The sequence below is a fragment of the Bacillus paralicheniformis genome, assembly GCF_001042485.2.
GTDB lineage: Bacteria > Bacillota > Bacilli > Bacillales > Bacillaceae > Bacillus > Bacillus paralicheniformis.
This window is the reverse complement of the sequence record NZ_LBMN02000036.1, coordinates 458,338-515,206: the sequence shown is the minus strand read 5'-3', so window position 1 is coordinate 515,206 and position 56,869 is coordinate 458,338. Positions and strand designations below refer to the sequence as shown.

Genomic DNA, 56,869 nt, shown 5'->3' with positions numbered 1-56,869 from the left:
ATGCGGAGGAAGGCTACGGAAAAGGCGACGAATTTATCATCGAGCGCTTAAAAGGAGTCAAGACGCCGGTATTTTTGATCGTCAACAAAATCGACCGGATTCATCCGGATGAGCTTCTTGTGCTGATCGATGAGTACAGAACCAGGTATCCGTTTCAGGAAATCGTTCCGATCTCCGCCCTTGAGGGAAATAATATCGATACGCTTTTAAAGCAAATTGAAGATTATTTGCCGGAAGGTCCGCAGTTTTACCCGAGTGACCAGGTGACCGATCATCCGGAGCGATTTATCATTTCTGAGCTGATTCGGGAAAAAGTGCTGCATCTGACAAGGGAAGAGATCCCTCACAGCATTGCGGTCTCGATCGAGTCCATTCAAGAACGAGAAAACGGTTCTGTGTATGTGAGCGCGACCATCGTCGTCGAACGCGATTCACAAAAAGGGATCGTCATCGGAAAAAGAGGCAGCCTGCTTAAAGAAATCGGCAAGCGGGCAAGAACTGATATCGAGGCGCTGCTCGGATCATCGGTGTTTTTAGAGCTGTGGGTTAAAGTGCAGAAAGACTGGCGCAACAAGATGTCTCAGCTTCGTGATTTTGGATTTAGAGAAGACGAGTATTAACGAACAGAGCTTGACCGCGGTTTAGTCGTGACAAAATCTCTCGAAATCAAAGATATATTAGAAAAAATTGTTTAACATGAAATGGAGGATACAAGGTCAAGATAATCTTAAGAATTTGGATGTTTAAAAAGCTAGTTATAAACAGAAAGGTGGGGCTTTTTATGTTGAATTTTACTTGGAATGTATTTTCACAAACAGGAAGCGTAGACACGTACCTCCTTTTTAAAGAATTGGAAAAGGAGAACCTGGAAAGACCCGAAGTACTTGAAGAAGAGCTAGCGCAAATTGACTTTCCAATTTTGTGATCATGCTTGACCCCTCCAATTTTTGGATGGTGCACATATGCTGACGAAATGTGAAGGTATCGTCCTTCGTACAAACGACTATGGTGAAACAAATAAAATCATTACGCTGTTGACGAGAGAACACGGGAAAATCGGTGTGCTGGCAAGGGGCGCCAAAAAGCCGAACAGCCGCTTGTCAGCGATTTCCCAGCCGTTCCTTTATGCTTCTTTTTTATTCCGCAAATCATCCGGTCTCGGCACATTGGAGCAGGGCGAGATGATCGAAAGCATGAGGCATATACGCGAGGATCTGTTTTTAACAGCATACGCGGCCTACATCACTGAATTAATCGACCAGGGAACGGAGGAAAAGAAACCGAATCCGTTTTTATTTGAGCTGCTTCTTCAGTCGATGAGGAGGCTCGATGACGGTACAGATCCCGACATTATCGCCAACCTTATCGAAGTTAAAATGCTCAGCGTGATGGGGCTGTATCCGGAGCTGGATGAATGTGTACATTGCAAAAGCAAAGACGGCACATTTCATTTTTCGATCCGCGACAACGGCTTTATCTGCCACCGCTGTTTTGCGAAAGATCCATACAGGATACCGCTGTCTCCCGCATCCGCCAGGCTGTTGAGGCTGTTTTTTTATTTTGACTTGTCAAGGCTCGGCAATGTCTCGGTCAAACAGGAGACGAAGGATGAGCTGAAAAGGGTCATACAGACGTACTATGACGAGTACTCAGGGATCTACCTGAAATCGCGGCGCTTCATGGAACAAATGGACAATATGAAAAAGATGCTGGGCGATGAAAACAAAAGTTGACAACCTCTTCATCTTTTTATAAGATCATGTCATGAAGATTGGATTCAATAATGACGTTGCGTTGACGGAAAGGAAGTAATTGCGCACGGCCTCATTGAAGCGACTCCGGGGCGGTGAAAGCCGGGGATGAGAGCGTAATGAAAGGCATTCCCTGAGCAACTTTTAAAAAAGAGGCTGAGACATTTCCTCTCAGCAATTAGGGTGGAACCGCGGGAGAACTCTCGTCCCTATGTTTGTGGGCAAACAAGCATAGGGACGGGAGTTTTTTTCTGCCCAAACCAGCCCTATGCCAAAAATTAAACTTGAAAACACGTTTTATGGAGGTGCTTCATTTGAATATTCAAGAAATGATTTTGACCCTGCAAAAGCACTGGTCCAATGAAGGATGCGTACTTTTGCAGTCGTATGATGTAGAGAAGGGTGCAGGAACGATGAGTCCATATACATTTTTGCGGAGCCTTGGACCTGAACCTTGGAAAGTCGCTTATGTGGAGCCGTCAAGACGCCCTGCGGACGGAAGATACGGGGACAACCCGAACAGGCTTTATCAGCACCATCAATTCCAGGTGATCATTAAGCCGTCTCCCGACAATATTCAAGAGCTTTATTTAGATTCATTAAAAGCTCTTGGAATCGACCCTCTGGAGCATGATATCCGTTTTGTCGAGGATAACTGGGAAAATCCGTCGCTCGGCTGCGCCGGGCTTGGCTGGGAAGTGTGGCTTGACGGCATGGAAATCACCCAGTTTACCTATTTTCAGCAGGTCGGCGGGCTTGAGTGCAAACCGGTTTCTGTGGAAATCACATACGGTATTGAACGCCTTGCTTCTTATATTCAAGACAAAGAAAACGTCTTTGACCTCGAATGGACGAAAGGCTATACGATAAAAGACCTGTTCAAGATGGCTGAATACGAGCATTCCGTCTATACGTTCGAGACATCTGACGTCGACATGCTGTTCGAATTGTTTGCCACGTACGAAAAAGAAGCGAACCGTCAGATGGATCAGGGACTTGTCCATCCTGCTTATGATTATGTACTGAAATGCTCGCATACGTTCAACTTGCTTGACGCAAAAGGAGCGATTTCCGTCACGGAGCGCACAGGATATATTGCAAGGGTGAGAAATCTGGCCAGAAAAGTGGCGAAAACGTATTATGATGAACGCGAAAAGTTGGGTTTCCCAATGCTGAAGGAGGAAGAGGCTTCACATGAGTAATCAAGATTTGCTTTTAGAAATCGGATTAGAAGAAATGCCGGCGCGCTTCATGCATGACAGCATGACTCAGCTTGGTGAAAAACTGGAAAGCTGGCTCAAGGAAAAAAATATTGCCTTCGGTTCCGTCAAGCTCTATAACTCCCCTAGAAGACTGGCCGTTCTTGTCGAGAACGTGGCGGAGAAGCAGGACGATGTGACAGAAGAAGCGAAAGGACCGGCAAAGAAAATCGCCCTTGACGAAAACGGCGAATGGACAAAGGCGGCCATCGGCTTTTCACGGGGGCAAGGAGCAAGTCCGGAAGATTTGTATTTTAAAGACATCAAAGGAACGGAATATGTTTTTGTGCAAAAATTTCAAAAAGGTCAGGATACGTTTTCATTACTTCCTGAGCTCGGCGACTTGGTGACAAGCCTCCACTTTCCAAAAAACATGCGCTGGGGCAGCGAAGATTTGAAATACATCAGGCCGATTAAATGGATCGTCGCGCTGTTCGGCAGTGAAGTCGTTCCGTTTTCAGTCGCTCATGTCGAAACCGGCCGCACAACACAGGGACACCGCTTCCTCGGAAAAACAGCCGGCTTGAGCGCACCTTCTGAATACGAAGCGGCACTTGAAAGCCAGTTTGTGATTGCCGATCCGGACAAACGGAAGCAGCTGATCGTTAAGCAGCTTGACGAACTGGCGGCTGAAAAGTCCTGGGACATTCCGAGAGACGAGGATCTGCTGGATGAGGTTACCCATCTGGTTGAATATCCAACGGTTCTGTTCGGTTCTTACGAAGAGGAATTTCTCGCAATTCCTGAAGAGGTGCTCGTGACAACGATGAAAGAGCATCAGCGCTATTTCCCTGTCAAAGATGAAAACGGCGGCTTGCTTCCTTACTTTGTGACCGTCCGCAACGGAGACAGCCGCGCCCTTGAAAACGTGGCGAGAGGGAACGAAAAAGTACTGAGAGCGAGGCTTTCAGACGCCGCCTTCTTCTATAAAGAAGATCAAAAATTAAACATTGACGAGAATGTGAAAAAACTCGAAAAGATCGTTTTCCACGAAGAACTGGGATCGCTTGGAGACAAAGTAAGACGCACTGAGGCGGTTGCTGAACGGATCGCTGAAATCATCGGTGCGGATCAAGAGACGGTGCAGCTGATCAAGCGCGCTTCGCACATTTCAAAATTCGACCTTGTGACACACATGGTTTACGAATTTCCTGAGCTGCAGGGCATCATGGGTGAAAAATATGCGCGGATGCTCGGGGAGAAAGAAGAAGTGGCGCTCGCTGTCAATGAGCACTATATGCCGAGACAAGCCGGAGGGGAAACGCCTTCATCAATCGTCGGCGCCGTCGTCGCATTAGCGGATAAACTCGATACGGTCGCTTCATTCTTTAAAATCGGCGTCATTCCGACAGGATCTCAGGACCCGTATGGACTGAGAAGACAGGCGAGCGGCATCGTCCAAATCCTGCTTGACCGGAACTGGGGCATTTCATTCAAAGAACTGGCTGCGTTTGCCGGACAGGAAGCAAACAGCGAACTGCTCGAATTCTTTAAACAGCGCCTCAAATACGTATTAACAGCGGAAAACATCCGCTACGATGTGGTGGATGCCGTGCTCGAAAGCTCGAACCTTGAGCCGTATTCGGCTGTCAAAAAAGCCGCTGTCCTTGAATCGGCTGCAGCAAAACCGGAATTTAAAGAAACGGCTGAAGCGCTGGCAAGGGTTATTTCGATCAGCAAAAAGAGCGAAACGAACGCCATTGACGCGTCACTGTTTGAAAACCCTCAAGAAGAGGAGCTTTTCAAAGCTTATGAGGCGTGCAGACAGCAATTAGAGACCCTTTACAAAGCCAAAGATTATGAGGGAGCCTTCAGTGAGCTGTCCAAGCTGAAAGAGCCGATCGAAGCTTATTTTGATCACACGATGGTCCATGCCGAAGATGAAAGATTAAAAGCGAACCGCCTGGCGCAAATGGCAAGCCTGGCGGAGCTGATCCGATCTTTTGCAAACATCAATGCCATCATTGTAAAATAAACACCGCGGAAGACGGTTGCTGACAAGCTGGCAATCGTCTTTTTGCTCAAATCGGTTTTTCACATCCTTGTCAAATTGTGCCTGTCTTTTTCATAGAATTCAATTGTAATTGCTGTTATTTTAGTCTTCATATGCGTTATAATATGTTATCGACTTTTATACATAACGAACGAATTGTGAGCTTCGGCTTAAAGGTGGTGAGTACGATCGAACTAAATAAACGTCAGGAGCATATTTTGCAGATTGTCAAAGAGAACGGGCCGATTACCGGAGAACATATCGCGGAAAAGCTGAATCTGACAAGGGCTACACTTCGTCCGGACTTGGCGATATTGACGATGTCAGGATTTTTGGAAGCAAGGCCGCGGGTCGGTTATTTCTACACGGGAAAGACGGGCACGCAGCTCTTGGCTGATAAGCTGAAAAAGCTGCAGGTGAAAGACTTCCAGTCCATTCCGGTGGTCATTCATGAAAATGTCTCCGTTTATGATGCGATTTGCACGATGTTTTTAGAGGACGTAGGAACGCTTTTTGTCGTTGATGATAATGCCATCTTAGTCGGTGTACTTTCACGAAAAGACTTGCTCAGAGCCAGCATCGGCAAACAGGAGCTCCCTTCAATACCCGTCCATATCATTATGACGAGAATGCCGAACATTACGCTTTGCAGGCGCGACGATTTCATTTTGGACATTGCCAAGATGCTTATCGAAAAACAAATTGACGCACTGCCTGTTGTAAAAGATACAGAAAAAGGCTATGAAGTTGTGGGAAGAATTACGAAAACGAACATGACAAAAATTTTAGTCGGCTTATCTGAAAATGAAATCATGTAGAGTGAACTTCAAATGGAGGGATATCATGAGTAATCGGACGATTTATGTTGTATCAGACTCTGTCGGCGAGACCGCTGAGCTCGTAGTCAAGGCGGCTATCAGCCAGTTTAACGGTTCATCCGAGCAGACAAACATCAGGCGGATTCCTTATGTTGAAGACCGCGGAACAATAAAAGAAGTGATCTCGCTGGCAGAAGCGGACGGCGGCATCATCTGTTTTACGCTTGTTGTTCCGGAGATTCGTGATTTTTTAATCGCCGAAGCGGAAAAGGCGAATGTCGTGTATTACGATATCATCGGCCCGCTGATTGAGAAAATGGAGACGGCCTACGGCTTCAGCGCGAAATATGAGCCGGGCAGAGTCCGGCAGCTGGACGAAGATTATTTTAAGAAGGTAGAGGCCATCGAATTTGCCGTAAAATATGACGATGGCAGAGACCCAAGGGGCATCTTAAAAGCGGATATCGTGCTGATCGGCGTGTCGAGAACGTCCAAAACTCCGTTATCCCAATACTTGGCGCACAAACGGTTAAAAGTGGCAAACGTTCCGATCGTTCCCGAGGTGGATCCTCCTGAAGAGCTCTTTACCGTTGATCCGGCTAAATGCATCGGGTTAAAAATCAGCCCGGATAAGCTGAACCATATTCGCAAGGAGCGCCTGAAATCGCTCGGCCTCAACGACAAAGCGATTTACGCTAATATCAACCGCATCAAAGAAGAGCTGGAGTTCTTTGAAAAGATCGTCGGCCGCATCGGCTGCAATGTCGTAGACGTATCAAATAAAGCGGTAGAGGAAACGGCCAACATTATTCACAACATGATGACAAAAAGGGTCTAAGAATAAAACTCAGGACACCCCATCCTGGGTTTTTGCTTTGATGGTTTTGGGAAAAGTGAAAATGATAGCATCTTTAACCCATTTGTATTATAATAAAAAATTGTGATAAAATAATTAACTTTTAGGTTTAAGCTTAGTACAGAACGAATAAACTATTATGGGTATCGTGTCAAGAATTTCCCCAAAAAAACTTTCGACAAATTCTTATAGATCGATTATTTTTGAAACCTGTGTGATTTTGCCTGTATTTATAGCAGGAGATTGATGGAGGGATGGAGAATTAGTCTTCTTGAAAAAGAAAGGACGATTTTTGTCGATGCAGACGCATGCCCGGTAAAAGATGAAGTGCTTAAAACAGCGGCGGATTTCGACGTAAAGGTGGTATTCGTGGCTTCATTCGAGCATTTTCAAGTCACAAGGAAAGAAGAAGAGAATTGGACATATGTCGATCCGCACAAAGAAGCAGCCGATCTGTACATTGCCAACCATGTTCGACCAGGTGATGTCGTCGTGACACAAGATATCGGGCTGGCATCGCTTTTGCTTGGCAAAAAGGTCTATGTGATGACGGAGAGAGGCTTTCTTTTCGAAGAGGACACCATCGATCATGCTCTTTTCCGCCGTCACGTCGCACAAAAATTGAGAAGAAGCGGACGTTACACGAAAGGCCCGAAAAAACTGGTCAAGGAAGACCGAGAGCGATTTGTCAAAGAGCTGCAAAAAATCTTGTCGAAAATTGAAGGATTTACGTACTAAGCAGCGAATTATGTACGACGGAGTGTTGGAACATGGGCAATCGTATACCAGACGAAATTGTAGAACAGGTACAAAAATCAGCTGATATCGTAGAAGTTATCGGAGAGTACGTCCAGTTGAGAAAACAGGGGCGTAATTATTTTGGGCTTTGTCCTTTTCATGGTGAGAATACGCCATCTTTTTCCGTTTCCGGAGAAAAACAGATTTTTCATTGTTTTGGCTGCGGAGCGGGAGGGAATGTTTTTTCATTTTTAAGACAAATGGAAGGCTATTCATTTACGGAGGCCGTCTCTCACCTGGCGGACAAATATCAAATAGATCTGCCGGAGCAGGTTGCAGCTGTATCAGCATACAGCACAGGCAGTTCGGATGAACAGAAAATGGCGGAAGCTCATGATCTGTTAAAGAAATTTTATCATCATTTGCTGGTCAATACAAAGGAAGGCCAGGAAGCGCTCGATTATTTGCTCGGAAGAGGCTTTGAGATGGAGCAGATCGAGCAGTTTGAAATCGGATGCGCCCTTGATTCATGGGATTTCATCACAAAGTTTTTGGAACGGAGAGGTTTTGATCTTGCGCTGATGGAAAGAGCCGGACTCATCATCAGACGCGAGAACGGTGACGGCTATTTTGACCGTTTCAGAAACAGGATTATGTTTCCGATTCATGATCATCACGGCGCAACGGTCGCTTTTTCCGGACGGACGTTCACCGGGGAGCAGCCAAAATACATGAACAGCCCGGAAACGCCGCTTTTTCGAAAAAGCAAGCTTCTCTATCATTTCCATCAGGCCCGCCTTCACATTCGAAAAGAAGAGAGGGCCGTCCTTTTTGAAGGATTTGCCGACGTCATTTCAGCCGTCAGTTCCGGTGTGAAAGAATCGATCGCCACGATGGGCACATCGCTGACAGAAGAACATGCGAAAATCATCAGGCGAAATGTCGGAGAGGTCATACTGTGCTATGACTCGGATCATGCCGGTTATGAAGCCACGCTGAAAGCGGCGGAGATTCTTCAGAAAAAAGGCTGCGACGTCAAGGTGGCCATGATACCTGACGGGCTGGATCCCGATGACTACATCAAAAAATTCGGCAGCGAGAAATTTAAGAATGATGTAATAGGGGCCAGCGTTACGATGATGACGTTTAAAATGAACTATTTCCGCAAGGGCAGAAATCTGTCTGATGAAGGAGACCGTTTAGCCTATATCAACGATGTACTGAAGGAAGTCAGCCTTCTCAGCGGGCCTTTGGAACAGGAAATATACATCAAACAGCTGGCAAATGAATTTTCAATCTCATTTGAATCCTTGAAGGATCAGCTTTCCGTATTTGAAAAGCAGGCTGTAAGCCGCAGCAGGGAAAGCAGCCGTCAGGACTCAAAAGAGCGGCAGGCGGCCGTTTCGCGCGCGCCGCGGAGAAAGACGGGTCTTCGGCCGGCTCATGAGAATGCGGAGCGGATGCTCCTGGCTCACATGATTCATGACCGGGATGTCATTCGAAAGGTTTTAGACCGGGTGGGCTTTGAATTCAACCTTGATCAGCACCGCGCGATTGCCGCTTATTTGTACGCCATGTATGAAGAAGGAGCGGACATTTCCATCCAGGAGCTCTTTAAAAGAGTTGAGGATCAGGAACTCGGTCAGCTTCTGACAGATATCTTAATGCTTCAGGTGAACGAAGAATTAAGTGAAGCGGAATTATCTGATTATGTAAAAAAAGTGTTGAATTATCGAAATTGGTCAATGATAAAAGAAAAAGAAGCTGCAAGGGCGGAAGCCGAGAGGCAAAAAGACTTCATCAAAGCGGCAACTTTGGCGCAGGAAATTGTTAAGCTGAACCGTTCGCTGAAATAAACCGTTATATATAATAGGAAAAGCTTTTGGCAATGAATCCTAACGGAGGAGCAAAAGCTGCTTGTCCTAATCATATATTGTCAATTTATGATTTGCTTTCCCGTGAAGCCCTAGATAAGAGAGAAGGCTTTACTCCGTGAAATAGGAACAAAAAAAGCGGGATGCTTTTAGAATTCGTCTGTAAGTTTTGGAAGGAGGGATCCATGAATGGCTGATAAACAAGCACACGAGACCGAAACTGAATTCACATTTGAACAGGTGAGGGATCAATTAACAGAAGCCGGGAAAAAGCGCGGAGTGCTCACATATGAAGAAATTGCAGAGCGCATGTCCAGCTTCGAGATCGAATCAGACCAAATGGATGAGTATTATGAATTTTTAGGAGAACAAGGCGTTGAATTAATTAGCGAGAACGAAGAAAATGAGGATCCTAATATTCAACAGCTGGCCAAGGCCGAAGAAGAATTTGACCTTAACGATTTAAGCGTGCCTCCGGGCGTTAAGATAAACGACCCTGTCCGCATGTATCTGAAAGAAATCGGACGGGTAAACCTTTTGTCTGCAAAAGAAGAAATCGAATACGCGAAAAAAATTGAAGAAGGCGACGAAGAGTCGAAGCGCCGTCTCGCTGAAGCCAACTTGAGACTTGTCGTCAGCATCGCAAAACGGTATGTCGGCCGCGGAATGCTTTTCCTTGACCTTATTCAGGAAGGAAACATGGGCCTGATGAAGGCGGTAGAAAAGTTTGACTACCGCAAAGGATACAAATTCAGCACATACGCGACATGGTGGATCAGACAGGCGATTACAAGAGCGATTGCCGACCAGGCGAGAACGATCAGGATTCCTGTTCATATGGTTGAAACCATCAACAAGCTGATTCGTGTTCAAAGGCAGCTCCTTCAGGATCTCGGCCGCGAACCAACGCCTGAAGAGATTGCGGAAGATATGGATCTGACGCCTGAAAAAGTCCGCGAAATCCTAAAGATCGCCCAGGAACCGGTTTCACTCGAGACTCCGATCGGTGAAGAGGACGATTCACATCTGGGAGACTTCATTGAGGATCAGGAAGCGACTTCTCCGTCAGATCATGCAGCATATGAATTGCTGAAAGAACAGCTTGAAGATGTACTGGATACATTGACAGACCGTGAAGAAAATGTGCTCCGCCTTCGCTTCGGCCTTGATGATGGTCGTACAAGAACATTAGAAGAAGTTGGTAAGGTATTTGGGGTAACAAGAGAACGAATTCGTCAAATAGAAGCTAAAGCACTTCGTAAATTAAGACATCCAAGCAGAAGCAAACGCTTGAAAGATTTTCTCGAATAAACTTGAACGGGTCAGGAGATCCGTTCTTTTTTCACGACATAATGAAAGCGCTATTATTGGTAACCCGATTATATTTTACTTAATTTCTTTCGAATTTGCAAATATCCAAAAGTGCATTTTGAGTCATTATAACCTTGAGATCGAAGGAAAAGCCCTTTATAATTGTTGTTGTAACCGTATTCAAAAACTGGTCTTTAAATGGAAAATGAACAATCGCTTCATCATCCGTTATTTTGTCTAAAATGTGAACTTCATCAGCTTTTGTTTCATAATTGGTTTACTTTTTGTAAAATTAAAGTAGAATTAGAATTGTTTACATAAGGGGCAGGGGTAAATTAAAAAGGGGGATGTAAAATGAACCGCAATCCATTGATACCATTTTTGTTAATCGCCATTATGGGCATAGGACTTGTTTTTATCTTATCCATAAAAGGCCTTTATGACGAAAAAGAAATTGCAGGTGAAGGGAATAAAACAGCTCAAGAAGACAAAGCGGATGCCTCGCCTGAAGAAATTTACAAAGCGAACTGTGTAACCTGCCACGGCGAGAATTATGAAGGTGTATCAGGTCCTAAACTGAAGGGCGTCGGGGACCGGATGGATACAGGTGCGATTAAAGAAAAGATTGAAAAAGGCGGTAACGGAATGCCGGGCGGACTTGTTCCGGCAGAAAAGCTTGATGATATGGCAAAATGGGTGTCAGAGATTAAATAGCTTTTCCAGATTGGCTAAATCACCAAAAGGATTCGTAATGAAAGCTTAGACAAGAGCTTTTGTGCGAATCCTTTTTTGTTTTCGTTAAACGGGGGTTTTTGCTTAGCGGTGAGTCATGTTGAAGGGTGATTTGGACTATTTAGATTTTCGATCCCGGCCTTTAAGAGGATGATGCGTCTGCCGGAAATAGGTCTTTGTTACTTTTTTTGGGGCGCACTCCACCTTTGTGGGGGAAAAAATAAGCATTCCACCCTATTTAAGTAAGATTGCATCTATTTTACTATTATATAAATGGAGAAAATGCAGCGGATGCACTGGTGCCATCCGTCTATTTGAGTATTTCCCTGAGGTGAATCATATGAGTCATGAGAGCACATTGAATCATATCCACAGCACGATTAACCAAAAGCTGGCTGATGTAGAAAGCCGGATTGAACGTGTCAAAACAGCAAAAAAGGAGATTGAGAAAGAACACGAAACCGGGATTGTCGAGATCAGACAGATCTTGCACCCTCATCTGAACAGCCACTGGACGGGGGACTTCGCCAATGATTTTGATGACGAACGGGATGAAGCTCATACATCAATGTACAACATCGTGAACGGAAAGTATGAAGGCTATATTTCACAGCTGGAGAGAAAAATTTTCGCGCTGGAAATTGAAAAACACAGCCTTGAATTGGCGGGAGCGGCAGCTAAAGAGGCGGATCATTTGCTTTCTCTCGGAGAAAAAGCGGTTGATCAGTTGAGCGATAAACTCCGCTCAATCAAAAACAGTTGGAGCTGGTTTTAATGACGACAATCAAGCTGAAACATGAAGCGGTCATCAAAAAGCTGGAGGCCGTAAAAGAGGCGCTCGATGCCCTGGACCTGCCAAATCCTCCGAAAGCGGCGGGGAAAAATAAATTGACATATGTGACAAAGTGCCACGAACGCGAGCAGAACATTCATCAGATGGTGGCCGATTACAAAAAAGCCGTACACAAAAACATAAAGGATACGAAGGAAAATGTCGATTTGCTGAAAGAGCAGGACAAAGCAATCGCCAGAAAATAGCCCTTAGGTTAGAGAGGACAATTCAATGAAAGTATTTGAAGCGCATTCTTTAATTGAAGCAGCGAATAACCGCAAGAAACAATACGAAACCTTTGAGGATCAACTGCAGACGCTCAAAAAAGCGTTTCTTGGGGTCGCTGATTTAGGTGAAGATTTTCAGGGGAAAGGTGCCGACAACATTAAAGACTTCTACAAAGGACAGGCAGAGATCGTAGACAGCTGGTTAAAGCTTGTTGAAGCACAGATTGCTTTTTTTAAAGGTGTATCAGGTGATATAAAGGACAAAAAGCTGTCCGATTCTTATGTGGAAATCTCTTTTTTGGATCATGAACTGAAAAATGCTGATTTGAAAGCGACGGAAATCGTCTCGGGGCTCAAGTTGGAAATGGATAAAATCATCGCAAGTATCAGCGATATCGTTGACTTGGACAATTGGACGCTCGACGATTATATTGATAAAATGTCTAAAGCGCAAACAACCCGGCAAAACACCATCGACGCCGTTAATCAGCTGGATGAATCGCTCAAGACCGAATACACAAACTTACAAGCGCTCGACAGCGCAGTGCTCGGCAAATATTCCGGGCTGATGGAAGCTACAAGCCACGGAAAAACCGCCTCGCCGATGTATTTTAGCTTGAAATCGTTCCACTCAAGCGAGATCTATAAAAATACGATAGAAGTCGAAAATCAAGCCGCCAATTATATTGAATTCAAAAATGAACAGGCAGAAGCGCGCAGGCTTCAGGAAAAACAAGAAGAAGAAGCGAACAAGCCTTGGTATTTAAAAGCGCTTGACGCAGCCGGAACATTTGTCGGAGAAGTCAGCGGGTATTATGATTATAAGAGAGCCGCTGAAGGCGTCGACCCGGTCACAGGAGAAAAGCTGACAGACGGCCAGCGTGTCGCCGCCGGAGCAATGGCGGCAGCAGGATTTATTCCGATCGTAGGGTGGGCAGGCCGAGCCTTCAAAGGCGGCAAAGCCATTTATAAAACAGGAAAAGGACTCATCGCCGCTGAACACGCGCTTGACGCTTACAAAGCCTCAAAAACGTTGAACGTCTTGAAAATGACGGAAATGGGCGCCTACGGCCTTGTCGCTTCAAATGGGTTCTCAGAAGCCGTCACGGGCAAGGACATGTTTGGAAACAAAGTTTCTGAAGAGAGGCGGAAACAAGGCCTGATCGAAGCAGCCTTGAGTCTCGTCGGTGCAGGTGCTGTCGCAAAAACGGCAAACCACGGCGCTCAAACATTGGCCAAAACGGCTGGCAAAAACATTCCGCTCGCGAAATCGCCAAAAGCGGCGCTGGTACAAAAAGGAAACAACATCCTTGAAAAGGTGAAATCCTTCCAAGTTCCAACAAACGTCCGCGTCTACGTCGAACAGCCGGCCTCCACAACAGGCCACCGCATCGGCACCCCGATTGTCCGCGTGAATGTGGAAAAAACGCCGGTGAAAGAGCTTGGGATTGTGAAGATGGTAAGTGGTAAGGGGATGGGTAATGGTAAGATCCAACTGGGTAAAGAAGATCTGGATGTTTTACGGAAAAAGTGGAATGTTCCAGAGACTAATACAATTGCAGTTGGTAAAACCGATGTAAAAGGACTTGAAAAAAGGACTTTTGAAGGTGGATCTCCAGAAGTAAGAAAAGAAGCTGGACTGCCTTCATTGGATACAATCTTACCAAATAGAGAGATCAGGGCCCCATACGATCATATGAAAAATCCTAAATTAGCACAGTTTACAAGACATGCTGAAGAAGGAGTTTTAAACGAGTTTGATTCTGCTGTAAAGAAGGCAGGCATCAAACCGACGGAAGTAACAGGTACATTAAGAGTTCACCAGTCTAATCCAAGAGGCGTATGTAATAAGTGTAGTAAAGGATTACTTAAACCTTATCCTATTGAAAAGAGTGGTATATTTTATCAAGCAAGCAAGAAATATCCCAATCTAACAATAGAAGTAACATCAGAGATTGATGACAGTGTTAAAACTAATGGACTGTTATCTTTCGTTTTAAAAGATGGAAAGATTATCGGATAATTTTAAGGAGGAAATCATGGATAATATTTCAATCGATAATTTACAAAATGAAGTTAAAGTAGGCTTTGTTTTAACAGTTGCCGAAAGAGTATTTTCTGTAATCAGCAAAGACGATGAAAGGTATCCTGAAGGGAGAGAAGCATTGGACAAATGCTGGTTATGGGTTGAATCTCATGCTGTTACTGGTGATGACTTATACGAGCTAATTGATAACGCAGACTTTACAGGAATTTCAGAATTTGCTGAGGAAGAAGAAGACTTAAATATTGCTAGGCTATGGTCACTATTAGTTGATGCTGTCGCTTATACTTCTTGGGAAGCTTATAAAAAGGAAAAAGTGAAATATTTACCACAAGCGTTAGAGAGTATTAATAACGATAGTATTACCATCTTTTTAAACAGTGCAGTGGAAACTGGTTTTATCACATTGAAGGAGATTGAAAAAATAGGAAAAGGCATTGAAAATTATCAGAGCACAAACACTGAGATCCCAACAAAAAGAGAAGAGTTTATAAAGTTATTTTAATTAGGAAAAAACTTATATAACAATCGTAAGTTTAATATATGTTTATTAACTGCTCCTAAAGTTAAGAATAAAGCACTTGGTTGTAAATAAAAGGAAACAAGTGCTTTTTCTAGTTTTAGGATAGAAAATGAGTAGGTACATTATAATTTTACGAAGTGATTCTAATGGCCGTGAAATGTAAAGAGGGATAATTAAAGGGTTGTATTCTCTCGGAAGTCATCGCAACAAATCAACAGTTTATATTATACAAATCAGGAGTGAACGATTTGTCTAATTCCATAAAATCATTAGAACCTATAAATATACCGTGCGGCTGGTTCGTTAAATACCATGATTTAACCGTCACACAAGAAACAGTTGAACCAAATACGAAATTAATAGAATTAGAAAAACAAAGATATCATGCTGCGGTCAAAATCATTAAAGGCCATGATGATTATCTTATACATATTTGTGACAATCATGGAGAAACGATTGACACAATCAATGTTGAAGATCGCCAGCAGTTAGTGGACGAATTGGAACGGATCATTTGGAAAATAGAAGCGGCGGCATTTGGAGGGAACATTTTTATTTTTGAAGGCCCTCCTGACTATTTACGTCTGAGAGTTCCTCAAGGATGGACTGTCTCTTATAATAAACTAATTGATATCGATCCAGATCATTTAGAGGAAGACAGTGATGACTGGTTCAACTTTACGTCATCATTATTGCAGTTGGAGCATAAAGAAAGCCGCTTGACTTTAGATGTCGGCTGGTATATAGATATTGATCCTTCAGGCACCTTTTATATGCTGTTAATAAAAAATCTAGACTGGGATAACCCGTTAGAAGACATGGAAACGAGAAGACCAGAAAAATTAGTGGACCACATCGAAGCCACACTTCAAAAAGCAGCCGAACATAAATATAAATAGCCAGCCGATGATTTGTTAGATTTTGGTCAAAAAAAGTTCTATTCCATATACCCAGAGCCAGCATCTTATGAAGAATATGTACCGAATCATTGGATCGGAATTTATGAGGACTTTACAAATCTAGTTCCTACAAATCAAAAGTATTGGATCAATCATAAAGGGAAAAGTTTATTTTCAAAAAGATAGGAGAGTGTCTTATGAATAGTAATGATACGGTAACCATGTTAAATGAGGAATTTGTGAATGATCAGACAGGTGAAAAGGTCGAAGGCATTACGATTATCATAGATGGACAATTTAAACAAGTTTTAGATATCATTAAAGCCAAAAGCGACAGTTATGAGAATTACACTGAAATCATACGGGACGCTGTTTTTGAGGGTGTAAACAGTATGACGATGAAGCTGAGAAATAAAGAATAATAATGAATGATTAGAAAATACTTCGATTTACAAAAAGACAAACAGAGCTCCCAATTTTTTGCTTGTTGAGGGGTTCTTTTTTATATGCTGCTCATTCTATAAGACATCTTGCTGTCCCGGCTTATCCCGGTATGAATCAATAACTTTGAATGAACTGAACAATTTAGATATGATCTGGATAAAGGCGCTTTGAAAAAAGGGATGATAGAAAGTTGGTTTTTAAAGATGAACATCAACAACATACACGATTTTAATTTAAACCAAGAAAATGACTTTTTAACGATACAAACAAAACTAAAAAAACATATCAATCTAGTAAAATCTATCAGTAAAGACGCTCTGCAAACCTGTGCGGGGGTTGATTTAGCTTATTGGGAGGAAGATGGTGAAGCGTTTGGTGTCTGCAGTATCATCGTGCTGGATTTTCATACGAAGCGTGTCATTGAAAAAGTACATAGTGCAGGAAAAATCGCTGTGCCTTATATCGCGGGGTTTCTTGCTTTTAGGGAGCTGCCGCTTATTATTAAGGCGGCTAAGAAGCTGACGATTGAACCGGATGTTTTTTTATTTGACGGGAATGGCTATCTCCATTTTAACCATATGGGGATTGCGACACATGCGGCGTTTTTTCTCGAAAAGCCAACGATCGGCATTGCGAAAACTTACTTGAAAATAAAACAAACTGATTTTGTGATGCCTGATAATAATTTCGGTGCTTATACTGATATTGTAATTGATGGCGAAGTCTACGGACGTGCGGTGCGGACAAGGCAAGATGTCAAACCGATATTTCTATCATGCGGACATTTGATTGATTTAGACAGCAGTTATGACATCGCGATGAGCTTGGTCAATCGAGAAAGCAGGCTGCCGATTCCGGTTCGGCTCGCGGATCTTGAGACTCATGCTTTACGTGCGTACTACAGAGAAAATCAAAAATTGATCGAGTAAAATGTTGATTTGCTGTTCCAGCTTGGAAACTAAAGCGATTTTTTATATGATAGTAAAGGAAAAATGAATCTAGAAAAGTTGTGATAATTGTGAATGAATTGAAGTTATCGAAAAGGCTGCAGACTGTGGCGAAATACATAACAAAAGGGGCGGTTGTGGCTGATATCGGGTCTGATCATGCGTATTTGCCTTGCTATTGTGTGCTGAATCGACTGGCAAGCGCCGCGATCGCCGGAGAAATCACAGATGGTCCTTTTCTTTCTGCGAAGCAGCAGGTTGAGAAATTGCAATTAAGTCCGCTCATATCCGTAAGGAAAGGCGACGGGCTTGAAGTGATTGAAAAGGGCGAAGCTGATGTGATCACGATTGCCGGAATGGGAGGCTCGCTCATTGCTCACATTCTAAAAGCGGGCAAGGATAAGCTCTCAGGTAAGGAACGTTTGGTTTTACAGCCGAATATCCACGCTCACCATATTAGAGAATGGCTCTATCAGGAAGGCTATGCACTGATCAATGAAGAAATCCTTGAAGAAGACGGCAAGTACTATGAGGTTCTCGTCGCGGAAGCGGGCGATCGGGATGCGGCTTACGATGGGATTTCCTTTGCGGCAGGCATGCTTGTCGGCCCATTTTTGGCCAAACAAAAAAATGCTGTTTTTATCAAAAAATGGTCGCAAGAACTGAAACATACGGAAAACATCTATCAACAAATTGAAGCGGCTCTTCCGAGTGCAGAAAATCAACAAAAATTGCTTGAACTGTCAAAACGGATAGAGGTCTTAAAGGAGGTACTTAGAAGATGACAAAAACGATAAACGGGCATGAAATCATCCAATTGTTTGAACAATTTTCACCAAAGTCATACGCCGTTGAAGGCGATAAAATCGGCCTGCAAATCGGCACGCTGAACAAAACGGTGTCCAATGTCATGGTCACGCTAGATGTTCTCGAAGAAACGGTTGATGAAGCGATTGCAAAGAACGTTGACTTAATCATTGCGCACCATCCGCCTGTTTTCAGGCCGCTGAAACATGTCATCACAGACCAGCCTGGCGGAAGGCTGATCGAAAAGTGCATCAAGCATGATATCGCCGTTTATGCGGCTCATACAAATCTCGATGTTGCTGACGGCGGTGTCAACGACATGCTTGCGGAAGCGCTGGAATTAAAGAACACAAAAGTGCTCGTTCCAACCTACGAAGAGCCGCTGAAAAAACTCGCCGTCTATGTCCCGAAAGATTATGAAGAACAGGTGCGCGCAGCGCTTGGAGACGCCGGAGCCGGTCATATCGGCGCCTACAGCCACTGTGCGTTTTCTTCAGAAGGAGTCGGCAGCTTCAAGCCGCTGTCTGAAGCCGATCCTTTTATCGGCGAGCGGGGCGAGCTTGAACGGGTCGAAGAGGTAAGAATTGAGACCGTTTATCCGTCAGGTATTGAAAAATCCGTGATCAAAGCGATGAATGAGGCTCATCCGTATGAAGAAGTGGCCTTTGATATTTATCCCGTCGAGCAGAGTCCGCTTCGAAAAGGGCTGGGCCGTATCGGTGAATTGAATGAAGAGATGACACTCGAAGCATTTGCCCGTTATGTGAAAGAAAAGCTGGAGGCAAACGGAGCGCGGATGGTGGGCAAGTCTGATGCGAAAGTGAAGAAGGTCGCTGTATTAGGCGGCGACGGCAATAAATACATCCATCATGCAAAACGTATGGGCGCCGATGTATATGTAACAGGAGATCTTTATTTCCATACGGCGCACGATGCCATGATGATCGGGCTGAATGTGGTCGACCCTGGACATTATGCCGAACAAATCATGAAAAACGGAGTTGCGAAAAAGCTGACGGCGATGTGCCGAAAGAAAAAATACAATGTCGCCGTCTTTCCATCAGATACAAATACGAACCCGTTTACATTTTTATAAAAACAAAACCTGAAGCGATGGATGCTTCAGGTTTTTGCTTTTACTTTAGGCAAGATTTTTTGAAGAGGTACTTCGTGACTGATCTTCCATGTGGAAGGATCTTCACGATCGAATTGTTCTAAAAAGCGGATGACTTCTTTTGTAATCGGAGTCGGGGTCGATGCGCCGGCCGTTACAGCGACGGTTTCCACGCCGTCGAGCCATTCCAGCTTTAATTCGCTTAAATCGCCGATCCGGTATGCTTTCGTGCCTGCGATTTCCTCGGAGACCTGGGCGAGGCGATTCGAGTTATTGCTTTTCGGATCGCCGACAACGATTGTCAAGTCGGCTTTTTTCGCCTGTTCGGACACCGCTTCCTGACGCACCTGGGTGGCCAGACAAATCTCCTGGTGGAATTCAACATCCGGATATTTTTCTTTTACTTTTTCCATAATATCATGGACATCCCATTGGGACATCGTCGTTTGGTTCGTGACAATCAGTTTCTCCGCTTCAATGTCCAGCCTTTCCACGTCTTCTTCGGTTTCGACAAGATGAACGATATCCGGGGCGACACCGACCGCTCCTTCAGGCTCCGGGTGTCCTTTTTTTCCAATGTAGATGACGTGATAGCCTTCCGCTTTCATTTTTCGGATTAAATCGTGTGTTTTTGTCACATCAGGGCAGGTGGCGTCAATCGCGACAAGACCTTTATCCTCAGCTATTTTACGGACTTCGGGCGAAACGCCGTGAGCGGTGAAGATCACCGTTCCTTTGTCGACCTGATTCAAAATCTCAAGCCGGTTCGGACCGTCAAGCGTATAAATGCCCTCTTTTTCAAATGCGTCGGTGACATGTTTATTGTGAACGATCATTCCTAAAATATATATAGGTCTCGGCAGACTTTTATCGAGAGCCGCGTTTTTTGCGATGACCATGGCGTCGACGACACCGTAGCAATAGCCGCGCGGCGATATTTTAATTACGTTCATTCTTAGTCCTCCTATAAAGAAGTAAGAGCCGGGCATGATAAAAAGCCGTAAAAAACGGCTTATTTTTGCAGTCTCTATAGACCTATTATATCTGATCCCGCAGGAGATATCAAAGAATGTTATACATACAGTTTAGGTTTTGATCCTCCGGTTTTTCTTTTTGCAGACGGAGTGGCTGAACGGCTCCGTTTTTTTCTGATTTCTTCGGCTTTGGATTTTTCGGGTGTTTTGGAAGACACTTTTATTTCTTCTTTCTTTTCGCCGCTCGTTTCGGTCTTGTTGTCCGGTTCGTCTTTTTGTTGTTCGCTGTCCTCCGCCTCAGTATCATCGGAATTCAGCTGTCTGAACATTTTCACCATGCCGGGGAGATTGCGGACGAGAGGTCCGTATTGCTGAATCATCGGCGTTACTTGCTGGGCTACACCGAGCGCTTTTTGAACATTGCCGAGCATGTTTGAAATGGTAGCCGGATTGGCAAGACCCTGAATGCCTCCAAGGCCGCTTCCGGTTCCGCCGAGGCCTGCTCCTGTTCCCCCGGACGCGGCAGATCCAGGAAGGATTTTCGAGAGCAAACCCTGAATCCCGCCGCCTCCTCGCGCCCCTGCTTGCTCCTGGGCGGCGCCCATCGGCTGAAACATTTGCTGCAGGCCGCGCTGCTGCGCTTGAGGGGGCTGTATTCTCATCCCCGGATGTCTCGGCATCAAGGCTCTGCCGGGCCTTTGCGGCATCTGCGGTCTTGGCTGATTTCTCATCGGCTGTTGCTGAAACATACTTGTACCTCCTTTCAAAATCCTTCTCTTGATAGGGTATGCACCAACGGTGGCAAAGTGCCTTTGCCGCCGGCCCGAATAGGGCGGGGGTGATGGTTTTTTTCCGCAGGATCAGTTATAATTTAATGATGGACATGATATCAGCCTTTTTTTAAGCAGTGCGGCATAAAAAAGGATACATAAGCGCACAATTCAGCCATATAGGATAAAGCTTGGAGCGCCGGAATAAAGGCTTTCCAAGAAGGAGTTGGGAAAATGAAACAAACGAAATTTGAAATGTACGATTTAAAGCCGTTTATTATAGAGGCTGTTCACGACTTGGGATTTTATGAGCCGACTGATATTCAGAAGCGGTTAATTCCTGCGGCGCTGAAAGGGGAGAGCGCGATCGGACAGTCGCAGACAGGTACGGGAAAAACGCATGCCTATCTGCTCCCGCTCTTAAGCAGGATCGATTTTGAAAAAGAGTTCGTTCAAGTCGTGATTACGGCTCCGACAAGGGAGCTCGCCAACCAGATTCATCAGGAAGTCCTGAAAATCACCAAGTTTTTAGGGCCTGATGAAGCGGTTCGTTCGAAATGTTTCATCGGCGGTACCGATAAACAAAAATCGATTGACAAATTAAGAACACAGCCCCATCTGGTGGTTGGTACGCCGGGGCGGATTGCAGATCTGATCAGGGAGCAGGCGCTCGATGTTCATAAAGCCGGTTCGCTCGTTATCGACGAGGCGGACTTAATGCTTGATATGGGATTTTTGGAAGATGTCGATTTTATCGGGTCGCATATGCCTGAAGGCTTGCAGATGCTCGTATTTTCCGCAACGATTCCAGAAAAATTAAAGCCTTTCCTGAAAAAGTATATGGCCAATCCGAGGTATGCGCATGTTGAGCCGAAGCACATCACGGCCGAAAAAATCGAACACGTGCTGATACCTTCCAGACACAGGGATAAAAATGAGCTGCTGCTCGAGGTTATGACCCATTTAAATCCGTATTTGGCGATTGTTTTTGCCAATACAAAAACAACGGCTGACGAAATCGCCGCATACCTGACGGACAAAGGGATGAAAGTCGGACTTCTTCACGGAGGGCTTACGCCGCGGGAACGAAAAAAAGTGATGAAGCAAATCGGCGATCTGGAATTCACCTATATCATAGCCACTGATTTGGCTGCAAGGGGAATCGATATTAAAGGCATCAGCCATGTCATTAACTATGAACTGCCAGACGATCTTGATTTTTACGTTCACCGCGTCGGCCGTACAGCGCGCGCCGGAACATCCGGAACAGCGATGACGTTTTATGATACCTCTGACGAAGATGCACTTGTGAAGCTTGAACAGATGGGAATCGTGTTTGAAAACATGAGGCTTGAAAAAGGCGAGTGGAAAAAGATCGATGACCGCAAGCGCCGTCAGAATCGAAAAAGAACGCCTGATGAAACGGATGAGGTCGCCAAGCGGCTTGTGAAAAAACCGAGAAAAGTCAAGCCAGGATATAAGAAGAAAATGCAGACGGAAATCAATAAAATAAAAAGACAGCAAAAAAGAAAGCAATTTAGAAAAGGAAAGTAGGGGAAACAGTTTTGTTGAAAATCGGTTCACACGTCTCAATGAGCGGAAAACATATGCTGCTTGCGGCCAGTCAGGAGGCAAGCTCCTACGGCGCCAATACATTTATGATCTATACGGGAGCGCCGCAAAACACGCGCAGGAAAAAAATCGAGGATTTAAATATTGAAGCAGGAAGAGCCCATATGGAGGAGAACGGCATCTCTGATATCGTCGTTCATGCCCCGTATATTATCAATATCGGCAATACAACAAATCCGGCCACATTTGAGCTCGGTGTCGAGTTCCTGCGTTCTGAAATTGAAAGGACGTCGGCGATCGGCGCCAGACAAATCGTTCTTCACCCGGGAGCTCATGTAGGTGCAGGCGCAGAAGCGGGCATTCAAAAAATCATCGAAGGATTGAACGAGGTCATCGACCCGAATCAGAATGTGCAGATCGCTTTGGAAACGATGGCCGGCAAAGGTTCAGAATGCGGACGGACGTTTGAGGAGTTGGCACAGATCATCGACGGCGTTACACACAATGAACATTTATCCGTCTGCTTCGATACATGCCATACCCATGACGCGGGTTACGATGTCGTATCCGACTTTGACGGTGTCTTAAACGAATTCGATAAGATCGTCGGAATCGACCGTTTAAAAGTGCTTCATATTAATGACAGCAAGAATGTCAGAGGCGCGAGAAAGGACCGGCACGAAAACATCGGATTCGGAGAAATCGGTTTTGATGCGCTTCAATACATCGTCCACCACGATCAGCTGAAAGATATTCCGAAAATCCTTGAAACGCCTTATGTAGGAGAAGATAAAAAGAACAAAAAGCCGCCATACCGGTTTGAAATTGAAATGCTTAAAAATAAACAGTTTGATGAAGGGCTGCTGGAAAAAATCAAGCAGCAATAAAAAAGGGGGGCGTATCAGCTCCCCTTTTTTTATGATACGTATTGAGAAAATAGCTGGTTCAAGAGCTGCACCGCTTCTTTTGAAGTGACCGCTTCCACCTGCTTGAGCAGTTTATTGCGTTCTTCCTCATTAAAAATATTGATGTTTTTTCCTTTCACAAGCTTTTCCACTTCAAGCGCCTGTTTTCTTGTTACATGAATTCCGTATTGTTTAGCGTACTTCAGCACCTCGTCAGCCGTGACCTGATTTAAACGCTGCAGCACGATTTTTTGAAATAAAATCACGTCCATTCCTCCCCTCTGAACTAATGTATGGCGTAAAATTAAAAATGTGTCATTTTTTTATTTCAGTCTGTTAAATGATATGATGATAAGGGACAGTTTGGCCAGTTTGGAAAAAGGAGAGACAGAATGGCAAATACCATAAAACAGCATAAAAAAGAATCAGCGGTCAAAGTGGCGTTTCGGATCGTCATGATTCTCGTCGGGGCTGCCTGTGCAGCCGCCAGCATCGAATTATTTTTAGTGCCGAACAACATCATTGACGGGGGCATTATCGGCATTTCACTAATATTGGACTACATTTTTAAAGATACTCCGTATATCAACTTCGCACTGCTCGTCGTCGTTCTTAACATTCCGTTTATGTTTTCAGGCTACAAGCACATCGGAAAAACGTTCTTAATTTCAACCCTGATCGGAATCATCAGCTTATCAATTATTGAAACCTTGTTGCATCATGTAGAAGGGGTTACGACTCAGCCCGTTCTGGCAGCCGTATTCGGCGGTCTTCTGCTCGGATTCGGCGTAGGGCTTGTTATTCGTAACGGCGGTTCTATGGATGGAACTGAGATACTCGGCATTTTGCTTACGAAAAAGCTGCCATTTTCAGTCGGCGAATTTGTCATGTTCGTCAATGTCTTTATTTTTACGTGGGCAAGCTTTGTATTCGGCCTTGAGCAGGCTATGTTTTCGGTTATGACGTACTATATTGCGATGAAGACGATCGACGCCGTTATTCAAGGGCTTGATGAGACGAAAGCGGTCATCATCGTTTCAGATCAATACGAGGAGATTTCCGATGCGCTGCTGCATCGCCTCGGCCGGGGAACGACAAAGCTCAAAGGGAAAGGCGGCTATTCCGATGAGGATACAGAGGTGATTTATGCCGTTGTGACCAGGCTTGAAGTGACAAAGCTGAAATCGATTGTTTTCAATATTGATCACAATGCTTTTATAACGATTATGGACACGCACGAAACGCGTGGAGGAAAGTTCAAAAATGCCATCCATTAGGCTTTCATTTACTTTTTTTTAGTTTATATGTATAATTTAAAGATGAACTGGTCAATCGTGAAAATGGCTTGCTGCTTTTCGGCTGCCATTTTCTTTTTGTGCGATAAATCGTAATGATTCTGGAGAAGTTGAAGGTGAACGTATTGAAACAACCTATTATTGAAATGAAGCATGTATCATATTCCTATGATCATCGAAATGTGATAGAAGATATCAATTTAAACATTGAAGAAGGGACTTTTCTCGGCTTGGTCGGTCCAAACGGATCGGGAAAGACGACATTGCTGAAATGCATTCTGGGGCTGATTAAGCCGCAGACAGGCGAACTTAATTTGTTCGGCGTCCCTCTCAGAAAATTTAAGGACTGGAGCAAAATCGGCTTTGTATCCCAAAAAGCAAACAGCTTTAACACCGGTTTTCCCGCTTCCGTATATGAAGTGGTGGCAAGCGGTTTAACAGCGAAGCTCGGCTTATTCAGACGCATGGCCAAAGCCGATAAGCAAAAGGTGGATGAAGCGATCGAAGCCGTCGGCATCACGTCCCTGAAAGACAGGAACATCGGCGAGCTTTCGGGGGGACAGCAGCAAAGAACTTTCATCGCGAGAGCGCTTGTGAGCGAACCGAAGCTGCTCATTCTTGACGAGCCGACGGTTGGAGTCGATCAAAAAACAGTTGAAGGGTTTTACAAGCTGCTGGAGAAGTTGAATCGTGAAAAAGGCATTACACTCATTCTTGTCACCCATGATGTCGGCACGGTTTCCGATAAAGTCACACACGTTGCCTGCATGAATAAACATCTTCATTTTCACGGCAATACAGAAGAGTTTGAGTCCATGACAGATCAAGACTTGTCTCAATTTTACGGGCATGATGTTCAAGCCATCAGCCACAATCACCATCATCATGGAGGACACGAATAATGCTGACACCTTTTTTTCATTATGAGTTTTTGCAAAACGCTTTTATTTCAGGAATATTAATCGGCCTCATCGCGCCCTTGCTCGGTGTATTCATCGTTGTCAGGCGCCTGTCGCTGATCGCAGATGCGCTCAGCCACGTCTCTTTAGCCGGCATAGCAGCGAGCCTGTATGCAGGCAAACAGTTTGCAGTGCTCGCCGGCGTCAGCCCGATCTATTTCGGAATGGCGTTTTCCGTTGCCGGATCTTTGATTATCGAGAGGCTGAGAACGGTTTATAAACATTATCAGGAGCTGGCGATCCCGATTATCATGTCGGGGGGAATCGGGATTTCCGTTATTTTTATTTCGCTTGCGGACGGATTTAATACGGATCTGTTCAGCTATCTATTCGGCAGCGTCAGCGCTGTTTCGCGGGAAGACATGCTGGTGATCGTCGGAATTTCCGCGGCCGTTTTGATTGTGGTGTTTTCCCTTTTTAAAGAGCTGTTTCTTCTGTCGTTTGATGAAGAGCATGCTAAAGCTTCGGGGATTTCCGCAAAGTGGATTCATTTTATATTTATTTTGATCGTTGCGCTTGTTATTGCCGCCTCAATGAGAATCGTCGGTACGCTTCTCGTTTCAGCGCTGATGACGCTCCCTGTCGCTGCGAGCATGCGCATTGCCAAGGGGTTTAAGCAGGCGATCTTCTTATCGATTCTATTCGGTGAACTTTCCGTCATCGTCGGCCTGGTGCTTGCTTATCATCTGGATCTTGCGCCGGGGGGAACGATCGTGATGCTGTCGATCTTTATCCTGATACTGTGCATCAGTTATAATAAAATCAAAAGGAGGATTCGCCGTGAACGTACAGGAAGCGCTTGATTTACTGAAGGAAAAAGGATATAAATATACAAGCAAACGGGAGGATATGCTTCAGCTGTTTAGTGATTCTGATAAATATTTAACGGCGAAAAACGTCCTTTCCGCTTTAAACGATGATTATCCGGGGTTAAGCTTTGATACGATCTACAGGAATTTGTCGCTGTTTGAAGAACTCGGCATTTTGGAAACGACTGAGCTTTCCGGTGAAAAGCTGTTTCGCTTTAAATGTTCTTCTGCTCATCACCACCATCATTTTATTTGCATGATGTGCGGCAAAACGAAGGAAATCGAGCTATGCCCGATGGAAAAGCTGACAGACGATCTTGACGGCTACCAGATCAGCGGCCACAAGTTTGAAATTTACGGAACGTGCCCGCGATGCGAAGAAAAAAGCGCAGAAGCGCAGTAAAGAAAAGCGGCATATGGCGTTAAAAAGCCATATGCCTTTTTAACGCAAAAAGCATGTAAGAGACTTTATCTTACATGCTTTTTGCGCCTTTAATCGTTTTCTCGTTCTTTTTCAGCCATTGGGCGGCTTCAAGCCAGCTGTCGACTCTGACGATGTTTGAATCGATCGGAAGCTGATTATACGGCGTATTAAACAACAGAACCGGAATGCCTGCTTCTTTTGCAATCATGGTTGCATTTCCGTGGTGGTCCTCAAAGAAAACATCGATCTTATGCCTGAAGACGGCTTCCAGTTTATCGTGACCGCCGACAAGTTCTATATGGTCATAATGAATGTCGCGTTTCTCGAACCAATCAAAGGTGATATCCTCCAGATGGTGTCTTCTTGCCGTAATGTATATCAGCTTATGCTGCTTTTTCAGCTCATCCAGCGTCTGTTTGGCATATTGAGCCAGCAATGCTTCCTGATAGATGCGGGGCTCGTTTTCGTTCATCCATTTCCAAAAATCTTCCTGGGATATATTCAGCAGCTTTGTTAAGTCATATTCCTTAATATCTTCCAATGTAATGGAGAGGCTGAACGACTCGTTCAAATAGGGAACAAAAGTATCCTGGGCAGTGATCGTTCCATCAATATCGATTCCTAAATGTAACATGTCCACACTCCTTATCATCCATTCCTCCAGTGTATCATAATCTTTTAACATTTACAGTAAAGTTTAGCAAACATGAATCGGGCTAAAATGCTTAAACTATAAATGCTCCTTTATGGATTAAAGAGGGGGGATATCGAATGGAAAGAGATCAAAATGTTCGCGGTCGTAACCGGGCCGGTTATGATGCTGACCTAGTCGATGCGACTTTAGATAATGATGACTTTTTAGAAGAAACAGCAGCAGAAGTTGCCCCGACTTATCGTACGGATAACAGGGACAACGGTGACGCGCGTAACGATGCCGATGCTGCCGGCGGACGCGTAACCGGGTATATCGCGCTTGCGCTTTCGATTATTTCCTTGTTTATGCTTCCAGTGCTGTTAGGAATTGCAGGGATCATTGTCGGTTATATAGCCAGAAGACAAGGAGCAGCTGGCTTAGGAGCATGGGCAATGGGTATCGGTGCAGTTTCCTTGGTGCTTGGCATATTCATCACCCCGTTTTTCTAACGGAAAAAGCTTGACGGATATCCGTCAAGCTTTTTTATTTTGTGTTTAATTTTTCTTTTTCGGCCGCTTGTTTGGCATAATGCTCTTCGGCGAGCTTGTCGATTTCTTTTTTCAATTCCTCGACCATCGTTTCCTCAGGCACTTTCCGGACGATTTCGCCTTTGCGGAACAGGAGGCCTTCGCCGCGTGCGCCGGCAATCCCGATATCGGCTTCACGCGCTTCTCCGGGACCGTTGACGGCACAGCCGAGAACGGCAACTTTAATCGGCGCCTTGATTTTAGCGATGTAATCTTCGACTTCATTGGCGATGCTGATCAAATCGATTTCGATCCGGCCGCAAGTCGGACAGGAAATCAATGTCGCTGCATTGGAAGCGAGCCCGAAAGATTTCAGGAGCTCCCTGGCGACTTTTACTTCTTCGACCGGGTCCGCGCTTAAAGAAATCCGCAATGTATTGCCGATTCCTTTTGAAAGGATCGCGCCGAGACCGGCGGCGCTTTTCACCGTACCGGCAAACAGCGTACCCGATTCGGTGATGCCTAAATGAAGCGGATAATCGAATGCTTTTGCCGCTTTTTCGTACGCTTCAATCGCCAGATTGACATCAGACGCCTTCATGCTGACGATGATATCGTGGAAATCGAGATCTTCAAGAATTTTAATGTGGTGCAGTGCACTTTCGACCATGCCGTCTGCTGTCGGATAGCCGTATTTCTCAAGGATTCGTTTTTCCAGAGAGCCTGCATTGACGCCGATCCGGATCGGAATGCCCTTTTCCTTCGCTGCATTGACAACCGCTTCAACCTTTTCGCGGCGGCCGATGTTTCCCGGATTGATGCGGATTTTATCGGCTCCGCCTTCGATCGCTTTTAAAGCCAATTTATAGTTGAAATGAATATCCACGACAAGAGGAATGGATATCCGCTTTTTGATCTCAGGAATCGCGTCTGCAGCCCGTTCATCAGGACAGGCGACGCGGACGATTTGACATCCCGCTTCCGCGAGTCTGTTGATTTCGGCGACGGTTGCTTCAACGTCATGTGTTTTCGTTGTTGTCATGCTTTGAATGACGACTTCGTTATTGCCGCCTATTGTTAAAGGTCCCACTTTAACGGGACGCGTTTTTGTACGATGTGTGATTTCACTCACTTGAATTCGCTCCTTAAGTATAATTCGGAGGCGGTTGCTCCTTTTCTTATACCAAATCGTTTACAAGTATTATTGTAACAGCCCGTTCATGAAACTGACAAGAAATTAACGCTTATTCAGGATAAACGGGAAACTTGTAGGTGATGCCTGCTTGAATGCGGCTCGCCTTCACATTCGGATTCAGCGCTTCAAAATCTTCGGCTATTTTGTCGGCCGGAACGGCGCTGTTCCCGATAATTGAAAATACGGTCTGTCCGGGTTTGACGGTAACGGTCTTATATTGCAGGCTTGCAGCCGGAGCTTCTGCTGCCATGGTTGAAGCCGGCAAGGCGTTTTGAGGGATGGTGCCTGATTTCAAGTCATAATAAACAATGAACAGGGCGAGCAAAATCGAAAACAGCACAATCACACGTTTCATCTGATTTGTCCCCATTTCGTGCATTTTTTATTATGTTACGCTTGTCCCTCTTTCAACATGACAATAAATTTGCTCCTGCCCGTTTTACCTTGCTGCTTTAGAAGACGGCGTCTCTTTAATGGCGAGAAACAGGATGATAAAGTTCACAAACCAGTTCAGGAGGAACTGACTTGGAACCACCGCCTCCAGCGCGTCCATAATTGCAAAAAACACGGTCGCGAGCGTGATCGAATAAGCAGACATCACCCAAAGGTGCTTATAGGAGAGCATTTTCTTCTGTCCATTGCGAATGACCAGCCCGATGACGGCAAGAACCGAGACATCAATGAATTTTCCGGCTGCCGTCGCCAAAAACAGCAGAACGCATAAGACGGGAACAATCACCGATTTATTTTGATCAACTAAAGAAAGGATATCGTCCTTGGACATGTCTTCGGGAAGCATGGTGTACGGCATTTCCTGAACTTGGCCGTCAATGGCGATGACGAACTTATCTTTCAGAATGCCGACGGAATTCCGTTTGTCTTCGATCTGTTTTGTTTTATAAGAGCCGCTCGGATCAAAAACGATGACAAATCCGAATGACTGTGATTCAATCGCTTTCTTTGCATCTGTTTGCAGTGAGCCGTCTTTTATGGAGAAAGCGGGGAATTCTTTTACAGCTGACTGAAAGCTGTTCATTGTATTCACCACTCCGCTGCTGATATGGTAAAGGTTCGGGAGAGCGGCAATGATGCTGAGCAAAAATACGTATAAAATCGTTTTCCCTATGCCTTGGAAACGCATTTTGCCAATCGCGTGAGGGGAATATGTACTTTTAAAAAATCGCTGAAATAAATTCATTCGTTTTTCACTTCCTATTTCTATAATGTATCTGCATTATTGTATCGTCACAAAAGGACGAATACAAGAAAACTTATCGATCAACAGGGACTCTGGAAGTTTCCTTTTGGAAAAATGGGTATAATATGAAGCATCACAATCGATTGGAGGAGATTCGGATGGATGTTTTATATTGGATCATCATTGCGGCGATGTTCGTCATTGCGTTCATCGGCCTTGTTTATCCCATCATTCCGAGCGTCGTTTTCATCGTAGCCGGCTTTGTGCTATACGGTTTTTTATTTACATTCGGGCATTACTCCTACCTGTTTTGGATCATTGAAGGCATTTTTACAGCCGTATTGTTTGCTGCTGACTATATTGCAAATCTCCTCGGTATTAAGCGCTTCGGCGGCAGCAGGGCGGCGATATGGGGCAGCACAATCGGCCTTTTGATCGGACCTTTTGTGATACCTGTGGCGGGCATTATTTTGGGGCCGTTTGTCGGGGCCTTGGCGGGTGAGATGATTGTCCATCAGAAGGATTTGAAAACAGCGGCCAGAATCGGGATCGGTTCATTGATCGGATTTATTTCAGGCGTTTTTGCGAAAAGTGTGATTCAGCTGATAATGATCGGCTACTTTTTATATACTGTGCTCTAAAATTTTCCCGTCCATGTTTAAAAAGAAGGGGAAAAGGAAAAAGTTTAGTGAGCGCTTGAAATGCAACTGTGATCATTTTGTGAGCATTTCCATTGAAACAAGCCTTTTCTTTTGATACATTGAAAGAGGAAAGGCTTGCTAAAGGCGGCATTTCAATACATACAAATTAAGGAGGAATTGATATGGCTTACAAACTTCCAGAATTACCTTATGCTTACGATGCGTTAGAACCTCACATCGACAAAGAGACGATGAATATTCACCATACGAAGCACCATAACACATATGTTACAAAATTGAACGAAGCGGTGGCAGGCAAACAGGATCTTGAAAGCAAATCTGTTGAAGAGCTTGTTGCAAACCTTGATGCTGTACCGGAAAACATCCGCACAGCTGTCCGCAACAATGGCGGTGGACATGCCAACCACTCATTGTTCTGGAAACTTCTTTCTCCAAACGGAGGAGGCGCTCCGACTGGTGAATTGGCAGAAGCGATCAACAGCAAATTCGGCAGCTTCGATCAATTCAAAGAAGACTTTGCCGCTGCAGCAGCTGGCCGTTTCGGCTCCGGCTGGGCATGGCTTGTTGTCAATAACGGAGAGCTTGAAATCACAAGCACGCCAAACCAAGATTCTCCTCTTTCAGAAGGCAAGACCCCTGTCTTAGGTCTTGACGTATGGGAGCACGCATACTACCTGAATTACCAAAACCGCCGTCCAGATTACATTAAAGCATTCTGGAACGTCGTGAACTGGGATGAAGTTGCCCGCCTTTATAGCGAAGCAAAATAATCCAGTTTGAGAAAAGAGGCCCGCGAAAAGCGGGCCTTTCAGATTGTTGATAAAATCCCAGAACGACTTTTTGTTTTGGGATTTTATCATCCCTTTTCAGCGTGATTGAAAACCCTTGCAGTCTAGGAAGGCCGAGCATCGGAGCGGAGCGAATGTTGGATTCGTGAGTACCGACGCGCAGGCCTGACAACGAATGCGAGGGTTTGTCGACACGCTGAGAGGCCCGCGGAAAGCGGGCCTTTTTATGTTGTTCGCGAAGCGGAGCGGCTGTTGAAGGACCGGCAAAAAGCCGGTCTGTTTGTTTTTCGTTTCTTTTGCTCTGAAGTACATAACTGACTTTTGATGAGACAGACTAATGATGATCAGTAAAGGGGAGTCAGTTATGAGCAGAATCAAAAACATAATAGGCGATGTTGAAGTAAACAGGGACCTCCTGCTGCTGCTTGCAGTCGGCGGCCTTTATTCTCTTAGCATTGCCCTTTCCAATACGTTTGTGAATGTATATCTGTGGAAGCAGTCCGGACAGTTTGTCGATTTGGCCATTTACAATTTGTCGATCGTCGTGATGCAGCCTATCATCTTTATGTTTGCAGGCCGCCTTGCTAAAAAAATCGACAGGGTGTTTATACTCAGGTTTGGCGTTTCGTTTTTGGCTGTATTTTATTTAACTGTGCTGTTGGCGGGGGAGAATGCGGGATCACGGCTTGTGCTGCTCGGCAGTGTGCTCGGAATTGGCTACGGATTTTATTGGCTTGCGTTTAATGTCCTGACATTTGAAATCACTGAGCCAGACACGAGAGATTTTTTTAACGGGTTTCTCGGCATTTTAAATTCCGGCGCGGGAATGATCGGTCCGATTGTCGCCGGCTATGTTATTTCACGGCTTGCTGACAACACGGGGTACACGGTGATTTTCAGCCTGTCTTTGGCTTTATTTTCAGTGGCTGTCATCACGAGCTTTTTTTTAAAGAGGCGTGAATCGCGCGGCCGCTACATTTTGAAGAAAATCTGGGCGGAACGAAATTCAGACCCGAATTGGCGCAGCATTACAAATGCTCATTTTTTTCAGGGGCTGAGAGAAGGGATTTTCGTTTTTTTAATCAATGTCTTTGTCTTTATTACGACAAAGAGCGAGTTGGCATTGGGGAAGTTCGGCTTGATTAATTCAGCTGTTTCTTTTTTTGCATACTATTTCGCAACGCGGCTTATTAAAAAAGGAGCGCGCAAAAAGGCGATTTTAATGGGCGGTCTCATCCTGTTCGGCGCTCTATTTCTGATTTTGTTTCATATGACGTATGTGACGCTGCTGCTGTATGCTGTAGCGATTGCGATCGGCTATCCGATTTTGCTCGTACCGTATTCATCGCTCACATATGATGTGATCGGTAAAGCAAGGTATGCCCGGAAAGCGCGGATCGAATATATTGTCGTCAGAGAGGTTTTTTTAAACATCGGACGGATTGTCTCGATCTTGGTCTTTTTGCTGCTCGTGTCGCTGCTGAAAGAAGACCTGGGCATTCCGGTTTCCCTCGTTTTGCTGGGGGCAGGCCACACGCTGATCTACTATTTCGTCAAAGATATCCGTCTGACAGAGCCCGCCCGCGAAACGGTCGGAAAAGATGCGCATAAACAAACAGCTGAACCCAATTATTTAGAAGGAAAAAGGTAAGCCGCAAGGGAAAATAGTAGAAAAATGCCGAAAAAAACTTTACAATAGATTTGGCACCTTTTCATAAGGTGTCTTTTCTTTATTTCAAAAAGGTGATGCTAATGATGAACAAAAAAATGAAAACTGAAAAACGCAAATCGCTCCCCATTAGATTGAACATATTGTTCCTGCTCGCTTTTATTATTTTCACCATCGTCGTCGTGCGCCTCGGCATGGTGCAGATCGTCTTTGGCGAAGACTATACGAACGAAGTGCAGAAGCAGGAAGAAGTCGATGTCTCGACAAGCGTTCCGCGGGGGAAAATATATGATCGGAACTTAAACACGATCGTGAAAAATAAACCGATGAATGCCATTACATACACAAGGACATCATCGACCTCTCAAAAGGACAGGCTTAAAATAGCAAAAAAACTTGCAGAAATGATCAAAATCGATACAGATAAAATAACGGAGCGCGATAAAAAGGACTACTGGATTTTAACGAGGCCGAAAAAAGCCGAGAAGCTCATCACCGATCAGGATCGGAAAAAAGTTAAGGACGGCAAGCTGAAAGAAGACGATTTATACCAGCTGCAGCTTGACAGGATCACGGAAGATAAACTGAAAGAACTGACAGATCAAGATTTGAAAGTCTTGGCAATCAAGCGTCAGATGGATTCTGGATACGCGTTGACTCCGCAGTATATTAAAAACAAGGACGTAACCGCAAAAGAAATGGCGGTTGTCAGCGAACACCTGGACGAGCTCCCTGGAGTCGATGTGACGTCAGATTGGAAGCGGGATTATCCTTATAACGGTCTGCTCAGAACGATGATCGGCAGCATATCTGATTCAAATGAAGGGCTTCCGAAAAGTCTGCTTGATCATTATTTGTCGCTCGGCTACAACCGGAATGACCGGGTTGGAAAAAGCTACCTTGAAGCCGAATATGAAAATGTGCTTCAGGGACAGAAAGAGAAAGTGAAAAATATTACCGACAAATCAGGGGATATCGTCGATACGGAAGTCATTTCAGAGGGGAAAAGCGGAAAAGATTTAGTCTTGACGATCGATGTTGATATGCAAAAAGAGATTGAAAAAATTATCGAGGATGAACTGAAGTCCGCCAAAGCCCAGCATAGCGCTCCGCTTCTCGACCGCGCATTCGTCGTCATGATGGACCCGCGAAACGGGGAAGTGTTATCGATTGCCGGCAAGCAGCTTAAAAACGAAAGCGGCAAATTAAAGGTTGACGACTATGCCCTCGGCGCGATGACGTCTTCTTACGCGATGGGCTCGGCTGTCAAAGGGGCCACTGTTTTAACAGGTTTGCAGACGGGAGCCATTAATTTAAATACGACTTTTCTTGATGAACCGCTTTGGATCGGTGACTCGCCGAATCCGAAAAAGTCATGGAGAGTGGGCTTGGGAACACTGGGTATCCAGGGAGCGCTTGAACAATCTTCAAACGTGTTCATGTTTAAAACAGCGATCGCCCTTGGTAAAGGTCAATATAAGGCGCACCAGCCTCTCGATCTTCAAACAAAAGCATTTGATACATTCAGGTATTATTTCAGCCAGTTCGGCCTCGGCGTCAAAACCGGAATCGATCTGCCAAATGAAGCAACAGGCTACAAAGGATCTCAAAGACTGCCTGGTTTCTTGCTTGACTATTCCATCGGACAGTATGACACATACACACCGCTGCAGCTGGCTCAGTATGTATCAACGATTGCCAATGGCGGGTACCGCATGAAGCCGCAGCTCGTGAAAGAGATCAGGGAGCCTGATTCGAAAAAAGGAATCGGGGCCGTTACACAGTCCGTGCAGCCTGAAGTATTGAACAAATTAGACATGAGCGATCAATATATTAAAGAAGTCCAAAACGGATTCAGGCGCGTAATGACAAAAGGTACGGCAGCGGGTCAGTTTGCTTCTGCTTCATATAAACCAGCAGGAAAAACAGGAACGGCCCAGTCTTTCTATGACGGACCGGACAAATCGAAAACGGGAACACCGACATACAATACAACGCTTGTTGCCTACGCTCCTTACGATAATCCTGAAGTCGCAATTTCCGTCGTCGTTCCTTGGGTTTATAATGACTATGGCCAAAGATATTCAATTACAAACGAACTCGGCCGGAAAGTGCTTGATAAGTATTTTGAACTGAAATCAAAACAATCGAAAGAAAATACCGCCGAAAAAAATAAAGACAAAATCGAAAAAGAAGCTACAGAATAGGACTTTTTCATTAAAACACCTGCATTGAACCATGCAGGTGTTTTTTTGTGCGCCCGTTCCTTTCACCCGCATTCTATACAAAGTTCAAGCTTATTTTACAAAACCTTAATAATTCATTTAAACAAGATTAACACTGAAAAGTTACGCTATACCCGTAGGACAAATTACACATTTACGCGGGAGGATTAAGAAGTGAAACCATTTAAAAAAATCACACTGATGTTCATCATGTCCGTTTTAGTTGTCTTCGCAGCAGCTTGCGGAAGCAGCAGTACAAACAACAATGCAGACGAAGGCAAACAAAGCGATAAAGCAGAGAATAAGGCTTCAGGTTCTTTGACGATTTCGGGTTCTTCGGCGATGCAGCCTCTTGTTTTAGCAGCGGCTGAAAAATTCATGGATGAAAATCCTGATGCCGATATTCAAGTTCAGGCTGGAGGTTCTGGCACAGGTCTTTCCCAGGTGGCTGAAGGCACAGTCCAAATCGGCAACTCCGATGTCTTTGCCGAAGAAAAAGAAGGCATTCCTGCCAAAGAACTTACCGATCATCAAGTTGCGGTTGTCGGAATGGCAGCTGCGGTCAATCCTGAAGTAGGCATCGATGACATTTCGTTAGAGGATCTCAAAAAGGTATTCACAGGTAAAATCAAGAACTGGAAGGAACTAGGCGGGAAAGATCAAAAGATTACGCTTGTCAACCGTCCTGATTCTTCAGGAACCCGCGCGACTTTTGTTAAATATGCACTTGACGGAGAAACTCCGGCTGAAGGAATCACGGAAGATTCTTCAAACACAGTGAAAAAGTTAATCGCTGAAACGCCTGGAGCAATCGGATATCTTGCGTTTTCTTATATCAAGGATGACACTGTCACTCCGCTTTCAATCGACGGCGTTAAGCCGACAGCCGAAAATGTACAAAAAGGCAAATTCCCGATCTGGGCATACCAGCATTCTTATACGAAAGGCGAGCCTGAAGGCTTGGCGAAAGAATTCCTCGACTATTTGATGAACGATGACATTCAAAAATCCATCGTGACGGAGCAGGGCTACATTCCAGTAACAGACATGGAAGTCAAGCGCGATGCGAATGGAAAGCAAACTGATAAATAATTGACAATAGAAGGCGGGAAAGTGTGCTCCTGACACTTTCCCTCTTATGACTTGTTCTTATAGGAGTGTAAAAAAATGGTTCAAAAAATAGAGAAACTGTCCGCAAAAGAGCGGCTGATCAGCTCCAAGCATAATCGCAAAATGGATGAAATCCGCGGGAGGATTTTGGTTGCGTCGTGCGCGTTTATCATGATGGCGGCGGCGATTTCGATCACAATTTTTCTCGGAAATAAGGGGTTGCAATCTTTTCTGGCCAATGGTGTAAGTCCAATTGAGTTCTTAACCAGTCTAGATTGGAATCCAACGAACGAAAACCCTGAATACGGAGCCCTTCCGTTTATACTCGGATCTTTTGCAGTGACCCTTCTTGCATCTTTGATTGCTGCACCGCTTGGAATAGGAGGTGCGATTTTCATGACGGAAATCGCGCCATCATGGGGCAGAAAAGTACTGCAGCCGGTTGTCGAATTGCTTGTTGGTATTCCTTCCGTCGTTTATGGATTCATAGGCCTTACAGTGTTAGTGCCGTTCATTTCACAGTTTAAGTCAAGCGGATCGGGCCACAGCCTTCTGGCGGGAACGATTGTCCTGGCTGTCATGATTTTGCCGACGGTCACTTCTATTTCAACGGATGCGCTCATGTCTCTGCCGAAAAATCTGCGCGAAGGATCATACGCATTGGGCGCAACCCGCTGGCAGACAATCCGAAAAGTGCTGATACCGGCAGCGCTGCCTTCGCTTCTGACAGCCGTCGTCTTAGGAATGGCGAGGGCGTTCGGCGAAGCGCTGGCCGTGCAGATGGTCATCGGAAATTCCCGAAACCTGTTTGAGAGCCTTTTAGACCCTGCGGGGACATTAACAACGATTATAACGTTGAATATGGGCCATACAACATACGGAAGCGTGGAAAACAATACGCTCTGGTCAATGGGCCTTGTCCTTCTGATCATGTCGTTCTTGTTCATCCTGCTCATCCGCTATCTGTCATCCAGGAGGAAACTGTAATGAACAGCAAAGTAACAGATCGTTTAGCAACCGGTGTTTTTGGATTGATTGCTGCGGTAATCGCCGCCATTCTTGTCGGTTTGTTCACTTATATCATCATCAATGGTGTTTCACATATCAGCCTCAGCTTTTTAACTTCGCGTTCCAGTGCGCTTTCAAGCGGCGGCGGAATCCGCGATCAGCTGTTCAACTCGTTTTATATTCTCGCACTGACGATGCTGATCACAGTTCCCCTTGGAGTCGGCGGAGGAATTTATATGGCTGAATATGCGCCCGCCAACAAATTGACCGATTTTATCCGTGTCTGTATTGAAGTTTTGTCATCCCTTCCTTCGATCGTCATGGGGATGTTCGGCATGCTGCTGTTTGTTAATTTGACCGGATGGGGGTACAGCATTATCGGCGGAGCGCTTGCTTTGACGATTTTCAACCTTCCCGTCATGGTCAGGGTGACAGAGGATGCGATCCGCTCTGTACCTAAGGAACAAAAAGAAGCTTCCCTTGCTTTAGGTGTGTCCAAGTGGCATACGATTAAAACGGTCTTGATCCCTGGTGCGGTGCCGTCCATCATCACAGGGGCGATTCTTGCGTCGGGCCGCGTATTTGGCGAAGCTGCCGCTTTGCTGTTTACAGCCGGACTAACCACGCCGAGACTGAATTTCGCCGATTGGAATCCGTTTTCTGAGACCTCGCCGCTCAATATTTTCAGACCGGCTGAAACGCTGGCCGTTCACATTTGGAATGTAAACACACAGGGGATCATCCCTGATGCTGAAGCGATCGCAAACGGGGCATCCGCCGTTCTTGTACTGTCCGTCTTGATCTTTAATTTGGCAGCCCGATGGCTCGGCTCTTTTATTCATAAAAAGTTAACGGCAAACAAATAAGAAGGAAGGATGAAATCATATGGTTCAGGTTCAGATGCCGGTTTTGGAAACCGTGCGCGACACTATCGGAATCGCTCCGTTTCCTGAAGCGAAAGAACATATTTTAGAAGTGAAAAATTTAAATATTTACTATGGAGAAAAGCGGGCCGTCAACGACATTTCCATGCATGTTGACAAACATGCCGTTACGGCTTTGATCGGCCCGTCAGGCTGCGGAAAATCAACTTTTTTAAGAAGCATCAACCGGATGAACGATCTGATTCCATCAGCCAGAACATCCGGAGAAATACGATATGAAGGACTTAACATCCTTGATTCCAATATCAATGTCGTCAATCTGAGAAGGGAAATCGGAATGGTATTTCAGAAGCCGAATCCCTTTCCAAAATCGATTTACAGCAACATTACCCATGCTTTAAAGTATGCGGGTGAACGGCGTAAATCTGTGCTTGATGAGATCGTGGAAGAAAGCTTGAGGAAAGCCGCGCTGTGGGATGAAGTGAAAGACAGGCTGCATGAGTCGGCTTTTTCGCTGTCAGGCGGGCAGCAGCAGCGCCTCTGCATCGCCCGGACGCTCGCGATGAAGCCTGAAGTACTGCTTTTGGATGAGCCTGCTTCAGCGCTCGATCCGATTTCAAATGCGAAAATAGAGGAATTAATCGTCGGTTTAAAAGAGGAATACTCGATCATCATTGTCACGCATAACATGCAGCAAGCTTCAAGAATTTCCGATCAAACGGCATTTTTCCTTAACGGAGATTTGATCGAATACGATCGTACGGAAAAGATCTTTATGAATCCTTCAGAAAAAAAGACAGAGGATTACATCAACGGCAGGTTTGGATAAGGAGGGGCCGGTATGAGCGCTGTAACAGCCGTAAAGCCAAAAGATGTGTACCAGATCAATGATTTGAATTTATGGTACGGCGAACATCACGCATTAAAGAACATTAACTTGACAATACCCGAGTACGAAATTACCGCCATCATCGGTCCGTCAGGCTGCGGAAAGTCGACCTTCATTAAAACGCTGAATCTCATGATCAATATGGTTCCGAATGTCAAAATGACCGGAGAGATCAGCTACAACGGAACGAACGTACTCAACAGCAAAGTCGATCTTGTTGAGCTGCGGAAGAAAGTCGGTATGGTGTTTCAAAAAGGAAATCCGTTTCCCCAGTCGATTTTTGATAATGTCGCATACGGACCAAGGATCCATGGACTGAAAAACAAAAAGGAATTGAATGAGAGGGTGGAAAAAGCGCTTGTGGATGTGGCGCTGTGGGATGAAGTGAAAGACCGCCTTCATTCCCAGGCGCTCGGACTTTCCGGGGGGCAGCAGCAGCGTCTCTGCATCGCAAGGGCGCTGGCCACCAATCCGGACGTTCTCTTGATGGATGAACCGACATCAGCTCTTGATCCAGTTTCGACTTTGAAAATTGAAGAGCTGATGCTCAAGCTGAAAGAGAAATACACGATTGCAATCGTCACGCACAATATGCAGCAGGCATCGAGAATTTCCGATCAAACGGCATTTTTCCTCATGGGCGAGCTGATTGAGTGCAACGATACGGTCAAAATGTTTTCAAGTCCTGACGATTATCGGACAAAAGATTATATTACAGGCCGGTTCGGATGAGAAAAAGGCTGCCGCTTTAAAGCGGTAGCCTTTTTTGCACCGGAGCGGAGGCAATAAAAAAGCAGGCTGGAATGGCAGCCTGCTTTTTTATTTGGACAGCGTTTTGACGATGTTTTTCAAGCTGTCACCGCGCTTCAGTTCGTACTTACCTGCGCGGATTTTAGATTCGTTTCCGGTCTTTTTCACATAATCTTTGAAGTCATCCGCAGATGAAATGACTTTTCCTTTTGCAAGGAGGTCTGCTATCTCAGCCGTGCTCATGCCGCTTTTGATTTCAAGCTTATACTTGGAATCTTTTTTTTCTGCTTCCTTCTCTTTTTTGTTTTGAGACGAAGCATCCTGCTTCAGAGCGGTCTCTTTATAATGGAGCAGCTGCTGGTATTCTTCGCGTTGCAACGAAACCTGCTGGTTGTCCTTTAAATAGGTTTTGACATCGGTTTCGCTGATGTTTTGAGCGTCTTTAGAAGCTTCAGCTCTTCCGTTATCCGTCAAATAAAATGCGCCTGCAAGAACGGCGGTAGCCAAAATCATTCCTCCGGCAAATGCTTGTACACTTTGTCTGGTCATACAAGCACCCTCTCATTGTCTTTAATGATCGCTTTGACATCTTCGACAGATACGTGCTCAGCTTTAGCGATGGCGTCTACAGACATGCCGTTTTGGTATTTTGAAAGAATCTGCTTCGCAATATGCTGGCTGATTCCGGCATTTGGTCTGCGGACGACCACATTTGAATCGAGGAGCTCTTCCTCAAGCACGGTCATCTTCTTTTTCAATTTATAGATTTCCTGCATGGCGGACAGCTGAAGGGTTTCCAACTCCTGTTCAACTTCCTTGATCGGTTCTCTTTGAAAATATGAGAATGCAATCAGCGCAATGCTGACAACGAGCAGCGCAATGATAGCAATTTCCACGTTCATCACCTTCAATTCTAATTTTCTCCTTCTTTTTTATACCATAAAAACGCTTGCTTCAAAAGGAGTTAATGCAAAAAATAAAAATTTTGTCGAAGAATTTTATTTTCGTTGCGCCTGCGGGGCCATTTCCAATAGGATAGATACATAACAGGGCTTAACGGGAGGGCGCACGGTGAAAAGGATCATCATCTCGAAAAAACCTTTTCAACATAGTATTCGAAGCAAATCTTCGTTTTGTAACGATATTTTAAAAATATCTTCGCCGGATCATGAAACCGTTCGGCTGAGCTGGGAGATCTCGGATGCTGCGCTTTCGGCGGCTGAAGCGGTTCTGTTTGAAAGGATAAGAGACGTCGAAAAGCAAATTCTTCTCTTTTGCGTAAAAAACGGAGAGCGCAGCGTACGGACGATCCATACCGATACATTTAAAGGGGAAGCCTCGGTTTTTCCCGCTGCAGGCAATGCGTTCTATAAAGCGGAATACCAGATATACAATTCGCTCAACATGGCGCTGGCCGTTCTCACCACCGGCTGCTTCTACCTTGGGGAAAACGGAATCCATTCAAACAGCAGCTGTTTTCTGTATCACGACAATCAGCAGGATTGGACGACTCAATTTTCCGCGTATACGAGCTATTCTTTAATAGAAGGAAAGGAGCGTTTCCGTTGATCAACGTATTGCTGCTGTCGCTGGAAAATCCCCTTTTATTGAAAAGCGGAGCGGGGCGCTATGTGAAAAGTCACCTTGAACTATTGCGGAACGAAGTCAGCTTTACCGTCTGCACGACGGCTGCCGGGCAAAACAGCCATGCATGGGAAACGCTTGAGATTCCGCTTGATTTAAAAGCGTTCGCTTCTTTTGAAGAGGCGGTGGCCGCCATGAATTTTCAGATGATCAAAACCGTGCTGGCGCATAAAGGACAATTTCATTTCATCCATGCAAATGATGATATCACCGCGCCTGCCGCCGTTTATCTCAGCGAGGTGCTGGCTGTGCCGCTGATTTCCACGGTACACGGCCTTGAAAGCGGCCGGAAAACGGCAGCAGGCGAAAATGTCCACCCATACAGAGCAAGCCTCGAACGGCTTCTGGCTGAAAAAAGCGATCAAATTCTCGTGCTAAGCAGCATGATGAAGACAGACATGCAAAAGGCGTTTTCGCTTCCTTTCGAGCAAGTCCGCGTCATTCCCCATCCGTGCATAAAAAGCCGCACGGTGAAAAAACGAATGAAAAGTGCGCCGTACTTTTTTTCCTGCGGAAGGTTTGTTCCGGAAAAAGGGTTTATCGCATTGCTGCACGCCTTTCAGCAGCTTCGCAAACGGCGGCCTGATCTTGAACTTGTCATTGCCGGGGAAGGACCGCTTCAAAGCAGGATCGAGACCAAGGCAAGAGAATTGGGCATTAAGGAAAGTGTGACAATTCTTCCTTTCCTTTGTGAAGAAGAAAGAGAGAGCTGGCTGGCATTTTGTGAAATGGCTGTTTTTCCAAGTTGTTATGAGCCGTTCGGCATCGCTGCTCAAGAAAGCATGGCCGCCGGCGCTGCCGTTGCCGTCGGAATCAACGGGGGATGGAACGATTTCGTCATCGATCGGGTGACAGGCTTTCAGGTTGATTTTAATGATCCGGATAAGGCTGCATATGCGCTTGCAGAAATTGTCCGCGATAAGGAGCAGCTGCTCAAGGTCGGGCAAACGGCAGAGGCTTATATATTGGATTTGCATGATCCTGGATATATCAAAAATGCGTTTTTGCAACATGTGTATCACACGTCTTTTTAACAAACCGTGACAAACTAAAAAAAACGCCTGGCATTCCGGCATCATAAGTGGTATTATAGATAAGTCTGAACAGAAATGATATATAGTTTGGAGGGAAAAATAAATGCGCGTTAATATTACTTTAGCTTGCACTGAATGCGGCGAGCGTAACTATATTTCTACAAAGAACAAGCGTAACAATCCAGATCGCGTTGAATTCAAAAAGTATTGCCCACGTGACAAAAAATCAACATTACACCGCGAAACAAAGTAAGCAGCAGGGATTTTCCTGCTGTTTTTCTGTTTTTAAGGGGGAAAGAGATGTGAAGCGTTCTTTACGAAATGAGGTCAGAAAGAGGCTTGCAAACATGCCGGAACAGGAGTTTCTTCTAAAGGCGGAAGCGATTCACCGGAAGCTTTTTCAATCAAAACAGTGGAAAAAAGCGTCTGTCATTGCCCTTACGATATCCAGAAATCGTGAAGTTCCGACAGAACCGATTATCGAACAGGCACGGCTTGAAGGAAAAACGGTGTGCATTCCGAAATGTATGCCTGATACAAAAGAGATGCACTTTCGCAGCTTTCAGGATGAAAGCGATCTTGAAGTTGTGTATTTTGGCCTGCAGGAACCGATCGTGCACAAAACCGGGCGGATGGAGCCCGAAGACATCGATTTCATCCTTGTGCCGGGAATTTGCTATGACCGGACAGGATACAGAATCGGCTATGGAGGCGGCTATTATGACAGATATCTGGCCGGTTTCACAAAAGATACCGCATCGCTGGCTTTCGAGTGCCAAGTGATCGATCATGTCCCAAAAGAACCGCACGACATTCCGGTCAAGCAAGTTTTGACCGAGGGCGCCGTTTACAACTGCAGCGACCATGCTGAATAATTATTGAAAAATGAGACACGATACGGTTATAGGTTATAGGAGGGATCATATGAGAAAAGTTACATTCATTGCAGTAGGCATCATTGCCGCCCTTGTGTTTTTTCAAAACCGTTATCGTGTCATCAATTTCATTCTTGGTCAAAACCAGATCCGCCACTATTTTATCCATTTGATGATGAGAATTCCGTTTTTTCGCAATAAGTTTATACAGCAGGCTTTCTGAATCCCGTTTAAAAACGGGATTTTTTTAAAGCGCTTAAAAGGCGCAGAATGACGCGTTTCCTGTTATAATGGACAAAAACAATTGTGGAGCGTCGGTATGTATTCAATCGATTATTTGTATTGGAATTTCATCGGGAACCTCTTAGACAGGGATTTTGAGCTTGTGCAGGCACCAGCTTCATTCGGAGAAGCCTGGCTTGAAGCAAGGGGGAGCGCGCCGTATGATTTGGTTCGCGTTTTTCGGAAGGATATCGATTTCAGACAGGATCTCGTCGGTGACTTGGAATCTCTTTATGAAAGAGCGGAGCGCCTGAGAGCAGCATCAAGGCAGCGAAAGCTCTCGATATTAAACGTCTATTTGTCACAGGAAGCACCTGTAGATGAGTGGGAAGATGTTGTCAGTCATCCGGTCGCAGATAAACGGATCAGTATCGTGCCGGTTTTTATTGAGCACGCTTCGGCTGAAGAAGGCTTCCGCAAACTCGCCGTTGCTTTAAACATGGGGCCGGATGAGCTGACAGGCCACATGCACGATGCTGGATACGAGAATGTGGAAGAGAAGAGAGCCGAAGTATTAGCAGCGGCTAAAGCAAGAGAAGAAGAAAGGCGGCGGGAAGCGGCTGTATTTGAGAAAGGCAAACCGATGTTTACCTGGATTTTTGCAGTGCTTCAAGTCTTCATGTTTCTGCTTCTGGAAATGTCGGGCGGCAGTCAGAATACCGACACGCTCATCCGGTTCGGTGCGAAGGAAAACAGCCTCCTGTTAGCCGGGGAATGGTGGCGGCTTGTCACGCCGATCGTTCTTCATATCGGATTGGTCCACCTCATGTTCAATACATTTGCATTGCTGTCTGTCGGAGCCGCGGCAGAAAGGGTGTTTGGATCATTCCGCTTTCTTGTCATATACATATCAGCCGGAATTTTTGGATCGATCGGCAGCTTTCTGTTCAGCCCGTATCCGTCCGCAGGGGCTTCGGGAGCCATCTTCGGTTGTTTGGGAGCACTTTTGTATCTGGCTTTTTCAAATCGGAAAGCTTTCTTAAAAACGATTGGAACAAATATCATTGTGATTATCATTCTGAACCTCGGCCTCGGTTTCACGATTTCAAATGTTGACAATGCCGGCCATATCGGCGGATTGATCGGCGGACTCCTGACGGCCTTGGCAGTCGGAATCCCCGGGAAAAAAAGACCGCTCCAGCGGCTGACAGGCTGGGTCCTCATCTTTGTCATCGGAGGAGGCGCCCTGTACTTTGGGACACATTCCGCTTCGATGCAGGAAAATGCCATGCTGCATCAGGCGGCGAAATGGTATGAAGAGGGAGACTATAAAAAGGTAAAAGATGCCTTGCAGGAAGCGGGCTCAAAGCAGGACGCTTCCAGCGACACTTTAAAGCTGCTCGCTTATTCCGAATTTCAGCTCGGCGAGTATGAAAACGCCGAGAAAAGGTTCGAGGCCGTCGTTGAAAAAGATCCATCAGACCACGCCTCACTCTATATTCTTGCCAGGCTCTATGCTCAAAAAGGCGAGTTCGCCAAAGCCGAACAGTCTGTTGAAAGAGCGTTGGCAGAAAAGCCTGATGAAGAGATGTATAAAGCGTTTCGGGACGAACTTAAGAAAGAAACCGCCCGGTAACCAAGTATGAAAAGCTTCCGTTATGTTAAAAATGGTCTTTAGTATAGACTCATTTGACGGGAGCTTTTAATATACAATGGAAAAAAAGCATGCGGTCCAAAAAAATTTAGCGAAAAATGTTGAATATTTAAATGAAAAGCTGGGGGTCGACAAAAGCTTCGACATGATCCGGCTAGATGTTGTTTATGCTGATAGAGACATGTCGCTTTATCTTGTCGACGGCTTTGTAAAAGATGATATTATGCACCACTTGCTTAAGAATCTCTCAAGGCTCACCCCTGAAAGTCTGGAAGACGATCCGCTTGAGAAGCTGATCAAAACGTACATCCCATACATCGAAATTGATACGGAAGACGACCTCGACAAAGCAGCAGCCCAGGTGTTGTCCGGGCCGGCCGTTCTCCTTGTCGACGGGGTGGACCATGCCATTATTATCGATGCGCGGACATACCCGGCAAGAAACCCGGAGGAACCCGACAATGAACGTGTCGTCAGAGGTTCAAGAGACGGCTTCGTCGAAACGATCGTGTTCAACACCGCACTGACGAGAAGAAGAATCCGCGACCGTTCCCTCAGAATGGAGTTCCTTCAGGTCGGCAGAAGAAGCAAAACAGATGTCGTCATCTGCTATTTGGAAGATATCGCTGATTTGGAAAGTGTAAAAAAGCTGAAGCAATCGCTTGAAGCGATCGATACGGACGCTTTGACAATGGCGGAAAAGACACTGGAAGAATATATCGGCGGCCGTCATTGGAATCCTTATCCGACGGTCCGCTATACAGAAAGGCCTGATACTGCGGCCGTTCATTTGTACGAAGGCCACATTCTCGTCTTTGTGGACGGTTCGCCAAGCGCGCTGATTACCCCTGTTACTTTTTGGCACCATCTGCAGCATGCCGAAGAGTACAGAAACAAACCGCTTGCAGGCGCCTATTTGCGAGTGGTCCGTTTTATATCTGTGTTGGCATCGATCTTTTTGCTGCCGCTGTGGTTTTTGCTCTCCGTCCATCCCGATCTTTTGCCGGACGCCCTTCAATATATAGGGCCTGAAAAAAAAGGGGCCCTTCCGCTGCTTGCGCAATTCATCATAATTGAAATAGGCGTCGACATGATGCGGATGGCTGCAATCCACACCCCGTCGTCTCTGGCTACGGCTCTCGGACTTGTAGCTGCTTTAATGATCGGAGAAGTGGCGGTGCAGGTCGGACTTTTCTCGCATGAAGTCGTCTTGTATCTCGCTGTTGCGGCTATCGGCACGTTTGCTACGCCGAGCTATGAGCTGAGCATAGCGAACAGGCTGGCAAGAATCGTTCTCCTGATCACGGCCGGCGCATTCGGACCGATCGGCTTTGTCATCGCGATCTTCTGCTGGGTGATTTATCTGGTCAGAATGAAGTCGTTTCATGTGCCGTATTTATGGCCGTTTATCCCCTTTGACTACAGAGCCTTTCGAGATATCGCGATTCGAACGCCAATGCCGCTGAAAAATAGAAGGCCCGTATTTTTGGATCCCCAGGATCCAGACCGCTGAATGTCTGTTTTCTTCAGGAAAACAGGCTTTTTTTTTTGCTTGACGCCGGACAGCTTTATGAATACTCTAATGTTAGACCTTTAAAGAATGGTGAAATAAAATGAAAACAGCCTATGATGTACAGCTGTTGCTGAAACAGTTTGGATGTTATGTTTATTTTGGAGATCGCGAACTTGAACTTGAATATATGATGGACGAACTGAAAGAAATGTTTCTTTCGAATCTGATAGAAAAAGAACAGTGGCTTAAAGGCGTTTCAATTTTGCAGAATGAACTCACAAAAGTAAAGAGAAAATAAAACAGGGATTAGAGGGGGAGCAAAATGAATGACAGCTGGCTGGTCGGAGTCGACCTTGGAGGAACAACGGTAAAGCTCGCTTTTGTAAGCGCTTATGGTGAAATCCTGCACAAGTGGGAAATTCCGACCGATAAATCGGGGGAAACGGTTACGGTAAGCATCGCAAAAGCCATCGACGGAAAATTGAAAGAGCTCGGCAAACCGAAGCACATCTTAAAATGGATCGGCATGGGCGCTCCAGGCCCCGTCAATACGGAGACCGGCATCGTTTATAAAACGACGAACATGGGCTGGGAAAACTATCCGTTAAAAGACCACCTTGAAGCAGAGACAGGATTAGCGGCGGTCATTGAAAATGACGCGAACATCGCGGCTCTCGGCGAAATGTGGAAAGGAGCGGGAGACGGCGCAAAGGATTTGATTCTTGTCACGTTGGGAACGGGTGTCGGAGGCGGCATTATTGTAAACGGAGAAATCGTCCGCGGGCAAAACGGTGCAGGCGGAGAAATCGGCCACATCTGTTCAGTTCCTGAAGGAGGAGCGCCGTGCAACTGCGGGAAAAGCGGCTGTATCGAAACGATCGCTTCGGCTACGGGCATCGTCAGGATTGCCAAAGAAAAAATAGAATCCGGTCATCGAGATACAGACTTGCGTGCATGTCCGGATATCACGGCGCGCGATATTTTTGAAGCGGCCCGGGAAAATGATCCGGTTGCTTGCGAAGTCGTCGATTATGTGGCGGGTCATTTAGGAATGGTCCTCGGCAACTTGGCGAGCTCGCTCAATCCTTCGAAAATCGTAATTGGCGGAGGCGTCTCAAAAGCAGGAGAAATCCTGCGCTCCAAAGTTGAACAATCTTTCAACCGCTTCGTATTCCCGCGGGCCGGCGAGGCGGCTGAGATCGTAATCGCTTCACTTGGAAACGACGCAGGCGTGATCGGCGGCGCATGGATCGCCAAAAACCAATGGCTGAAAAGCCAGGCGGAGCCTATTTTATAAGCATTTTCGGACCGCTTTGCAGCATTGTTAACACTTTTAAGCCAATGTGAAAAATGATTGATTTTTTTGTACAGACAGGTTAAGATATGATTTAGTAATTTTAGCGATTTTTCTAAAATAAAACAATATGTGGAAATTCAGTTTGCGGAAACATGCGTCTTGCTGCATAGGGAGGTTTCGAATGCGAAAGTCATTTTTTTCAAAAATTTTGTTTTTGTTAATTGCGACATTGCTGATGTGGCTGAAAACGTATGTCGTCTACAAAACAAGCTTCAACATTAAAATTGAAAACTTCATGCAAGAGTTTATATTGTTCATCAATCCTTTAAGCTTTTTGCTGTTTATATTCGGAATCGGCCTGTTTTTCAAAGAAAAAAACAGGAACCGGTTTATTATCGGGGCAAGCATCGTCCTGACGTTTGTCTTGCTTGCGAACATGATCTTCTACCGTTTTTACAACGACTTTTTAACGATTCCTGTATTGTTCCAGACGAATAATATGGGTGATTTGGGAAGCAGTATCAACTCTTTGTTTATGCCGACCGATTTGCTCCTCGTCGTCGACATTGCCATTTTAATTTGGCTGTACAAGCGCCAGCCTGCCAAAACAGGCGGAAAGGCGACAAGAAAGGAACGCGCGGCTTACTATCTATTTGTCGCTGCCGTTTTCTTTTTCAATTTAGGGATTTCTGAAACAGAAAGACCGCAGCTTTTGACAAGATCGTTTGACAGGGAAGTTCTTGTGAAGAATATCAGTCTTTACAACTTCCATATCTATGACGGGCTGATCCAGTCAAAGCAGTCTGCACAGCGTGCGCTGGCCGACAGCAACAGCCTCACGGAGATTGAAAACTATGTCAACGCAAACCGCACGGACACCAATCAGAACCTGGCCGGGATCGCCAAGGGTCGAAATGTGATCCTCGTTTCCCTGGAATCCACCCAAAGCTTTGTCGTGAACCAAAAGTTAAACGGCAAAGAGATTACGCCTTATTTAAACGACCTGATAAAGAAAAGCTACAGCTTCGAGAATTTCTATCATCAGACAGGCCAAGGCAAAACGGCAGATTCCGAATTCATCGTTGACAACTCTCTCTATCCTCTTGGAAGAGGAGCGGTCTTCTTTACGAATGCAGGAAACGAATATACGGCAATGCCTGAAATATTGAAAAACCACGGCTATTATTCCTCGATTTTCCATGCGAACAACAAAAGCTTCTGGAATCGGGATATTATGTACGATACGTTTAAATACGATAAGTTTTACGATATCAATTCCTATGATGTAAACGAAGAAAACTCAGTGGGCTGGGGACTGAAAGATAAGGAATTCTTTGAACAAACATCAGAGCTGATGAAAGAAATGCCTCAGCCGTTTTATACCCGCCTGATCACGCTGACAAACCATTTTCCGTTTGAGCTGGATGAGGAAGATAAACTGATCGATGAATTTGATTCAAAAAGCCGTACGTTAAACAGATATTTCCCGACCGTCCGCTATCAGGATGAAGCGCTTAAACGATTTATTGAAAAGCTGAAAGAAGACGGCCTCTACGATAATTCTGTTATCGTGTTATACGGTGACCATTACGGGATTTCCGAAAACCATAACGAAGCGATGAGCCAATTCCTCGGCAGAGAAGTAACCCCGTTTGAGGAAGTGCAGCTTCAAAGAGTCCCGCTTGTGATCCACATTCCGGGAGTGACGGATAAAGAGCCGAAAGCCATTGACACCGTCGGCGGCCAAATCGATATTCGGCCGACTGTACTGAACCTTCTCGGAATCGATTCGAGCGATCAGATCCAGTTTGGAAACGACCTGTTTGCCAAAGACAAAACGGAGTTTACAGTGCTTCGCGACGGCAGCTTTATTACGAAAGACAAAGTATACACAGACGGCATATGCTATGATAAATCGACAGGAGAGCCGTCTAAAGATAAAAAAGGCTGTGAGCCGTACATTGAAAAAGCGAAACAGGAGCTTTCATATTCAGATCAAATCATTTATGGCGACTTGCTGAGGTTTTATGACAGCGAGCGCTTAAAAAAGCAATCTGACGCCAAGCCGAAAGACGAGTAAGCTTTTCTTTTGGCGGAGAAAGCTGATGCAGCAGGCCGGATATCGTTCCGGCCTGTTTTTAATGACAAGAGTCCGTCATAAAAATCATGATCCAAGCCGATGCCGGTTATGATATAATTGATAATGATTCTCTTTATCGATATTCAAACCAGAAAGAAGGTATGAAAGGTGAATATGAAAGGAAAGACGCTCGCTGGAGCATGCTTTGTACTATTATTGATCGCAGCATTGACAGCATGCGGTAATCAAACGGAGAGCAAAGATTCGTCTTCTAAATCAAAAAGCGAAGAAACGATTACATACAAGGCTGAAAACGGAACGGTTAAAGTTCCGAAGCATCCGAAACGGGTGGTTGTCATGGCTGACGATTATTTCGGCTATTTCAAGACACTCGGTCTCAATGTAGTGGGTGCCCCTGACAGGGTATTCAAAAATCCTTATTTCAAGGGGAAAACCGAGGGTGTGACAAACATTGGTGAAGGAAATTCCGCTGAAAAGGTTATTCAATTAAAACCGGACCTGATTGTCGTATGGACGACCCAAGGCGCTGATATCGAAAAGCTGGAAAAAATCGCTCCGACGGTCGCTTTGAAATATGACAGCTTGAATAACACTGAACGGCTGAAGGATTTCGCAAAAATGACAGGTACTGAAGATCGAGCGGAGAAATGGCTGGCTGATTGGGACAAAAAAGTTGCCGCGGCAAAATCAAAAATTCAAAAAGCGGTCGGGGACAAAACGGTTTCCATTATGCAAACGAATGGCAAAGAAATCTTTGTATTCGGCGATCAATTCGGAAGGGGAGGAAGCATTGTTTATCAAGATCTCGGCTTAAAGGCGACAAAGCTGACGAAGGAAAAAGCAATCGACGAAGGGCCGGGCTACACGAGCATTTCATTAGAAAAGCTGCCTGAATTCGCCGGAGATTATATATTTATAGGGCCCTGGGAATCAAGCGGAGACGACAGCGCCGTGCTTAATACCTCTATTTGGAAGAACCTTGGCGCGGTCAAAAATCAACATGTCTATAAAATCGACCCTGTCGGCTTCTACTTTTCCGATCCGATTTCATTAGAGGGCCAGCTTGACTTTATTACAGAAAGCTTAGCGAAATAAAGATGAACTTCCGCCTATTTGGGCGGAAGTTTTTTTGCGGGCTGAAACCTTATTGAAAAAGCGTTTTTTAAGCGAACCGGGAGAGTTTTTAAACGAGCCTTCATCATATGCTATTGTGGGAGGGATCATTGATGGCATTCATCAACATCAAACCGGAGTTAAAGCAGAATATGGAAAGATTGTCTAATATCCTGAACATACCCGAACCGCTTTTAATCAGCGCAAACGCGAATGCAGCCGCGGACGAATTTTATTTTCCGGGAGCGTCTTTTCAAGCAGGAAAAAACGTTCCAGCAGCCGAAACATATGAACAGCTGCAATTATTGGTGAATCAATACACACTTGAAGATGAACAGTGGCTGACAAAAACAGTCGTTTACGATTCAGCAGTACTGAAAAAGGAAATTGACAGATTGACGGAGTGCTTTCCGTTTGTTACTTCCCGCATCATCGGTCGCTCAAGCATGGGCCAGCCTATATACGAACTGCTCCTCGGAGCTGAAAATGCCGAAAAAAAAACGCATATGAATGCTTCTTTTCATGCCAATGAATGGATCACCACTTCTGTTTTGATGAAATGGCTCAAAGAATATTGTTATCATTTATGTACAGGCCGGTCCGCTTTAGGTTTTTCACCGCTTGACATTTTTTCATCAACAAAGCTTTCCGTCGTGCCGATCGTTAATCCCGACGGGGTTGATCTTGTGCTTAACGGTCCCGGTCATCTTGGGATAGCGCGGGAAGCACTGGATGAGATGAATGAGCATCAACCGGATTTCCGGGAATGGAAAGCCAATATAAACGGAGTGGATTTAAATAATCAGTTTCCGTCTTTTTGGGAGATCGAAAAACAGAGAAAACCACCCAAATCCCCTTCCTACAGGGACTACCCCGGAGATGAACCGCTGACAGAACCGGAAGCGGCAGCGATGAGGGATTTAATCGCAAACGAGCCGCCTGATCGGCTTGTGGCGCTTCACACACAGGGAGAGGAAATTTATTGGGGGTACAAGGGGCTGGAGCCTCCTGAATCAGCCGATGTGATCCAAACATTTGAGCGCCTGAGCGGTTATAAGGGCGTCAGATATATAGACAGCTATGCAGGATTTAGAGATTGGTTTATTCATTTTTTCGGAAGAGAAGGATATACTGTTGAACTCGGCAAAGGAAAAAATCCTTTACCACTGAAACAATTTGACGATATATATTGTAAAAGCAGAGGCATACTTTGGGCATCCTGCTTTTTTGAAAGCTGAAACTTTTCACGGTGAAAATCGTAAATTAGACAGCCAATCATTTATGGAGGGAGAATGGCCGGTTTGAGAGTTTCGTTATGGCTTATTGCCGCTGTGATGACCGTGGCTGCGGCTGGTTGCACACCGCAGCATCAGGAAGGAACGAAAAGCGTTCATCATGAGGAGCCGGAAGGGAAAAAGAAAAGCAGTGCAGCAGTAAAAGATAAAAAAGTGATAGCGCTGAAGGACCGGCACTTTGATGAGGCGGCAGGATGGCTTGATGATGAAACCGTTATATACACCGCAACCGATCCGGTCGCAGGAAGTGAAGTCAAATCATATGATATATTTAAAGGGACGGGCGAAACGATCTACAAGACGGATGACAGGCTGATAGCGGCGGAAGTAAACAGGGAAAAAGGCATGATTCTCATCCAAACCGCCGGAAACGGCTCTGAAATGAAGTTAACTTTGCTTAATTTACAGGGAAAACAGCTATACACAAAAAAATTTCGCACGCATGAACTGCAAGTGGACTGGAATCGGTTTGACCCTTATCTTTTATACGTCACAACTTTTACGAAAGATTGGAATTATGAATCGCGCCTGATTGATGCGAAAGAACAGCAAACCGAAAAAGACATCGCACAGGCCGCCTTTGTTCATTGGACTTCCGCCGACACTTTTGAATATATCAAATGGAATGAACGGAACCGGGAAAAACCGGCTCCTGTTTATTCCTTCAACACAGCGGACGGACGGGAAAAGAAGCTCGCCGGTGATGCCGTACTGCTCGATGTTCTGGGGGATATGCGGCTGATTGTAGCGCCTTCATCCAGTCATCGCCAGGGCACCTACATATTTTCAGACGTTTCTTCTTCGGAAAAGAAAATTTCTTTCAAATTGCCGCTGTTCTCGGAATATGGCAGCCTGTCACCGATGGAATACAGCTACGACCCTCGGCATGAGCTGTTTTATACGTATCAGCCGAATGAGTCGGGCTCCTTGTATGATCTGATTTCCGTCAGTCTCAAAACCGGCAAACGGGAAGTCATTCGTGAAAAAGTGGAAATGCTTCCGATTACCGTATCTCCTGACGGGGATTATGCATTGTACGGTTATACCCAGGATCAAATCATTTCATTCAACTCAAAAACTGCAGCACCCCTTGTGACAAAAGAATAGAAAGGAGAATGGACAGTGGCCATAGCAGACGTTACCATCATACCGATCGGTACCGAAACTCCAAGCGTAAGCGCGTATGTAGCGGAGATTCAAACCATTTTAGAAGGATTTAAAAAAGAAGGCAAAATCCAATATCAGCTGACACCGATGAATACTTTGATTGAAGGGGAATTAAGCGATTTATTTGAGGTGATTCAGACGATTCACGAAGCGCCTTTCCAAAAAGGCATCCACAGAGTGGCGACGAATATCAGGATTGACGACCGCCGCGACAAGAAAACGACGATGGAAGGCAAGCTTGCAAGCGTCCAGCGTCATTTCAGCCAATAAGAAAAACAGCCTTATTCCGGAATAACGGAATAAGGCTGTTTTTGTCTAAAGGCACCGGGTTTAGTGGACTGTCGGATACCCGCTGTTAATGATTGTCATGACGGTAAACCATCCAAACACTAAAAAAGCCGCCCCGCCAAATAAGATGCCAAGAACGTTGATTTGTTTAAGAGAACGAAGAACTCCAAGAGCAGATAATATCGTGACTAGACCGAAAATGATCACGAGCAACATCAATATAAACCCCCTTCGTTTGGATCCCCTGCAGTATATTTCCAATTTTATTTTAACCGTTTTCATCAAATTTGTCGAGGACAACATGATTCATTGAAAGTTTCCCGCAAAACCTTCATAATGGAACAAAGAAAGATGAATCTGAGGTGAAGAAAATGAAATGGAGAAGAATGCCTTTAGGGCCTATCCAGACGAACGCTTATATTTTATCCCATGATGACGGTACCTGTTTAATAATTGATCCCGGCAGCGAATCAGGGAAACTGAATGCATACATAAAAGAAAACGGTTTGAAGCCTCTTGCAGTATTGCTCACTCACGCTCATTTTGATCATATCGGAGCCGTGGACAATGTCAGAAAAGAATGGAACATTCCTGTATACGTACATAAAAATGAAGCTGAATGGCTGACTGATCCTTCATTAAATGGTTCAGCGCTGCTTACGGGACAGACGATCACAGCAGAAAAAGCAGATCATCTGATCGAAGAAGAGGGGGATCTTAAAATCGGCTCTTTTACGCTCCGCATGCTCTTTACGCCTGGACATTCTCCGGGCAGCGTCTCGTATTATGCGGAAGAAGAAAACCTGATCGTTTCCGGGGATGTTTTATTTAAAGGGGGAGTCGGGCGTACAGACCTGCCGGGAGGAAATCAAAAGGTGCTGATGGACAGTATTCATCAAAAACTGCTGACGCTTCCGGAAGAGACGCTTGTGTTAAGCGGTCACGGCCCCGAGACGGACATTGCAACAGAACAGGAACAAAACCCGTTCATCAACGGATTTACTTTGTAAAACATAAAAAAGACGATCCTGATGGATCGTCTTTTTTAATGGCCTCCCTGCCCGGGAACCATAATAAACACAGAATAATATGTAAATGCGGCAAAAAAGACTGTCAAGTAAGCACCGAAAATATAAATGTACATCCGCTCGGTCAAGTTGAGATACGATAAGAACACAAAAAATACAGTTTGACCGAAGAACAGCAGTGATGCATCTTTCATATTTCCTAAATAAAACATGACCGCAAAGATACCTGTCCAGAATCCTAACACACGGAACATGCGATTCATTTATATCCCTCCCAAAAAGCCCCTTTGATTTTATTATAAGCCAATTTATCTTGAAATGTAAACATTTTCATTTTGGGAAAATCAATTCATTTTTTACAATTTTGTGATAAGCATTTTTAAAAAATCACCTGTCACGTGTTTAAACGGAAAATATCACGGGTACTAAAACATACAAAGACAAAGTCAGTACATTTTAAGGAGGAATCATTCATGGAAGAGCTGACCTTTTATTCATACCCGAGCTGCACATCATGCCGGAAAACGAAACATTGGCTGAAAGCGAACCAGGTTGATTTTACAGAGCGGCATCTTTTCAGGGAAACGCCGAATCAGGACGAGCTGAAACATATTTTGTCTCTCACGACCGAAGGAATTGATGAGATATTGGCGACAAGAAGCCAGGCATTTAAAGAGTTAAATCTTGATATCGAAGAATTAACGGTCAGCGAAGTGCTGGAATTGTTAATTCAAAAACCAAAACTGCTGAGACGCCCGATTATCGTAAACGGCGATAAGCTGGTTGTCGGATATAATCCCGGCGAACTCTTAAAATTAAAAAAACACACCTTACACCGTTCTGTTTCCTGAAAAAAACGAAGATTGCTGACACATTGCATGTTCAGCATATCTTCGTTTTTTCGCCTGTGTAACTGGGCTAGCTGGATTCGAACCAGCGCGTCACGGAGTCAAAGTCCGTTGCCTTACCGCTTGGCTATAGCCCAATGCGCTTACGTATAGTGTAGACAATCGATTTCGTTTTATACATAGTGATCAAAATGTTGGTCATATAGCCGATTGATTTTAAAGGAAAACAATGAGGAGGATTGACATGGAAAACAAGCATGCAGCCCTTTATGAGTATTTGGTCAAACAGGCGGACAGAATCACCGATGAATGGCTGTCCCGAACAGCGTCTGAAAAAGAAAAAACGGCACAGCAATATAAGGACTTTATACTGG

Annotated in this window: 64 protein-coding genes and 1 tRNA gene (2 of these 65 running past the window's edge); 53 read left to right on the top strand and 12 right to left on the bottom strand. The window is 45.1% G+C overall.

The features are described 5' to 3' along the window. The 20 genes from era to ACH97_RS21365 all read left to right on the top strand — a co-directional run. Window positions 1-620, top strand: partial view of a GTPase Era gene (gene era / locus ACH97_RS21460; protein WP_023855242.1) — the 3' portion only. The gene continues 286 nt to the left of window position 1, outside the view; 620 of the gene's 906 nt are visible here — the last part of the coding sequence; its start codon lies off the left edge, out of view; its stop codon occupies window positions 618-620. A 161-nt stretch (window positions 621-781) separates the two neighbouring features. Then, window positions 782-925, top strand: coding sequence for a YqzL family protein (locus ACH97_RS21455; protein ID WP_003183626.1), 144 nt, complete (start codon window positions 782-784; stop codon window positions 923-925). A gap of 37 nt (window positions 926-962) precedes the next feature. Continuing rightward, window positions 963-1,733 carry a DNA repair protein RecO gene (recO, locus tag ACH97_RS21450; protein WP_048350458.1) on the top strand — a complete coding sequence of 257 codons (771 nt, stop codon included), beginning with the start codon at window positions 963-965 and terminating at the stop codon, window positions 1,731-1,733. 332 nt (window positions 1,734-2,065) lie between these two features. Further along, entirely contained in the window at window positions 2,066-2,953 is an 888-nt protein-coding gene (glyQ, locus tag ACH97_RS21445) for a glycine--tRNA ligase subunit alpha (RefSeq protein ID WP_020452239.1), read from the top strand. After that, window positions 2,946-4,985, top strand: a complete 2,040-nt coding sequence (glyS, locus tag ACH97_RS21440) for a glycine--tRNA ligase subunit beta (protein WP_020452238.1) — start codon at window positions 2,946-2,948, stop codon at window positions 4,983-4,985. The genes glyQ and glyS overlap by 8 nt, the downstream gene beginning before the upstream one ends. Window positions 4,986-5,182: 197 nt before the next feature. After that, window positions 5,183-5,821 carry a transcriptional regulator CcpN gene (gene ccpN / locus ACH97_RS21435; protein WP_025804968.1) on the top strand — a complete coding sequence of 213 codons (639 nt, stop codon included), beginning with the start codon at window positions 5,183-5,185 and terminating at the stop codon, window positions 5,819-5,821. A gap of 25 nt (window positions 5,822-5,846) precedes the next feature. Then, window positions 5,847-6,659 carry a pyruvate, water dikinase regulatory protein gene (locus ACH97_RS21430; protein WP_020452237.1) on the top strand — a complete coding sequence of 271 codons (813 nt, stop codon included), beginning with the start codon at window positions 5,847-5,849 and terminating at the stop codon, window positions 6,657-6,659. A 264-nt stretch (window positions 6,660-6,923) separates the two neighbouring features. Further along, window positions 6,924-7,415 (top strand): YaiI/YqxD family protein, encoded by a 492-nt coding sequence (locus ACH97_RS21425; protein WP_020452236.1) that lies wholly within the window; start codon window positions 6,924-6,926, stop codon window positions 7,413-7,415. 32 nt (window positions 7,416-7,447) lie between these two features. After that, window positions 7,448-9,271 (top strand): DNA primase, encoded by a 1,824-nt coding sequence (dnaG, locus tag ACH97_RS21420; protein WP_020452235.1) that lies wholly within the window; start codon window positions 7,448-7,450, stop codon window positions 9,269-9,271. A 207-nt stretch (window positions 9,272-9,478) separates the two neighbouring features. Further along, window positions 9,479-10,600, top strand: coding sequence for an RNA polymerase sigma factor RpoD (gene rpoD, locus ACH97_RS21415; protein ID WP_020452234.1), 1,122 nt, complete (start codon window positions 9,479-9,481; stop codon window positions 10,598-10,600). A 354-nt stretch (window positions 10,601-10,954) separates the two neighbouring features. After that, window positions 10,955-11,314, top strand: a complete 360-nt coding sequence (gene cccA / locus ACH97_RS21410) for a cytochrome c550 (RefSeq protein ID WP_020452233.1) — start codon at window positions 10,955-10,957, stop codon at window positions 11,312-11,314. A 358-nt stretch (window positions 11,315-11,672) separates the two neighbouring features. Further along, complete coding sequence (locus ACH97_RS21405; RefSeq protein WP_020452232.1) at window positions 11,673-12,107, top strand: YwqH-like family protein; 435 nt, start codon at window positions 11,673-11,675, stop codon at window positions 12,105-12,107. Beyond that, window positions 12,107-12,370 (top strand): YwqI/YxiC family protein, encoded by a 264-nt coding sequence (locus ACH97_RS21400; RefSeq protein ID WP_020452231.1) that lies wholly within the window; start codon window positions 12,107-12,109, stop codon window positions 12,368-12,370. Before ACH97_RS21405 ends, ACH97_RS21400 begins: the two co-directional genes overlap by 1 nt. Window positions 12,371-12,395: 25 nt before the next feature. After that, window positions 12,396-14,414, top strand: coding sequence for a ribonuclease YeeF family protein (locus tag ACH97_RS21395; protein ID WP_020452230.1), 2,019 nt, complete (start codon window positions 12,396-12,398; stop codon window positions 14,412-14,414). 16 nt (window positions 14,415-14,430) lie between these two features. Then, window positions 14,431-14,940 carry an Imm6 family immunity protein gene (locus tag ACH97_RS21390; protein ID WP_020452229.1) on the top strand — a complete coding sequence of 170 codons (510 nt, stop codon included), beginning with the start codon at window positions 14,431-14,433 and terminating at the stop codon, window positions 14,938-14,940. 257 nt (window positions 14,941-15,197) lie between these two features. Continuing rightward, window positions 15,198-15,857: a hypothetical protein gene (locus ACH97_RS21385; protein ID WP_228119624.1), complete on the top strand. Its 660-nt coding sequence runs from the start codon at window positions 15,198-15,200 to the stop codon at window positions 15,855-15,857. A gap of 197 nt (window positions 15,858-16,054) precedes the next feature. Continuing rightward, on the top strand, window positions 16,055-16,279 hold the full coding sequence (locus ACH97_RS21380; RefSeq protein WP_020452227.1) for a hypothetical protein: 225 nt from the start codon (window positions 16,055-16,057) through the stop codon (window positions 16,277-16,279). Between the two features lie 225 nt (window positions 16,280-16,504). After that, window positions 16,505-17,230 (top strand): endonuclease V, encoded by a 726-nt coding sequence (locus tag ACH97_RS21375; protein ID WP_025811146.1) that lies wholly within the window; start codon window positions 16,505-16,507, stop codon window positions 17,228-17,230. 155 nt (window positions 17,231-17,385) lie between these two features. After that, window positions 17,386-18,033: a tRNA (adenine(22)-N(1))-methyltransferase gene (locus tag ACH97_RS21370; RefSeq protein WP_026579288.1), complete on the top strand. Its 648-nt coding sequence runs from the start codon at window positions 17,386-17,388 to the stop codon at window positions 18,031-18,033. Next, on the top strand, window positions 18,030-19,151 hold the full coding sequence (locus ACH97_RS21365) for a Nif3-like dinuclear metal center hexameric protein (protein WP_048350290.1): 1,122 nt from the start codon (window positions 18,030-18,032) through the stop codon (window positions 19,149-19,151). Before ACH97_RS21370 ends, ACH97_RS21365 begins: the two co-directional genes overlap by 4 nt. Window positions 19,152-19,177: 26 nt before the next feature. Here the strand turns inward: ACH97_RS21365 and ACH97_RS21360 are convergent, their stop codons facing one another. Together ACH97_RS21360 and vrrA are read right to left on the bottom strand one after the other, a co-directional pair. Beyond that, on the bottom strand, window positions 19,178-20,122 hold the full coding sequence (locus tag ACH97_RS21360) for a 4-hydroxy-3-methylbut-2-enyl diphosphate reductase (protein WP_023855228.1): 945 nt from the start codon (window positions 20,120-20,122) through the stop codon (window positions 19,178-19,180). A 119-nt stretch (window positions 20,123-20,241) separates the two neighbouring features. Next, window positions 20,242-20,892 carry a VrrA/YqfQ family protein gene (vrrA, locus tag ACH97_RS21355; protein WP_048350291.1) on the bottom strand — a complete coding sequence of 217 codons (651 nt, stop codon included), beginning with the start codon at window positions 20,890-20,892 and terminating at the stop codon, window positions 20,242-20,244. A 255-nt stretch (window positions 20,893-21,147) separates the two neighbouring features. On the opposite strand from vrrA, the gene ACH97_RS21350 reads away from it, so the two are divergent. Beyond that, window positions 21,148-22,467, top strand: coding sequence for a DEAD/DEAH box helicase (locus ACH97_RS21350; protein WP_050820709.1), 1,320 nt, complete (start codon window positions 21,148-21,150; stop codon window positions 22,465-22,467). Window positions 22,468-22,478: 11 nt separating this feature from the next. Then, the gene (locus tag ACH97_RS21345) at window positions 22,479-23,372 is read left to right on the top strand and encodes a deoxyribonuclease IV (RefSeq protein ID WP_020452220.1); all 894 of its coding nucleotides are present in this window, start codon (window positions 22,479-22,481) and stop codon (window positions 23,370-23,372) included. A 29-nt stretch (window positions 23,373-23,401) separates the two neighbouring features. Here the strand turns inward: ACH97_RS21345 and ACH97_RS21340 are convergent, their stop codons facing one another. Continuing rightward, window positions 23,402-23,656, bottom strand: coding sequence for a DUF2624 domain-containing protein (locus ACH97_RS21340; RefSeq protein ID WP_023855226.1), 255 nt, complete (start codon window positions 23,654-23,656; stop codon window positions 23,402-23,404). Window positions 23,657-23,782: 126 nt separating this feature from the next. Between ACH97_RS21340 and ACH97_RS21335 the strand changes: the two genes are divergently transcribed. The 4 genes from ACH97_RS21335 to zur all read left to right on the top strand — a co-directional run bounded on the left by ACH97_RS21335 (window position 23,783) and on the right by zur (window position 26,856). Next, complete coding sequence (locus tag ACH97_RS21335; protein ID WP_026579292.1) at window positions 23,783-24,667, top strand: YitT family protein; 885 nt, start codon at window positions 23,783-23,785, stop codon at window positions 24,665-24,667. A 143-nt stretch (window positions 24,668-24,810) separates the two neighbouring features. After that, window positions 24,811-25,587, top strand: a complete 777-nt coding sequence (locus ACH97_RS21330) for a metal ABC transporter ATP-binding protein (RefSeq protein WP_048349955.1) — start codon at window positions 24,811-24,813, stop codon at window positions 25,585-25,587. Further along, a complete protein-coding gene (locus ACH97_RS21325) occupies window positions 25,587-26,447 on the top strand; it encodes a metal ABC transporter permease (protein ID WP_023855222.1) in 861 nt (286 codons plus the stop codon). Before ACH97_RS21330 ends, ACH97_RS21325 begins: the two co-directional genes overlap by 1 nt. Further along, complete coding sequence (gene zur / locus ACH97_RS21320; RefSeq protein ID WP_023855221.1) at window positions 26,425-26,856, top strand: zinc uptake transcriptional repressor Zur; 432 nt, start codon at window positions 26,425-26,427, stop codon at window positions 26,854-26,856. Before ACH97_RS21325 ends, zur begins: the two co-directional genes overlap by 23 nt. Window positions 26,857-26,926: 70 nt before the next feature. On the opposite strand, the gene ACH97_RS21315 is transcribed toward zur, so the two are convergent. After that, window positions 26,927-27,511 carry a 5' nucleotidase, NT5C type gene (locus ACH97_RS21315; RefSeq protein ID WP_026579293.1) on the bottom strand — a complete coding sequence of 195 codons (585 nt, stop codon included), beginning with the start codon at window positions 27,509-27,511 and terminating at the stop codon, window positions 26,927-26,929. A gap of 137 nt (window positions 27,512-27,648) precedes the next feature. Between ACH97_RS21315 and ACH97_RS21310 the strand changes: the two genes are divergently transcribed. Continuing rightward, window positions 27,649-28,020 carry a hypothetical protein gene (locus tag ACH97_RS21310; RefSeq protein WP_023855219.1) on the top strand — a complete coding sequence of 124 codons (372 nt, stop codon included), beginning with the start codon at window positions 27,649-27,651 and terminating at the stop codon, window positions 28,018-28,020. A 34-nt stretch (window positions 28,021-28,054) separates the two neighbouring features. On the opposite strand, the gene ispG is transcribed toward ACH97_RS21310, so the two are convergent. From ispG to ACH97_RS21295, 3 genes are all read right to left on the bottom strand, one after another. Continuing rightward, window positions 28,055-29,176, bottom strand: a complete 1,122-nt coding sequence (gene ispG, locus ACH97_RS21305; RefSeq protein WP_095323521.1) for a flavodoxin-dependent (E)-4-hydroxy-3-methylbut-2-enyl-diphosphate synthase — start codon at window positions 29,174-29,176, stop codon at window positions 28,055-28,057. A gap of 106 nt (window positions 29,177-29,282) precedes the next feature. Further along, window positions 29,283-29,588 carry a LysM peptidoglycan-binding domain-containing protein gene (locus tag ACH97_RS21300; RefSeq protein ID WP_026579294.1) on the bottom strand — a complete coding sequence of 102 codons (306 nt, stop codon included), beginning with the start codon at window positions 29,586-29,588 and terminating at the stop codon, window positions 29,283-29,285. Between the two features lie 84 nt (window positions 29,589-29,672). Beyond that, a complete protein-coding gene (locus ACH97_RS21295) occupies window positions 29,673-30,431 on the bottom strand; it encodes a DUF1189 domain-containing protein (RefSeq protein ID WP_048349957.1) in 759 nt (252 codons plus the stop codon). Window positions 30,432-30,589: 158 nt separating this feature from the next. Between ACH97_RS21295 and ACH97_RS21290 the strand changes: the two genes are divergently transcribed. The 9 genes from ACH97_RS21290 to pstB (ACH97_RS21250) all read left to right on the top strand — a co-directional run bounded on the left by ACH97_RS21290 (window position 30,590) and on the right by pstB (ACH97_RS21250) (window position 40,398). Further along, a complete protein-coding gene (locus tag ACH97_RS21290; protein ID WP_026579296.1) occupies window positions 30,590-31,072 on the top strand; it encodes a DUF456 domain-containing protein in 483 nt (160 codons plus the stop codon). 182 nt (window positions 31,073-31,254) lie between these two features. Then, on the top strand, window positions 31,255-31,863 hold the full coding sequence (gene sodA, locus ACH97_RS21285; RefSeq protein WP_023855215.1) for a superoxide dismutase SodA: 609 nt from the start codon (window positions 31,255-31,257) through the stop codon (window positions 31,861-31,863). Between the two features lie 382 nt (window positions 31,864-32,245). Beyond that, window positions 32,246-33,532, top strand: a complete 1,287-nt coding sequence (locus ACH97_RS21280) for an MFS transporter (RefSeq protein ID WP_023855214.1) — start codon at window positions 32,246-32,248, stop codon at window positions 33,530-33,532. A gap of 101 nt (window positions 33,533-33,633) precedes the next feature. Next, complete coding sequence (locus ACH97_RS21275) at window positions 33,634-35,757, top strand: peptidoglycan D,D-transpeptidase FtsI family protein (protein ID WP_050820708.1); 2,124 nt, start codon at window positions 33,634-33,636, stop codon at window positions 35,755-35,757. Between the two features lie 192 nt (window positions 35,758-35,949). After that, window positions 35,950-36,867: a phosphate ABC transporter substrate-binding protein gene (locus ACH97_RS21270; protein WP_023855212.1), complete on the top strand. Its 918-nt coding sequence runs from the start codon at window positions 35,950-35,952 to the stop codon at window positions 36,865-36,867. A gap of 75 nt (window positions 36,868-36,942) precedes the next feature. Then, on the top strand, window positions 36,943-37,872 hold the full coding sequence (gene pstC / locus ACH97_RS21265) for a phosphate ABC transporter permease subunit PstC (RefSeq protein ID WP_003183532.1): 930 nt from the start codon (window positions 36,943-36,945) through the stop codon (window positions 37,870-37,872). Further along, window positions 37,872-38,759, top strand: a complete 888-nt coding sequence (gene pstA, locus ACH97_RS21260) for a phosphate ABC transporter permease PstA (RefSeq protein WP_025811149.1) — start codon at window positions 37,872-37,874, stop codon at window positions 38,757-38,759. The genes pstC and pstA overlap by 1 nt, the downstream gene beginning before the upstream one ends. A gap of 34 nt (window positions 38,760-38,793) precedes the next feature. Next, window positions 38,794-39,606 carry a phosphate ABC transporter ATP-binding protein PstB gene (gene pstB, locus ACH97_RS21255; protein ID WP_043054596.1) on the top strand — a complete coding sequence of 271 codons (813 nt, stop codon included), beginning with the start codon at window positions 38,794-38,796 and terminating at the stop codon, window positions 39,604-39,606. Window positions 39,607-39,618: 12 nt separating this feature from the next. Next, entirely contained in the window at window positions 39,619-40,398 is a 780-nt protein-coding gene (pstB, locus tag ACH97_RS21250) for a phosphate ABC transporter ATP-binding protein PstB (RefSeq protein ID WP_023855209.1), read from the top strand. Window positions 40,399-40,485: 87 nt separating this feature from the next. On the opposite strand, the gene ACH97_RS21245 is transcribed toward pstB (ACH97_RS21250), so the two are convergent. Together ACH97_RS21245 and ACH97_RS21240 are read right to left on the bottom strand one after the other, a co-directional pair. After that, window positions 40,486-40,965 (bottom strand): endolytic transglycosylase MltG, encoded by a 480-nt coding sequence (locus ACH97_RS21245; RefSeq protein ID WP_048349958.1) that lies wholly within the window; start codon window positions 40,963-40,965, stop codon window positions 40,486-40,488. Continuing rightward, a complete protein-coding gene (locus tag ACH97_RS21240; RefSeq protein ID WP_011198121.1) occupies window positions 40,962-41,312 on the bottom strand; it encodes a hypothetical protein in 351 nt (116 codons plus the stop codon). Before ACH97_RS21240 ends, ACH97_RS21245 begins: the two co-directional genes overlap by 4 nt. A 175-nt stretch (window positions 41,313-41,487) precedes the next feature. On the opposite strand from ACH97_RS21240, the gene ACH97_RS21235 reads away from it, so the two are divergent. From ACH97_RS21235 to ACH97_RS21180, 14 genes are all read left to right on the top strand, one after another. After that, window positions 41,488-41,985 carry a hypothetical protein gene (locus tag ACH97_RS21235; protein WP_048349959.1) on the top strand — a complete coding sequence of 166 codons (498 nt, stop codon included), beginning with the start codon at window positions 41,488-41,490 and terminating at the stop codon, window positions 41,983-41,985. Further along, window positions 41,982-43,094, top strand: a complete 1,113-nt coding sequence (locus ACH97_RS21230; RefSeq protein ID WP_048349960.1) for a glycosyltransferase family 4 protein — start codon at window positions 41,982-41,984, stop codon at window positions 43,092-43,094. The genes ACH97_RS21235 and ACH97_RS21230 overlap by 4 nt, the downstream gene beginning before the upstream one ends. Window positions 43,095-43,197: 103 nt before the next feature. Continuing rightward, on the top strand, window positions 43,198-43,347 hold the full coding sequence (gene rpmG, locus ACH97_RS23255; RefSeq protein ID WP_003183500.1) for a 50S ribosomal protein L33: 150 nt from the start codon (window positions 43,198-43,200) through the stop codon (window positions 43,345-43,347). A gap of 49 nt (window positions 43,348-43,396) precedes the next feature. Beyond that, a complete protein-coding gene (locus ACH97_RS21225) occupies window positions 43,397-43,969 on the top strand; it encodes a 5-formyltetrahydrofolate cyclo-ligase (RefSeq protein WP_048349961.1) in 573 nt (190 codons plus the stop codon). A 49-nt stretch (window positions 43,970-44,018) separates the two neighbouring features. Beyond that, window positions 44,019-44,192, top strand: a complete 174-nt coding sequence (locus tag ACH97_RS23870; RefSeq protein WP_165389272.1) for a hypothetical protein — start codon at window positions 44,019-44,021, stop codon at window positions 44,190-44,192. A 96-nt stretch (window positions 44,193-44,288) separates the two neighbouring features. Beyond that, window positions 44,289-45,827: a rhomboid family intramembrane serine protease gene (locus ACH97_RS21220; protein ID WP_048349962.1), complete on the top strand. Its 1,539-nt coding sequence runs from the start codon at window positions 44,289-44,291 to the stop codon at window positions 45,825-45,827. Between the two features lie 76 nt (window positions 45,828-45,903). After that, window positions 45,904-47,358: a spore germination protein gene (locus ACH97_RS21215; protein ID WP_048349963.1), complete on the top strand. Its 1,455-nt coding sequence runs from the start codon at window positions 45,904-45,906 to the stop codon at window positions 47,356-47,358. 100 nt (window positions 47,359-47,458) lie between these two features. Continuing rightward, window positions 47,459-47,656, top strand: coding sequence for a YqgQ family protein (locus ACH97_RS21210; protein WP_020452188.1), 198 nt, complete (start codon window positions 47,459-47,461; stop codon window positions 47,654-47,656). Between the two features lie 24 nt (window positions 47,657-47,680). Next, window positions 47,681-48,655: an ROK family glucokinase gene (locus ACH97_RS21205; RefSeq protein ID WP_026579305.1), complete on the top strand. Its 975-nt coding sequence runs from the start codon at window positions 47,681-47,683 to the stop codon at window positions 48,653-48,655. A gap of 181 nt (window positions 48,656-48,836) precedes the next feature. Continuing rightward, window positions 48,837-50,735, top strand: a complete 1,899-nt coding sequence (locus ACH97_RS21200; protein ID WP_026579306.1) for an LTA synthase family protein — start codon at window positions 48,837-48,839, stop codon at window positions 50,733-50,735. A 174-nt stretch (window positions 50,736-50,909) separates the two neighbouring features. Continuing rightward, a complete protein-coding gene (locus tag ACH97_RS21195) occupies window positions 50,910-51,851 on the top strand; it encodes an iron-hydroxamate ABC transporter substrate-binding protein (protein ID WP_050820735.1) in 942 nt (313 codons plus the stop codon). Between the two features lie 131 nt (window positions 51,852-51,982). Further along, window positions 51,983-53,107 carry a M14 family metallopeptidase gene (locus ACH97_RS21190; RefSeq protein ID WP_020452184.1) on the top strand — a complete coding sequence of 375 codons (1,125 nt, stop codon included), beginning with the start codon at window positions 51,983-51,985 and terminating at the stop codon, window positions 53,105-53,107. Window positions 53,108-53,170: 63 nt separating this feature from the next. Next, window positions 53,171-54,271 carry a YqgU-like beta propeller domain-containing protein gene (locus ACH97_RS21185; protein ID WP_458102277.1) on the top strand — a complete coding sequence of 367 codons (1,101 nt, stop codon included), beginning with the start codon at window positions 53,171-53,173 and terminating at the stop codon, window positions 54,269-54,271. A gap of 15 nt (window positions 54,272-54,286) precedes the next feature. After that, window positions 54,287-54,601: an MTH1187 family thiamine-binding protein gene (locus ACH97_RS21180; protein ID WP_020452182.1), complete on the top strand. Its 315-nt coding sequence runs from the start codon at window positions 54,287-54,289 to the stop codon at window positions 54,599-54,601. Between the two features lie 60 nt (window positions 54,602-54,661). On the opposite strand, the gene ACH97_RS23250 is transcribed toward ACH97_RS21180, so the two are convergent. After that, window positions 54,662-54,835 carry a DUF2759 domain-containing protein gene (locus ACH97_RS23250; protein WP_003183486.1) on the bottom strand — a complete coding sequence of 58 codons (174 nt, stop codon included), beginning with the start codon at window positions 54,833-54,835 and terminating at the stop codon, window positions 54,662-54,664. Window positions 54,836-54,990: 155 nt separating this feature from the next. Between ACH97_RS23250 and ACH97_RS21175 the strand changes: the two genes are divergently transcribed. Then, a complete protein-coding gene (locus ACH97_RS21175) occupies window positions 54,991-55,629 on the top strand; it encodes an MBL fold metallo-hydrolase (protein ID WP_020452181.1) in 639 nt (212 codons plus the stop codon). Between the two features lie 35 nt (window positions 55,630-55,664). Here the strand turns inward: ACH97_RS21175 and ACH97_RS21170 are convergent, their stop codons facing one another. Next, the gene (locus ACH97_RS21170) at window positions 55,665-55,910 is read right to left on the bottom strand and encodes a DUF2626 domain-containing protein (protein ID WP_020452180.1); all 246 of its coding nucleotides are present in this window, start codon (window positions 55,908-55,910) and stop codon (window positions 55,665-55,667) included. Between the two features lie 210 nt (window positions 55,911-56,120). Between ACH97_RS21170 and ACH97_RS21165 the strand changes: the two genes are divergently transcribed. Next, window positions 56,121-56,498, top strand: coding sequence for a Spx/MgsR family RNA polymerase-binding regulatory protein (locus tag ACH97_RS21165; protein WP_003183482.1), 378 nt, complete (start codon window positions 56,121-56,123; stop codon window positions 56,496-56,498). A 62-nt stretch (window positions 56,499-56,560) separates the two neighbouring features. On the opposite strand, the gene ACH97_RS21160 is transcribed toward ACH97_RS21165, so the two are convergent. Beyond that, window positions 56,561-56,632: transfer RNA gene (locus ACH97_RS21160), tRNA-Gln, on the bottom strand. Window positions 56,633-56,739: 107 nt separating this feature from the next. Here ACH97_RS21160 and ACH97_RS21155 point away from each other — a divergent pair. After that, window positions 56,740-56,869 carry the beginning of an STAS domain-containing protein gene (locus ACH97_RS21155; protein ID WP_035338373.1) on the top strand. 710 nt of this gene lie beyond the right edge of the window, so the window shows 130 of its 840 coding nt (coding positions 1-130); its start codon is at window positions 56,740-56,742; the stop codon falls past the right edge of the window.

Excerpts from the sequence above, each read along its gene's own strand:
- ACH97_RS21280 (WP_023855214.1), top strand. The coding sequence starts at position 32,246 with ATGAGCAGAATCAAAAACATAATAGGCGATGTTGAAGTAAACAGGGAC.
- ACH97_RS21430 (WP_020452237.1), top strand. The coding sequence starts at position 5,847 with ATGAGTAATCGGACGATTTATGTTGTATCAGACTCTGTCGGCGAGACC.
- pstA (WP_025811149.1), top strand. The coding sequence starts at position 37,872 with ATGAACAGCAAAGTAACAGATCGTTTAGCAACCGGTGTTTTTGGATTG.
- ACH97_RS21390 (WP_020452229.1), top strand. The coding sequence starts at position 14,431 with ATGGATAATATTTCAATCGATAATTTACAAAATGAAGTTAAAGTAGGC.
- ACH97_RS21165 (WP_003183482.1), top strand. The coding sequence starts at position 56,121 with ATGGAAGAGCTGACCTTTTATTCATACCCGAGCTGCACATCATGCCGG.
- ACH97_RS21210 (WP_020452188.1), top strand. The coding sequence starts at position 47,459 with ATGAAAACAGCCTATGATGTACAGCTGTTGCTGAAACAGTTTGGATGT.
- ACH97_RS23870 (WP_165389272.1), top strand. The coding sequence starts at position 44,019 with ATGAGAAAAGTTACATTCATTGCAGTAGGCATCATTGCCGCCCTTGTG.
- ACH97_RS21195 (WP_050820735.1), top strand. The coding sequence starts at position 50,910 with ATGAAAGGAAAGACGCTCGCTGGAGCATGCTTTGTACTATTATTGATC.
- ACH97_RS21365 (WP_048350290.1), top strand. The coding sequence starts at position 18,030 with ATGACAAAAACGATAAACGGGCATGAAATCATCCAATTGTTTGAACAA.
- ACH97_RS21425 (WP_020452236.1), top strand. The coding sequence starts at position 6,924 with ATGGAGGGATGGAGAATTAGTCTTCTTGAAAAAGAAAGGACGATTTTT.
- dnaG (WP_020452235.1), top strand. The coding sequence starts at position 7,448 with ATGGGCAATCGTATACCAGACGAAATTGTAGAACAGGTACAAAAATCA.
- ACH97_RS21200 (WP_026579306.1), top strand. The coding sequence starts at position 48,837 with ATGCGAAAGTCATTTTTTTCAAAAATTTTGTTTTTGTTAATTGCGACA.
- sodA (WP_023855215.1), top strand. The coding sequence starts at position 31,255 with ATGGCTTACAAACTTCCAGAATTACCTTATGCTTACGATGCGTTAGAA.
- ACH97_RS21325 (WP_023855222.1), top strand. The coding sequence starts at position 25,587 with ATGCTGACACCTTTTTTTCATTATGAGTTTTTGCAAAACGCTTTTATT.
- rpmG (WP_003183500.1), top strand. The coding sequence starts at position 43,198 with ATGCGCGTTAATATTACTTTAGCTTGCACTGAATGCGGCGAGCGTAAC.
- ACH97_RS21395 (WP_020452230.1), top strand. The coding sequence starts at position 12,396 with ATGAAAGTATTTGAAGCGCATTCTTTAATTGAAGCAGCGAATAACCGC.
- ACH97_RS21400 (WP_020452231.1), top strand. The coding sequence starts at position 12,107 with ATGACGACAATCAAGCTGAAACATGAAGCGGTCATCAAAAAGCTGGAG.
- ACH97_RS21375 (WP_025811146.1), top strand. The coding sequence starts at position 16,505 with ATGAACATCAACAACATACACGATTTTAATTTAAACCAAGAAAATGAC.
- ACH97_RS21190 (WP_020452184.1), top strand. The coding sequence starts at position 51,983 with ATGGCATTCATCAACATCAAACCGGAGTTAAAGCAGAATATGGAAAGA.
- ACH97_RS21170 (WP_020452180.1), bottom strand. The coding sequence starts at position 55,910 with ATGAATCGCATGTTCCGTGTGTTAGGATTCTGGACAGGTATCTTTGCG.
- ACH97_RS21335 (WP_026579292.1), top strand. The coding sequence starts at position 23,783 with ATGGCAAATACCATAAAACAGCATAAAAAAGAATCAGCGGTCAAAGTG.
- ACH97_RS21315 (WP_026579293.1), bottom strand. The coding sequence starts at position 27,511 with ATGTTACATTTAGGAATCGATATTGATGGAACGATCACTGCCCAGGAT.
- ACH97_RS21350 (WP_050820709.1), top strand. The coding sequence starts at position 21,148 with ATGAAACAAACGAAATTTGAAATGTACGATTTAAAGCCGTTTATTATA.
- ACH97_RS21300 (WP_026579294.1), bottom strand. The coding sequence starts at position 29,588 with ATGAAACGTGTGATTGTGCTGTTTTCGATTTTGCTCGCCCTGTTCATT.
- ACH97_RS21295 (WP_048349957.1), bottom strand. The coding sequence starts at position 30,431 with ATGAATTTATTTCAGCGATTTTTTAAAAGTACATATTCCCCTCACGCG.
- rpoD (WP_020452234.1), top strand. The coding sequence starts at position 9,479 with ATGGCTGATAAACAAGCACACGAGACCGAAACTGAATTCACATTTGAA.
- ACH97_RS21405 (WP_020452232.1), top strand. The coding sequence starts at position 11,673 with ATGAGTCATGAGAGCACATTGAATCATATCCACAGCACGATTAACCAA.
- pstB (WP_023855209.1), top strand. The coding sequence starts at position 39,619 with ATGAGCGCTGTAACAGCCGTAAAGCCAAAAGATGTGTACCAGATCAAT.
- ACH97_RS21215 (WP_048349963.1), top strand. The coding sequence starts at position 45,904 with ATGGAAAAAAAGCATGCGGTCCAAAAAAATTTAGCGAAAAATGTTGAA.
- ACH97_RS21290 (WP_026579296.1), top strand. The coding sequence starts at position 30,590 with ATGGATGTTTTATATTGGATCATCATTGCGGCGATGTTCGTCATTGCG.
- ACH97_RS21360 (WP_023855228.1), bottom strand. The coding sequence starts at position 20,122 with ATGAACGTAATTAAAATATCGCCGCGCGGCTATTGCTACGGTGTCGTC.
- ACH97_RS21455 (WP_003183626.1), top strand. The coding sequence starts at position 782 with ATGTTGAATTTTACTTGGAATGTATTTTCACAAACAGGAAGCGTAGAC.
- ACH97_RS21205 (WP_026579305.1), top strand. The coding sequence starts at position 47,681 with ATGAATGACAGCTGGCTGGTCGGAGTCGACCTTGGAGGAACAACGGTA.
- ACH97_RS23250 (WP_003183486.1), bottom strand. The coding sequence starts at position 54,835 with ATGTTGCTCGTGATCATTTTCGGTCTAGTCACGATATTATCTGCTCTT.
- ACH97_RS21220 (WP_048349962.1), top strand. The coding sequence starts at position 44,289 with ATGTATTCAATCGATTATTTGTATTGGAATTTCATCGGGAACCTCTTA.
- ACH97_RS21245 (WP_048349958.1), bottom strand. The coding sequence starts at position 40,965 with ATGACCAGACAAAGTGTACAAGCATTTGCCGGAGGAATGATTTTGGCT.
- ACH97_RS21175 (WP_020452181.1), top strand. The coding sequence starts at position 54,991 with ATGAAATGGAGAAGAATGCCTTTAGGGCCTATCCAGACGAACGCTTAT.
- pstC (WP_003183532.1), top strand. The coding sequence starts at position 36,943 with ATGGTTCAAAAAATAGAGAAACTGTCCGCAAAAGAGCGGCTGATCAGC.
- ACH97_RS21275 (WP_050820708.1), top strand. The coding sequence starts at position 33,634 with ATGATGAACAAAAAAATGAAAACTGAAAAACGCAAATCGCTCCCCATT.
- cccA (WP_020452233.1), top strand. The coding sequence starts at position 10,955 with ATGAACCGCAATCCATTGATACCATTTTTGTTAATCGCCATTATGGGC.
- pstB (WP_043054596.1), top strand. The coding sequence starts at position 38,794 with ATGCCGGTTTTGGAAACCGTGCGCGACACTATCGGAATCGCTCCGTTT.
- ACH97_RS21310 (WP_023855219.1), top strand. The coding sequence starts at position 27,649 with ATGGAAAGAGATCAAAATGTTCGCGGTCGTAACCGGGCCGGTTATGAT.
- recO (WP_048350458.1), top strand. The coding sequence starts at position 963 with ATGCTGACGAAATGTGAAGGTATCGTCCTTCGTACAAACGACTATGGT.
- glyS (WP_020452238.1), top strand. The coding sequence starts at position 2,946 with ATGAGTAATCAAGATTTGCTTTTAGAAATCGGATTAGAAGAAATGCCG.
- vrrA (WP_048350291.1), bottom strand. The coding sequence starts at position 20,892 with ATGTTTCAGCAACAGCCGATGAGAAATCAGCCAAGACCGCAGATGCCG.
- ACH97_RS21380 (WP_020452227.1), top strand. The coding sequence starts at position 16,055 with ATGAATAGTAATGATACGGTAACCATGTTAAATGAGGAATTTGTGAAT.